General features: G+C 42.0%; 41 protein-coding genes, 1 pseudogene and 2 CRISPR repeat arrays (2 of these 44 cut by a window edge). Of the genes and pseudogenes, 15 read left to right on the forward strand and 27 right to left on the reverse strand.

From position 1 onward, the window contains the following. On the forward strand, positions 1-1498 hold the 3' portion of the coding sequence (locus tag BWX39_RS02455; RefSeq protein ID WP_028905632.1) for a helix-turn-helix domain-containing protein. Its footprint begins 677 nt before the window's first position; 1498 of the gene's 2175 nt are visible here — the last part of the coding sequence; its start codon lies beyond the left edge, outside the window; it ends in the stop codon at positions 1496-1498. Positions 1499-2017: 519 nt separating this feature from the next. On the opposite strand, the gene BWX39_RS12350 is transcribed toward BWX39_RS02455, so the two are convergent. The 4 genes from BWX39_RS12350 to purL all read right to left on the reverse strand — a co-directional run bounded on the left by BWX39_RS12350 (position 2018) and on the right by purL (position 7309). After that, positions 2018-2227, reverse strand: coding sequence for a hypothetical protein (locus BWX39_RS12350; protein ID WP_076123199.1), 210 nt, complete (start codon positions 2225-2227; stop codon positions 2018-2020). A gap of 134 nt (positions 2228-2361) precedes the next feature. Beyond that, a complete protein-coding gene (locus BWX39_RS02465) occupies positions 2362-2937 on the reverse strand; it encodes a chromate transporter (protein WP_028905631.1) in 576 nt (191 codons plus the stop codon). 2 nt (positions 2938-2939) lie between these two features. Then, positions 2940-3554 carry a chromate transporter gene (locus BWX39_RS02470; protein ID WP_028905630.1) on the reverse strand — a complete coding sequence of 205 codons (615 nt, stop codon included), beginning with the start codon at positions 3552-3554 and terminating at the stop codon, positions 2940-2942. Positions 3555-3556: 2 nt separating this feature from the next. Continuing rightward, positions 3557-7309 carry a phosphoribosylformylglycinamidine synthase gene (purL, locus tag BWX39_RS02475; RefSeq protein ID WP_028905629.1) on the reverse strand — a complete coding sequence of 1251 codons (3753 nt, stop codon included), beginning with the start codon at positions 7307-7309 and terminating at the stop codon, positions 3557-3559. 815 nt (positions 7310-8124) lie between these two features. Between purL and BWX39_RS02480 the strand changes: the two genes are divergently transcribed. The 5 genes from BWX39_RS02480 (at position 8125) to BWX39_RS02500 (ending at position 12154) form a co-directional block, all read left to right on the forward strand. Continuing rightward, positions 8125-8481 carry a DUF6122 family protein gene (locus tag BWX39_RS02480; RefSeq protein ID WP_014708950.1) on the forward strand — a complete coding sequence of 119 codons (357 nt, stop codon included), beginning with the start codon at positions 8125-8127 and terminating at the stop codon, positions 8479-8481. 115 nt (positions 8482-8596) lie between these two features. Then, entirely contained in the window at positions 8597-9475 is an 879-nt protein-coding gene (locus tag BWX39_RS02485; protein WP_028905628.1) for a YicC/YloC family endoribonuclease, read from the forward strand. Between the two features lie 11 nt (positions 9476-9486). Then, complete coding sequence (gmk, locus tag BWX39_RS02490; protein WP_028905627.1) at positions 9487-10059, forward strand: guanylate kinase; 573 nt, start codon at positions 9487-9489, stop codon at positions 10057-10059. Between the two features lie 7 nt (positions 10060-10066). Then, positions 10067-10648 carry a nicotinate (nicotinamide) nucleotide adenylyltransferase gene (gene nadD, locus BWX39_RS02495; protein WP_028905626.1) on the forward strand — a complete coding sequence of 194 codons (582 nt, stop codon included), beginning with the start codon at positions 10067-10069 and terminating at the stop codon, positions 10646-10648. Positions 10649-10714: 66 nt separating this feature from the next. Beyond that, complete coding sequence (locus BWX39_RS02500; RefSeq protein WP_028905625.1) at positions 10715-12154, forward strand: lipopolysaccharide biosynthesis protein; 1440 nt, start codon at positions 10715-10717, stop codon at positions 12152-12154. A gap of 67 nt (positions 12155-12221) precedes the next feature. Here BWX39_RS02500 and BWX39_RS02505 read toward each other — a convergent pair whose 3' ends face one another. The 8 genes from BWX39_RS02505 to BWX39_RS02540 form a co-directional block, all read right to left on the reverse strand. Continuing rightward, positions 12222-13181, reverse strand: a complete 960-nt coding sequence (locus tag BWX39_RS02505; protein ID WP_028905624.1) for a glycosyltransferase — start codon at positions 13179-13181, stop codon at positions 12222-12224. A gap of 13 nt (positions 13182-13194) precedes the next feature. Next, entirely contained in the window at positions 13195-14631 is a 1437-nt protein-coding gene (locus tag BWX39_RS02510) for a DUF6080 domain-containing protein (protein WP_028905623.1), read from the reverse strand. Then, a complete protein-coding gene (locus tag BWX39_RS02515; protein WP_028905622.1) occupies positions 14628-15977 on the reverse strand; it encodes a DUF6080 domain-containing protein in 1350 nt (449 codons plus the stop codon). The genes BWX39_RS02510 and BWX39_RS02515 overlap by 4 nt, the downstream gene beginning before the upstream one ends. Before the next feature lie 85 nt (positions 15978-16062). Beyond that, positions 16063-17025: an HAD-IB family phosphatase gene (locus tag BWX39_RS02520; RefSeq protein ID WP_028905621.1), complete on the reverse strand. Its 963-nt coding sequence runs from the start codon at positions 17023-17025 to the stop codon at positions 16063-16065. Position 17026: 1 nt separating this feature from the next. Beyond that, positions 17027-17905 (reverse strand): decaprenyl-phosphate phosphoribosyltransferase, encoded by an 879-nt coding sequence (locus tag BWX39_RS02525; protein WP_028905620.1) that lies wholly within the window; start codon positions 17903-17905, stop codon positions 17027-17029. Positions 17906-17909: 4 nt separating this feature from the next. Next, a complete protein-coding gene (locus BWX39_RS02530) occupies positions 17910-18932 on the reverse strand; it encodes an acyltransferase family protein (protein WP_028905619.1) in 1023 nt (340 codons plus the stop codon). Position 18933: 1 nt separating this feature from the next. Further along, on the reverse strand, positions 18934-20073 hold the full coding sequence (locus BWX39_RS02535; protein ID WP_028905618.1) for an acyltransferase family protein: 1140 nt from the start codon (positions 20071-20073) through the stop codon (positions 18934-18936). Between the two features lie 26 nt (positions 20074-20099). After that, positions 20100-21947 carry a phosphoethanolamine transferase gene (locus tag BWX39_RS02540; RefSeq protein WP_028905617.1) on the reverse strand — a complete coding sequence of 616 codons (1848 nt, stop codon included), beginning with the start codon at positions 21945-21947 and terminating at the stop codon, positions 20100-20102. Positions 21948-22850: 903 nt separating this feature from the next. Between BWX39_RS02540 and BWX39_RS02545 the strand changes: the two genes are divergently transcribed. Beyond that, positions 22851-23117 carry a hypothetical protein gene (locus BWX39_RS02545; protein ID WP_028905616.1) on the forward strand — a complete coding sequence of 89 codons (267 nt, stop codon included), beginning with the start codon at positions 22851-22853 and terminating at the stop codon, positions 23115-23117. Between the two features lie 280 nt (positions 23118-23397). Here the strand turns inward: BWX39_RS02545 and BWX39_RS02550 are convergent, their stop codons facing one another. Next, positions 23398-23856, reverse strand: a complete 459-nt coding sequence (locus BWX39_RS02550; protein WP_028905615.1) for a hypothetical protein — start codon at positions 23854-23856, stop codon at positions 23398-23400. 389 nt (positions 23857-24245) lie between these two features. After that, positions 24246-25178, reverse strand: a pseudogene (locus BWX39_RS02555) (IS1595 family transposase). A gap of 529 nt (positions 25179-25707) precedes the next feature. Beyond that, positions 25708-26526: direct repeats of the CRISPR family, unit length 47 nt; unit sequence GTTGTGATTAGCTTTAAAATTAGTATCTTTGCATTGGTAAATACAAC. Positions 26527-26682: 156 nt separating this feature from the next. On the opposite strand from BWX39_RS02555, the gene BWX39_RS02560 reads away from it, so the two are divergent. After that, positions 26683-27582, forward strand: coding sequence for an IS982 family transposase (locus BWX39_RS02560; RefSeq protein WP_076123201.1), 900 nt, complete (start codon positions 26683-26685; stop codon positions 27580-27582). Between the two features lie 6 nt (positions 27583-27588). Next, positions 27589-29866: direct repeats of the CRISPR family, unit length 47 nt; unit sequence GTTGTGATTAGCTTTAAAATTAGTATCTTTGCATTGGTAAATACAAC. A gap of 120 nt (positions 29867-29986) precedes the next feature. Here BWX39_RS02560 and cas2 read toward each other — a convergent pair. From cas2 to BWX39_RS02605, 9 genes are all read right to left on the reverse strand, one after another. Then, on the reverse strand, positions 29987-30283 hold the full coding sequence (gene cas2 / locus BWX39_RS02565) for a CRISPR-associated endonuclease Cas2 (RefSeq protein ID WP_036860884.1): 297 nt from the start codon (positions 30281-30283) through the stop codon (positions 29987-29989). A gap of 51 nt (positions 30284-30334) precedes the next feature. Next, positions 30335-31267, reverse strand: coding sequence for a type II CRISPR-associated endonuclease Cas1 (gene cas1, locus BWX39_RS02570; protein WP_028906300.1), 933 nt, complete (start codon positions 31265-31267; stop codon positions 30335-30337). A gap of 12 nt (positions 31268-31279) precedes the next feature. Beyond that, on the reverse strand, positions 31280-35422 hold the full coding sequence (gene cas9, locus BWX39_RS02575; protein WP_028906301.1) for a type II CRISPR RNA-guided endonuclease Cas9: 4143 nt from the start codon (positions 35420-35422) through the stop codon (positions 31280-31282). A 381-nt stretch (positions 35423-35803) separates the two neighbouring features. Further along, a complete protein-coding gene (locus BWX39_RS02580) occupies positions 35804-36049 on the reverse strand; it encodes a hypothetical protein (RefSeq protein WP_147285768.1) in 246 nt (81 codons plus the stop codon). Between the two features lie 224 nt (positions 36050-36273). Then, positions 36274-37605 carry an ATP-binding protein gene (locus tag BWX39_RS02585; RefSeq protein ID WP_028906303.1) on the reverse strand — a complete coding sequence of 444 codons (1332 nt, stop codon included), beginning with the start codon at positions 37603-37605 and terminating at the stop codon, positions 36274-36276. Positions 37606-37895: 290 nt separating this feature from the next. Further along, positions 37896-39320: an aspartate ammonia-lyase gene (locus BWX39_RS02590; RefSeq protein ID WP_028906304.1), complete on the reverse strand. Its 1425-nt coding sequence runs from the start codon at positions 39318-39320 to the stop codon at positions 37896-37898. 400 nt (positions 39321-39720) lie between these two features. Then, on the reverse strand, positions 39721-40917 hold the full coding sequence (locus BWX39_RS02595; protein ID WP_028906305.1) for a porin: 1197 nt from the start codon (positions 40915-40917) through the stop codon (positions 39721-39723). A 108-nt stretch (positions 40918-41025) separates the two neighbouring features. Beyond that, a complete protein-coding gene (ansB, locus tag BWX39_RS02600) occupies positions 41026-42081 on the reverse strand; it encodes an L-asparaginase 2 (RefSeq protein ID WP_028906306.1) in 1056 nt (351 codons plus the stop codon). A gap of 59 nt (positions 42082-42140) precedes the next feature. Next, positions 42141-43457, reverse strand: a complete 1317-nt coding sequence (locus BWX39_RS02605; protein WP_028906307.1) for an anaerobic C4-dicarboxylate transporter family protein — start codon at positions 43455-43457, stop codon at positions 42141-42143. 352 nt (positions 43458-43809) lie between these two features. Between BWX39_RS02605 and bcp the strand changes: the two genes are divergently transcribed. From bcp to BWX39_RS02625, 4 genes are all read left to right on the forward strand, one after another. After that, positions 43810-44271, forward strand: a complete 462-nt coding sequence (bcp, locus tag BWX39_RS02610) for a thioredoxin-dependent thiol peroxidase (protein ID WP_028906308.1) — start codon at positions 43810-43812, stop codon at positions 44269-44271. A 10-nt stretch (positions 44272-44281) separates the two neighbouring features. Next, complete coding sequence (locus BWX39_RS02615; protein WP_028906309.1) at positions 44282-45067, forward strand: TIGR02757 family protein; 786 nt, start codon at positions 44282-44284, stop codon at positions 45065-45067. Between the two features lie 253 nt (positions 45068-45320). Further along, positions 45321-47930, forward strand: a complete 2610-nt coding sequence (locus tag BWX39_RS02620; protein WP_028906310.1) for a porin family protein — start codon at positions 45321-45323, stop codon at positions 47928-47930. 13 nt (positions 47931-47943) lie between these two features. Beyond that, positions 47944-48789: a GLPGLI family protein gene (locus BWX39_RS02625; RefSeq protein ID WP_028906311.1), complete on the forward strand. Its 846-nt coding sequence runs from the start codon at positions 47944-47946 to the stop codon at positions 48787-48789. A 422-nt stretch (positions 48790-49211) separates the two neighbouring features. Here the strand turns inward: BWX39_RS02625 and BWX39_RS02635 are convergent, their stop codons facing one another. The 4 genes from BWX39_RS02635 to BWX39_RS02650 form a co-directional block, all read right to left on the reverse strand. Next, on the reverse strand, positions 49212-50213 hold the full coding sequence (locus BWX39_RS02635) for a peptidoglycan DD-metalloendopeptidase family protein (protein WP_028906312.1): 1002 nt from the start codon (positions 50211-50213) through the stop codon (positions 49212-49214). 266 nt (positions 50214-50479) lie between these two features. Further along, positions 50480-52576, reverse strand: a complete 2097-nt coding sequence (gene recG / locus BWX39_RS02640) for an ATP-dependent DNA helicase RecG (RefSeq protein ID WP_028906313.1) — start codon at positions 52574-52576, stop codon at positions 50480-50482. 21 nt (positions 52577-52597) lie between these two features. Continuing rightward, positions 52598-53272: a 2-C-methyl-D-erythritol 4-phosphate cytidylyltransferase gene (locus BWX39_RS02645; protein WP_028906314.1), complete on the reverse strand. Its 675-nt coding sequence runs from the start codon at positions 53270-53272 to the stop codon at positions 52598-52600. Positions 53273-53297: 25 nt separating this feature from the next. Beyond that, on the reverse strand, positions 53298-53867 hold the full coding sequence (locus BWX39_RS02650) for a DJ-1 family glyoxalase III (protein ID WP_028906315.1): 570 nt from the start codon (positions 53865-53867) through the stop codon (positions 53298-53300). A gap of 236 nt (positions 53868-54103) precedes the next feature. Here BWX39_RS02650 and BWX39_RS02655 point away from each other — a divergent pair, with 236 nt between their 5' ends. The 3 genes in view from BWX39_RS02655 to BWX39_RS02665 are tightly spaced (at most 49 nt apart) and all read left to right on the forward strand, a layout consistent with a single transcriptional unit that may run on beyond the window. Next, positions 54104-54991 carry an NAD kinase gene (locus tag BWX39_RS02655; protein WP_014708923.1) on the forward strand — a complete coding sequence of 296 codons (888 nt, stop codon included), beginning with the start codon at positions 54104-54106 and terminating at the stop codon, positions 54989-54991. A gap of 49 nt (positions 54992-55040) precedes the next feature. Beyond that, positions 55041-56777: an ABC transporter ATP-binding protein gene (locus tag BWX39_RS02660; RefSeq protein ID WP_028910955.1), complete on the forward strand. Its 1737-nt coding sequence runs from the start codon at positions 55041-55043 to the stop codon at positions 56775-56777. Positions 56778-56788: 11 nt separating this feature from the next. Beyond that, positions 56789-57671: the 5' portion of a redoxin domain-containing protein gene (locus BWX39_RS02665; protein WP_028906316.1), read on the forward strand. The gene runs 44 nt beyond the window's last position; only the first 883 of its 927 coding nucleotides appear in the window; it begins with the start codon at positions 56789-56791; its stop codon lies off the right edge, out of view.

Raw genomic sequence — 57671 nt, forward strand, 5'->3', positions numbered from 1 at the left:
CAGCGACTATATTCATCTGACGACTCACAATCGCATTGCCGAAAATTTGAACAACAAGCAATTAAGGCAGATAGAGTCGGAAGAGTTCAGGTTCTGCGCACAAGTGGAGGGGCAATTCCCCGATAACAGCTATCCTGCCGACTATGAACTGACGCTGAAATGCGGTGCGCAGGTGATGTTTATCCACAACGACCGCTTCGAAAGATACTACAACGGCAAGATTGGACGCATTACCTACATTGACGAAGAAAAGATAATGGTGGCTTGTGCTGGCGATGACGAGGCGATAGAAGTAGAGCCACAGACGTGGGAGAATACTCGCTACACGCTCAACGAGCAAACAAAGCAGATTGAAGGCGAGGTGTTGGGCACTTTCACGCAATATCCGCTGCGATTGGCTTGGGCTATTACCATACACAAAAGTCAGGGACTTACCTTCGAACACGCCATTATCGACGCTCAGCAGGCTTTTGCTTCGGGGCAGGTATATGTGGCTTTGAGCCGTTGTCGCTCGTTGGAAGGGTTGGTTTTGGCGTCGCCGCTGAACCAGAATGCCATTATCAACGATGCACGGGTAGACTGCTATATTGCCCAGCAGAATATGCGTGCAGCAGAGAGTATAAGGAATTTGCCACTGCTGAAAGAGGAATATTACAGAATGTTGATAATGGAACTGTTCAACTTCAACGAAATTTCCGCCCTCGAATCCGCCCTTTTCAGAACTTTGGTAGAGCATTTTCACAAGTACGCCAAAACGATAGCACTCCACCGAACAACGTTGGACGACTTGCAAAAGCGCATTCTCGACGTATCGTCGAAATGGACACAGCTTGTAAGAAGTATGCCGACGGACGATTTGCATAGTCCCGAATTTCTCGAAAGAATAAAGAGCGGCGCGCGATACTTCTATAACGAGCTTACAGAAATATTCTCCGAGCAGATTGAAATAACCAAAGGCATAGAGAGTAAGAACAAGGAAGCAATGAAGCGCATAGACAACAACATTGCCGAACTTGAACAAACCCGACAGGCAAAGCTATTGCTGTTGGAGGATATGATGGAAGAAGACTTCAGCACAAGCCGTTATCTGAAGTGCAAGCAAGAAACCATTCTTATATCAATGGGCGACGAAGACGGTGCAAAACGACGCGACAGAAAGCGCAAGGCAAAGGCTGAAAAGAAGCCCAAAGAAGCTACACACGCCATAAGTTACAGACTTTATAAAAGCGGAATGGACTTGAAAGCCATTGCAAAAGAACGCAGTCTTACGCTGCAAACCATTGTAAACCATATTGCAAAGTATATTGCGAGTGGCGAACTGCAAGCCACCGACTTTGTAGATGAGCAGAAAGTGGCAACCATTCGACGCATACTGAAGAACTTTTCGCCTAACGAAGGCTTCAAAAGCATTAAAGATGCCTGCCCTCCCGAAATAACTTACAGCGATATAACCCTTGTTTTGGCAGAGGAAAAAAAGAAAGAACAGGAAAGCAAATAAACAAGCTAACCCTCCCTTTGCAACAAAGCCGTTTACCAATGAACATTGTATGTAACAGCAATTTTGTAATAACAATTCATTCAAAACGGTATTAAGAAAAAATAAACACATTGTTAGCAGGTATAGGAAAATAATAACAAAGTTGCCTGTTATTAATGGAAATAAAAGCCAAAAGTATATGTTAAAGTGCTTCTATAGCTATAAAAATCCATAATTCCAAGAAAAAAACGTCGTAAATAGTTTGTTTTTTGTTTTTTTATATATACCTTTGCAACACTTATAAATAAGTCTTGATTACAAACAGACAAAATAGTTATTAGTAAGTTAATAGTCAAACAAATGTAAGTTAGTATGTCCTCGTGATGAAGGCGCACTAACAAGAATTGAGTCAAGTAATTTTTTGAGTTATTTAGTTAAGTGGCAAAGCCTATGTATGCGTGAGCAAACATAGGCTTTTTTAGGGCTTTTTATCCAAACGTTTTTGTGGTAAAATAGAAGCTTATTAGGGGAATAGTTTCCCTATTGTTGCTGAATATTGTCGTTGAAGATTAATTGCGATTTTGTAAAGATAATTTTGTTGAAAAATGGTATTTGCGCTTTGGCATTGCGAAAGCGGCTGTTTTGCGATGTAAAACCTATGCTTTTACCGTGCAAAACAGCCGCTTTTGGAATGCGAAACAATAGGTTTTGCAATGTGTTGATAAAGAGTGAGTTAGATAAAAGATATATTTGTAAAAAATATTTACATCTTTCTAAGCTTTTCCTCCTATAAATAAGGTGTCTAAGCAGAGTAGGGTAGTTGCGAAAACGTTTCTTTTATGTAGACGGCTTGCATTGCAAGGGTTGTTCTTCATTTCTTCCTTTTAATAAAGGAGTACCAATCCTGCAACTGCGGAATAGCAAATCATGCGAATTGGGTTTATCTTTAGCCACATCGTACCAACAAAAGTGGTAAGGAAAAGGGCAATGCTGATGCAGAAATGCCATAAGTTCATATTAGGTCGCGAGAAGTTTTCGGCATTGCAAAGCAGCAGTGTAGCTGCTGCCAACAACCCTACTACAACAGGGCGTACGCTCATAAAGATGGATTGAACCAACGACGTCTTCATATATTTCAGGAACAGCTTACTGATGAGAAGCATCAAAATAAGCGACGGTAGCACCAATGCGAATGTGGCTGTAATGCTGCCTAACACTGCCATTCCGCCTGTAAAGCCAGCATTATGCACTGCCGTATAGCCGCAATAGGTTGCAGAGTTTATGCCAATAGGACCAGGGGTCATCTGCGAAATAGCTACGATATTGGTAAATTCCGCTGAAGACAGCCAGTGATGGCGTATCACCGTCTCGGTCTGGATAAGCGAAAGCATTCCGTAACCACCACCGAAGCCAAACAGTCCAATCGTAAAGAATGTGTAAAAGAGTTGTAGAAATATCATATCTATTCGGTTGGGGCTATGAATTTACCATACAGATAGCCGCCTGCAACAGCAGCAATGAGTATGTAAATAGGGTTTACACCTAAATAAGCAATGAGTAATGCTGTAACAATGGGTATCCAGCAGTTGGCAAGATTTATCTTTGCTCTTTTCGCAAGATTAAATGTGGGCACGGCAATGAGTGCCACTACGGCAGGGCGAATGCCACGAAACATAGCTTCTACCCACGCTAAGTCCATAAACTGATGGAAGAACAGGGCAACAAGAAGAATCATAAGGAACGATGGTAACACCGCTCCCAGACTTGTGCACAACGCTCCTGGCGTCTTGCGGAGCTTGTATCCAACAAAAATACTTATGTTTACAGCAAACACGCCAGGGCAACTCTGCGCCATTGCAATAAGGTCTACGAACTCTTCCTTGCTTATCCAGTTTTTTCTTTCTACTACCTCGTTCTCTATAATAGAAATCATAGCGTAACCACCGCCGAGCGTGAACGCACCAATCTTGAAGAATGTCTTGAAGGCATTCCAATAAATAGCAAGCCCACCTCTTCCGTTTGAGGCAGAAGAAGACAGGCTCGTGTTGTTTAGTTCTTTGTTCTTGTTATCTGACATTATTATTTTATTCGTTCCTCAACCCATTGGCGTGCATTGACAAATGCTTCTATCCACGGCGTAACTTCGTCGTTGCGACGGTCTATTGGGTACCACGCTTGTTGCCAAGGGAATACAGAACGTTCGAGGTGAGGCATCATTGCGAGGTGTCTACCGTCGTCAGAGCAGATACCAGCTACATTGTAATTAGAGCCGTTCGGGTTGCCCGGATATTGTGCATAGTTGTATTTCGCAACAATATTATAACGGTCTTCAGGTTCAGGAAGCATAAACTTACCTTCTCCATGTGCCACCCAAATGCCAAGTTTGCTGCCACTGAGCGACCCTAACATAATGCTCTTGTTCTCTGGAATGTTCAGTCCGAGGAAAGCACTTTCAAACTTGTGGCTGTCGTTGTACGTCAATCGTGAGCGATGCTTGTGTTCTGGGTTGATAAGATTTAATTCTACCATTAACTGACAACCGTTACAGATGCCGAGCGACAGTGTATCTTCGCGTGCATAGAAGTTGTCAAGTGCCTGCTTAGCCTTAGGATTATAGAGGAAAGCACCTGCCCAACCTTTTGCTGAACCGAGCACGTCAGAGTTAGAGAAACCGCCACAGAACACTATCATATTCATTTCTTCAAGTGTCTCACGCCCCGAAATGAGGTCGGTCATCGTAACATCTTTCACCTCGAAACCTGCAAGATAGAGGCTATAAGCCATTTCGCGGTCGCCGTTAGTACCCTTTTCTCGAATGATGGCAGCCTTTGGTTTACGGTGTGTCTGATGGGTTGTTGTGTCGTTGTCCTTCCATCTGTTTGGATTTAAACCATATTGTTGCAACTTACCCGTGAAGTTTTCGTTGAACTTCATTTCGATTGGTTGCTTCTTATAGTTGTCGTGGCGTTTCTCAGCCATACCGTTTGAAGCCTGCTTACGTTCGAAGAGGTAAGATGTTTCATACCAAGCTTCGCGCAAAGCGTCGATGTCGAAGTCGTGTTTCCAACTTCCATCGGCAATGCTTAGTGTACGGTTTTTGGTGTTTGGATAGCCAATGCGTGCGAAGCCAATGCAGTTCTCTTCCAAGAAAGCCTTTACTTCGTCGTTGTGTTCGTTGGCAACTTGAATGATGACACCTGGATTTTCGGCAAACAACTTACGCATAATGTCATCGCCTTGCATATCGTGCAAGTTGATATTCAGACCACCTTCAGGATTTGCAAAAGTCATTTCGAGCAGCGTTGTAATCATACCACCAGCCGAAATATCGTGTCCTGAGAGAATCCACCCACGGCGAATCATCTCTTGAATGGCATCAAAGCAATCGCAGAAGTAGCGAGGCTCCTTCACGGTAGGAACGTCAGAACCAATCTTGCCCAAGCTCTGTGCAAAGGCAGAACCACCCAGACGCTGCTCGTCGAAGCTGAAATCGATGTGATAAAGGCGTGTATTCTTATCGTTCACCAATACTGGAGAAACCACTTGGCGCACATTGCTCACCTCTGCACCGCTTGAAACGATGACTGTTCCTGGCGAAACAATCTTCTCGCCGTTAGGGTATTGCTGTGTAAGCGACAGCGAATCCTTACCTGTCGGTACGTTCACACCAATGGCGCAGCAGAAATCCGACAAGGCTTTCACTGCACTGTAAAGGCGTGCGTCCTCTCCCTTTTGCGCACGGCAGGGCCACATCCAGTTTGCTGAAAGACTGATGCTGTCCATTCCATCAGCAAGCGGAGCCCATACAATATTGGTCAGCGATTCAGCCACAGAGAGCACCGAGCCTGCTTCAGGCGATGCCAAACCTGCTTGTGGAGCGTGTCCGATAGCGGTGGCAATGCCCTTATAGCCACGGTAGTCGAGTGCTACCACGCCACAATCGGACAGTGGCAACTGCACTTGTCCTTGGCATTGCTGGCGTGCCACACGTCCTGTAACCGAGCGGTCTACCTTATTTGTGAGCCAATCCTTGCAAGCTACAGCTTCTAATTGCAGCACACGTGTAACGTAATCGTCTATCTTTGCAATATCGTAAGTAACGTCGGCATATTTGCGTTCCACCGTTTCGTCTTTCATTACGGTCTTTGGTGAGTGTCCGAACATTTGCGCAACATCAAGGTCGAATGGCTTTACACCGTCTTTCTGAACGAACGAGAAGTGCGCATCGCCCGTTGTTTCGCCTACCACATACATCGGCGCACGTTCGCGTTCGGCAATGCGACGCACGTGGTCGAGATACTTCTCGTCTATCAGCAAGCCCATACGTTCTTGCGATTCGTTGGCGATGATTTCCTTTGCGCTCAGCGTTTTATCGCCGATAGGCAGCTTGTCCATATCTATTCTGCCGCCACAATCTTCTACCAACTCACTCAAACAGTTCAAGTGTCCTGCCGAACCATGGTCGTGAATAGAAACAACAGGGTTTTCGTCTTCTTCTACCAACGCACGAACAAGATTGTAGGCACGCTTCTGCATTTCGGGATTGGCACGCTGGATAGCATTCAACTCGATTCCGCTTGAATAGCGACCAGTGTCTACCGACGATACCGAACCGCCCCCAAGTCCGATGCGATAGTTGTCGCCACCTACAACAACAACTTTGTTTCCTGGCTGTGGCGTTTTCTTCAAGCAGTCGCGCTTCGCACCGTAACCTACGCCACCAGCAAGCATAACCACTTTGTCGTAAGCATATTTCTCGCCGTTTTCTTGGTGCTCGAAAGTCAATACAGAACCTGCAATCAGCGGTTGTCCGAACTTATTGCCAAAGTCGCTTGCGCCATTAGAGGCTTTCGTAAGTATCTGTTGCGGCGTCTGATAGAGCCATTCGCGCACTGGCAGTATGTCCTCCCAATCGCGCAAGGCGGGCATCTTTCCGTTTTCGTCTTGCAAGCGTGGGTAAGCTGTCATATAAACTGCTGTTCCTGCAATAGGCCAAGAGCCTACACCGCCGCCCATACGGTCGCGAATTTCGCCACCTGTGCCCGTTGCAGCACCGTTGAAAGGTTCTACAGTAGTAGGGAAATTGTGGGTTTCGGCCTTCAGCGAGATAACACTCTCAATATTCTTCACACGGAAGAAGTCGGACGTGCTTTGGTTTTTCGGAGCAAACTGCTCTATTTCTGGACCTTCTGCAAAGGCTACATTATCTTTGTAAGCAGACAAAATCTTGCCTGGATTTTCCTTTGTTGTTTTCTTTATAAGGTTGAAAAGACTGCTTTCCATCACCTTTCCGTCGATGATGAACTCGCCGCCGAATATCTTGTGGCGACAGTGTTCCGAGTTTATTTGTGCAAAACCAAACACTTCCGAGTCGGTCAGTGGGCGGTTGTTCTGCTTTTCTACCTTATGTAAATATTCTATTTCCTCTGGCGACAGTGCCAAGCCTTCTTCCTCGTTGAACTTCTCAAGATTGTCAACGAACTGTATTTCTGCTGGCTGAATATCCACCGTGAAGATGTCTTGATTCAATCCATCGTAGTTGCGGAATATCATTCTGTCTGGATTAGCTTCCATCGACTGCGAAGGGAAGTATTCTTCTATACGAGAAATGCCACTGATACCCATATTTTGGGTGATTTCAACGGCATTTGTACTCCAAGGAGTAATCATTTCGCGGCGTGGTCCGAGGTAGTAGCCCGACAATTCTTTGTCGTTCAACACCTTTGCGTTGCCATAAAGCCAACTCAACTTTTCAACCTCTTCCTGCGTAGGGTTGTGGTCGATTTCAGTAGCAATGACAGTGTCATTAGAAGCCAAGAAAAATAGAATCATATTGCTCTGTATGTAAATAGATTTGTATATGGAGGTTGCTAAGTTCCATTAACCGTCCTCCAACGTTAAGATATTCTTTTTGCAAAGATACACTAAATCAAGGAAAGAACAAAAAAATGACTTCCTTTTTTCAGATAGTTAGCAAATTAATCGGTAACATGCAGTGTAGCCTTATATTTGTTGAACATTGCTTTGCGATTTTCCTTATAATTTAATCAATGTCTTTCGTGTTTGTTAATATCTCTAAATTAGCTACGCTTATTGTTAAACGAACGAGGCTTTAGCAACGGAATTACGGGCACTTTTCTGCGCTTCAGATTATTTATTTTCAAATAATGCCATTGTTTGCGTGCTATTGTAAGTTGCTTAATCATAGCCTATTATCCACTTGTTGGGTAGTACTGTGCAACGAAATGGCATCTTAAATGTGATAAAACGAATACTTTTGTGGAAATATAGATGCGGTTTTGCCTTGCAAAAGAGCCGTTTTTACATTCCAAAAGTGCCGCTTTTGCTCGATGAAACCTATTGTTTTGCCTTGCGAAAGCGGCACTTTTGCAAACTAGCGGCATAGAAAACGCTTTACCAATGCTTATTTCTGATTTTTTAGCCAAATATTTCTCGTATTTTTAAAATTAACATTTGGTGGTGTAAGTTCTTTGGTATTAAGATTTGTTTGCAATTAGTACAGATGCCTTCTGAATAGCCCTGTCTGAATGAACCGAACGTAAAAATATCCTAACTTTTCAGCAAAATGATGGGAGTTTTAAGGAAATGGACTATATTTGCATACTTCTAACGATTTAAAACAAGAAATGACAATCGCATTATTAAGAACCATTATTCACTATGGGCTTCATTTTCTTGCACCCTTGCTGTTTGCACAGTTCTTCAGACGCGAACGCAGGGTGAAGGCGTTTTGGATTATGTTGGCAACAATGCTTGTAGATTTAGACCATTTACTGGCGACACCTATATTCAATCCAGACCGTTGTAGTGTGGGTTTTCACCTGCTTCATTCCTATTTTATGGTAGGTGTCTATGCACTTCTGTGCGTGCTTCCCTACGAGAAACTGAAGCTGCCTTGGTGGCTTCGCCCTATCGGTATCGGGCTGTTCTTTCATATGCTCACCGATTTGCAGGACTTTTATTTGTGGCAACAGTGGTTATAATGGTTTTAGAAGAATATATAAAGACTTGTCAGCGGGTAACTTTTAAAAGGAAGTGATGGCAATTTGGTGCTTTCGGCTCTTTTTTGTACTTTTGCATTAATTAAACGTAAGGATTATGATATTATCAATGACGGGCTACGGTAAAGCTGTCGTAACCTACAAAGAAAAGAAAATAAGCGTAGAGGTAAAGTCGCTAAACAGCAAGAATCTTGACCTTTCAACCCGCATTGCCCCTCTGTATAGAGAGAAGGAAATGGAAATAAGGCAGACCATTGCCAAGCGTCTGGAGCGTGGAAAGGTGGATTTCTCGTTGTGGATAGAGAAAGATGCAGCGTTGGACGCAACGCCCATCAATGCGAAACTCGTAGAGAACTACTATCGCCAGATAAAGAACATAGCGGCACAAACGGGTATTCCCGAACCTGCCGACTGGTTTTCTACGTTGCTGCGTATGCCCGACGTTACAACGAAAACCGAAATAGAGGTGCTCGACGAGGCAGAGTGGGAGGCAGCAAAGAAAGCCATCAGCGAAGCCATAGAGAACTTGGTGGACTTCCGCAAGCAGGAAGGTGCTGCGCTCGAACGCAAATTCCACGAGAAAATTGATAATATAGAAGCCCTTCTGAAGAGCATAGAACCTTACGAAGAAAGCCGTGTACCGAAGATAAAAGAGAAAATCATAGAAGGCTTGGAACAAGTGGCAAAGGTGGATTACGATAAGAACCGCTTGGAGCAAGAACTGATTTACTATATCGAGAAACTTGATATAAGCGAGGAACGACAGCGTCTGACCAACCATCTGAGCTACTTCCGTGAAACAATGGCGGAAGAAGGGCACGGCGTGGGCAAAAAGCTCGGTTTCATCGCACAAGAGATGGGACGCGAGATAAACACGACAGGTTCTAAAAGCAATCAAGCCGAGATGCAAAACATCGTGGTGAAGATGAAAGACGAGCTGGAACAGATAAAAGAACAAGTGCTGAACGCACTGTAAAGAAACAGCAGATGCAAGGAAAACTCATAATATTTTCGGCACCGTCGGGGGCTGGTAAAAGTACCATTGTGCAGTGGCTGATGAACGAACACCCTGAACTGAAGTTGGCATTTTCTATCAGTTGCACCACACGTGCGCCACGTGGCACGGAGCAAGATGGGGTGGAATACATCTTTTTAAGTCCCGAAGCGTTTAAAAAGAGAATAGAAGACAACGAATTTTTGGAGTACGAGGAAGTTTATACCGACCGTTTCTACGGCACATTGAAGAGTCAGGTAGAGGCTCAGGCTGACAAGGGACAAAACGTTATCTTCGATGTCGATGTGAAAGGTGGTTGCAATATAAAGCAGTTTTACGGCGAAAAGGCACTCAGCTTGTTTGTTCAGCCTCCTTCTATCGCCGAACTTCGCCGCCGTTTGGAAGGCAGACAGACCGATTCGGCTGATGCCATAGAAAGCAGAATAGCCAAGGCGGAATACGAGCTTACATTTGCCGATAAATTCGACCATATTATCGTGAACGACGATTTGGCAAAGGCAAAGGAGGAAGCCTACAACATTATAAAGCAATTCGTAGAAGCATAAGGTTGCAATGAAGGTTGGAATATACGGCGGTTCGTTCAATCCTATCCACAACGGACACATAAAACTGGCAGAAATCTTTCTGCAAGAAGCCTGTTTAGATGAGGTTTGGTTTATGGTTTCGCCACAAAATCCATTTAAAATAAACGACAAACTACTCGACGATACGTTGCGTTTGCAGTTGGTTAGGAAAGCATTGAACGGCAAAAAGGGTATGGTAGCCTGCGACTATGAGTTTCGTTTGCCGAAGCCTTCTTATACTTGGGACACGTTGCAGCGACTTTCTGCCGACTTTCCAACCTACGAGTTTGTACTTCTGATAGGGGGCGACAATTGGCAGGCGTTCGACAAATGGTATCACGCAGAAGATATTTTAGCCAACTATCGTGTTGCCGTTTATCCGAGAAAGAGCGATGAAACCGTAGAAAAATGCAATACGTTGCCGTCCGACAATGTTACATTGTTGAACATTCCGCTTATCAATATAAGCAGCACAGATATACGGTTGCGCATAAAAAACGGGCACACAATCAAAGGATTGGTGCCCGAATGTATTGAAAAAGATGTGGAGAAATATTATAATGGAAAATAAAAAACTTATCCAAAGATAGGATAAGTTGAACGAATAAGTGCGTTTTTGTGCGAAAATAACGGTAGAATGGCAGAGCAAACATTAAAGGAGAAAACAGCAAAAGGACTGTTTTGGGGAGCATTGAACAACGGTACAATGCAAATTCTGAACGTGCCCATTGGCATCTTGCTGGCTCGTTTGCTTTCTAATTCCGACTATGGCTTGATGGGAATGCTTGCTGTTTTCACAGCCGTAGCAGGGGCATTGCAGGAGAGTGGCTTTACTTCTGCAATTGCAAACCTTGAGAATCCCACCGACAACGACTATAATTCTGTGTTTTGGTTCAGCACGATAGTAAGCTGGTGCTCTTATATTGTGCTCTTCTTTAGTGCTCCGCTCATTGCCGATTTCTTTCATCACCCAGAACTCATAGACCTTTCTCGCTTTCTATTTGTTTCCTTGCTGTTTTCTGCAATCGGCACTGCGCCGACGGCATATCTGTTTAAGAACATTATGGTAAAGAAAACAACCATCTTGCGTGTATCGTCTTTGGTTGTTTCGGGCATTGTCGGTATCGTGTTGGCATTGCGAGGCTATGGCTATTGGAGTTTGGCTTGGCAACAGGTGTTGTATATAACACTGACAAGTTTGGGACGCTTTTTCCTTATTCCGTGGCGTCCATCGCTGAAGATAGACTTTGCTCCCGTGCGCCGTATGTTCTCTTTCAGCTATAAAATATTGGTTACGACGGTGGTAAACGTTGTCGGTCAGAACCTGCTGACGTTCATTTTCGGACGCCTTTATACGGCAAACGCTGTTGGAAACTTCTCGCAGGCGTTCAAATGGGACACAATGGCGAGCACAATGGTGTCGGGAACCACCTCGCAAGTGGCGCAACCGATACTGGTAGAAGTGAAAGCTGAACGCGAAAGGCAAGTCCTTGTATTCCGAAAAATGCTCCGTTTCACCGCTTTTTTGGCTTTTCCAGCAATGTTTGGCTTAGGTATGGTGGCGTACGAGTTTATCATTGTGTTCATTGCCGATAAGTGGGTAGATAGTGTTCCGCTGCTTCGCATACTTTGTATCAGTGGTGCTTTCCTGCCTTTCTATACGTTGTATCAGAACTTAATGATAAGTCGTGGCAAGTCAGATGTATATTTGTGGGTAACTACTTCGCTTATTGCGGTTCAGTTGTTGCTTGTTTTGTTGTGCCATAGCAAGGGTATGGCGTTTATGGTGAGTGCTTATACGGTGCCTACGGTGCTTTGGTTGTTTGTTTGGCAATACTTTGCACATCGCGAAATATCCCTTCGTCTGTGGGACGTATTGCTCGATATAGTGCCTTATATGCTTGTTTCGGCTGCTATTATGGTTGCGGTTTATATGGCTACGGGCAGCATTCACAACCTTATTGTGCTTTTGTTGGCGCGAATAGGCTTGGCTGTTGTGGCTTATTTCATCGTTATGAAGCTGTTAGGGTCTAAAATGCTCGATGAGTGTATAGGCTATTTGCGTCGCAAGAAGTAAAAGTAAAGGTTGGACTTTATAGTGTTTAATGCGTGTGTTTCCTTATTTTATGCCTTGTTTATGCTTTTTATTTAGCGTACATATTTAACTGCATAATGGGGTAGAGGGCAGCTCGAACCAACCTGACAAATCCTTTTCCTTCGGTGTGGAACAAGTATTTATAGTTCTTTATGCAGTGGTATTGTAGTTTCATAAAAGGCAAAATACCGTTCTTTAATTCCAATTCAAGTATCTTTTTGGCTGCATTTGCTTCTTCGTTATCGGCATTCACATAGTTTAATAGTGATAACTTGGCTGCGAAAAGAGGGTGCACTTGTTTTCTCGTTTCGCTGAAATGGGTAATTCCCCACCTTAGTATGTGTAGGGCATTGCGCCACGATGGCAGGCTTTTGCTGTAATCGTTGTAGGTCGTTGCGGCTGTATGGCGACGGAAATTGACAAGAATTTTATCGATGAATACGATGCTTTTGTGTGCAGATGCCGTTATGGAAAGGGCTGCATCGTACATAGAGTATTTGTAAATGGGGTGGTTTAATGGAGGCAGCATGTCTACAAGCTCACGGCGAAAGAGCAACGTGTGGCCGGGGAGACAAAGAAAACACATACGAATGGCGTGTATATTGCGTTTCCTTTGGTCGAAATAAGCAAACGAACCATCAGTAGAAAAAGGGCGGGAAAGCCCAGAACAGAGTAGGATTTCGCCGATACTGTTTATCTGATTCTCTATTTTATCTGTTTCCCAAATGTCGTCTTGGTCGGAAATAGCTATGTATTCGCCTGTTGCTCGCTGCATTGCTGAAAGGAAATTGCCATTTACTCCTTGTGCTGAATCGTTTTGAAAAACCTTTATCAAGCTATGTTTGCAAGCATATTCTTGAAGAATTTCTGTGGTTTCATCGGTAGAATGGTCGTCTTGAACGATGATTTCATGCAGTGGATACGTCTGGGCAAGTATAGAATCTAACTGCTCTTTGATGTATTTTGCACCATTGTAAGTACATAGGACGATAGAAACGCTTGCTTTCATAATCATTTAAAGTTTAGAAATACAGATACTGAACGAGCAGTGAAACATTATAAACAACGAGATATATTGCAAGTAGAACAAGAAGAATGCGTAGCGTTTGTCTTGTTCTGCCACAAGTATTGTGAACGAAAAATGCTATGGAAAGAGGAATGACGTAAATCCAATGTGCTGTCATAATATAGACTTCGTTGATGCCAAAGCCTAATCCGATGTGCAATATTATATCCAAAGCGGCAAAAGAGAGGCATAGCCACAAGAATTTAACGTGGCGTCCGCACCATATTCCTACGATGAAAAGGAGGAATATCAACGCTTCTACTACATAATTGGCTATCCAGTTGTAGGTAACAATTACAGGACGGGTTTTCATCACATCTTCCAAAGTGTGTTTTTGGTGTAATTGTATGGATTCGCCAAATAGATTTTCTACGATTGTTTCTGTGCGGGAAGTAGATACATCGGTCCAGTTCAGGAAGCGTTTGTTGCTTACAGGCTTGCCCGAATGTGCCTTTTGAGGTTGCTTGGCTTCTGCTCTAAGCACTTCTTTGCGATGTGCTTTCCACATTTTTTGGAAGGCTTGCTCCTGCTTTGTGCTATCTTTAATGTGCGTAGTGTCCCTAAATGCCGCGAACATTGCCTTGCGTTCAGCTTTGATAGCGTTGCGTTTCTTTACCTTACTTGCCTTAACTTTATCTGCAATGAACTGTTCGTGCTGCCATTCGCCTATTGCAAAGATGGCTGCAGCAGGGAAAATGATAGCCAAAAAGATATTTTTTATAGTGAAAAATCGTTTGCCTCGTGTGAAAAGATTGGATAGAAAAACTTTTAAACCGTTATTCAATGAGATGCCAGCAGTTAGCAGAAACAATAGAATAGTCTGCCAAATGCTCATTTCTTTCTGTTCTTGCAGTTGTTTTCCTGCAATATACAGCGTTAGCAAAAGCATAAACAACGACAAAACAAAGTGGTCGGGGGCTATGCTCGATAATAAAATATGGGAAAAAGAATAAAGGATAAAAGCAAGAATTGCTGAATCAAAGGAAGCAATTCCTATAATATGGCGTTGTATTCTCAACATAAGAACAAAGCCATAGGTAGAAAAGAAAATTAAAGCAACTGCAACAATATAAACCGAAAAGTTTATTCCTGTTGCGTGAATGAGCAGTTGGTTTAATAATGAAAAAGGGTAATAGAAGAATGCCAGTAAAGGGTGACGGTTCACGTCGTAGGCCAACGACCAATCGGAAACAACCAAATAGGTAAGCGGATCGAAGCCTGAAAGATGGTAATTATCGACAAATAGCTTGTAGTAATTGCTTGATGGCTTCGTGAATAATGGCACATATTTCGCTATGGCAAGTGTTTGCAAAAGTAATTGCCATACGAAGAATAAGCCAACAGGTAGGCGTTCTTCTCTTTTAATGGTAAGAAAACCTACAATAGCGTTCATGCAATAAGGTAATAAATGATTTGTCCGCCATTATAAACCCATAGCCAACTTGTCAATAGAACCAGTGTGATGCGCAAGATAAAACGTGATTGGCGTGAAAGAATACGCAGCAAATAGCCGATGGAAATGGGAATTATGAAAGCCCAACCTGCTGTCATGATATACACTTCATTAATTGCGAACCCCATAATGATGTGTAATGTGAAATCGCAGGCAAACCATAACAGAAGCATTTTCATGAATTTGTAACGCCACCCCGCCACTATTCCAATCAGAAACAGCAATACGATAAGTGCTTCGACAACATAATTGACAATCCAACTATACTTTACAAAGATAGGACGGTCCCACGAAACGTCTTTTAAAAGATATTCTTGATGTAGCTGGATTGGCTCGCCGAAGAAGTTTTCAATCAGTGTTTCCGTGCGAGAAGTAGATATATCCATTAGCTTTCCTATGCCTTCGCTGCTCGCTGCTTGTCCCGTATGAGCGTGTAGCCACGCATTTCGCTTCTTGGTATGGGCTTCAAACTTTCCCGGTTGTTTCTTTTTCTTGTTGCTTACAATCTTTTTGGTAACTTCTTCTTGCGGAACTTCTACTTGGTAGTACTGCATTTGCTGAATACCAAATAGCAAAGCCAATGGTAGAATGATGCCGATTGTAAGGTATTTAAAGCTGAAAAACTTCCTTCCATTCGTGAAAAGACCTGCCAAGATAGTCTTTCCTGCATTGGAAGCAGCCATTCCTGCGGTAAAGAATATCAAGAGAAAAGATTGCCATGCATTGATGAACTTACCTTGTTTTTGCCGTATTCCTGCAATGTAAAGGGTCATTGTAAGTAGCATAAGCGATATTATAAAATGGTCGGGAACCATTGCTGGCACCAGGATATGCCCAAACGAGAATAGGAAAAGTGTGAGCAACGTGGCGTCTTTTCGTTGCAATTCAAGCACTTCACGCAGAATACGATAGGTGAAGATAACAGAATAGAATGCTGAAAAGACAATGATTATCGCCATAAAGAATACTGCAAAGTTGATGCCTACAGCATTTATAAGCCAGTGATTCAGCCAATATAGCGGGTAAAGCAGCGTTAGAAACAGTGGGTGGCGAATGGTTTCGAAGTGGACGCGCATACAAGAGATGGTTATCCACGACCAGTTGTCATAGCCAGACATACGGAAATTCTTGGTAAACAACGACCAAAAACCTCCGTGTGCCCCCATTGTATAGACGCCAAAGTGGCTACTTATGAGCAGTGCATTGAAAGCCAAGAAGACAAAAAGCATAGCAAATGCTAACAAACGTTCTTCTTTTTTTACTGCAAAAATACCAAGTACAGACATTCTTCCTTATTTAAAGTCTGCAAAGTTACACATTTATAATATATTTTCCAAGTATTGTTGGGTAACTCTTTAGTGTATAATGATATTATTTCCGCTTTAGGAACAAACGCACCAATATGAAGTTTATGGGAACACAGATACCAAAAACAGGTATCATTGCAATGTTTTTAGGCAACCCAAGCCAAAGGAAAAGGGTTAGAAAAATCGTTTGTAGTCCATAATTAATAATGTGTGCAAATGTAAAACCTGCTCCTTTTTTTGCTGTGGATTTAACTTTGAATGTGAATTTGGTTGAGGCGATATAGTTAAAGATGAAGCTCAGAAGATAGCCCACCGTGTTAGAAATTCGTGGTTCTATCCATTTTATCAATAAAAGATATATGCCATATTGGAGAGCAGTAGCTAAAACACCCACTATGCCAAAACGAACGATTTCACCGTAATTTTCGTTCTTTCTCCCCCGAAAAGGCTTATAATAACTTTTATCCGCTTCTTTCAGTAAGTAGCGGTCGCCTTTACTGTCGCCAAAAGCTATCAACTCGTAAGCTTCTCTATATGGAAAGGCACTTTTCAGTCGTTTCATCTTTTCTTTTCCATAGCAGTTTTTTGTAAGGAATTGACCTGTTATGGTACCTAATCGAACGTCTATCTGTGTTCCTTCCACTCTGATTTTATCGCCAAATTCCTCAAAAAACGGTTTCACCCAGTTCTCTATGCTGGCGGTAATGATAATTACACTATCTCCCTCGTTCAATGCTTTGCGAACCGTTTTCAGTCCACTTTGCCGCATAATGCCTTGTTTTTCGTTTGCAAAATCTTTGCAAAGTCTGTTAAACTCGTCTATCTCCATTCCTTTGAAGAACCACGAGAACACACGTTGCTTAGCTTTCCAGTTCGGGTAAAGTCGTAGTTTCATCAATACAAGGATAGGTGAAAATAGGAAGAAGCCCCAGAAAGCTTTCCCAAATCCTTTGGAAAATTCGATGAACTCGACGAATGTATCCTTTTTCGTCAGTGTTCCGTCGAAGTCGAAGGCATATACTTTCATACTACAAGAAATATATTATAATGAGGAACGTAAGTCCAAAGCCCAATACAATGAACTGTATGAAACGGTCGTGGAGGATAACTTTCGTTGGGTCGCCGCTTTTCTTGTCCACCACGGCAATCTGTATATAGCGCAGCAGTCCCAAGAGAACGAAGACACTTGTTAAGTAAAGGTTCTCTGTATGGAAGTTCGCAATTGTTTCAGGGCTTACAGTGTACATAATGTAGCATACCAAAGTAACACTTGCCGTTATGGTAATGGCTTGATTAATGAACGTCAGATTGTAGCGAATGGTGTTCTTTCTTGGTGCTTCGCCTGTTTCGTTCATACGCAAGACATCGTCGCGGCGTTTGGCAAACGAGAGGAAAAGCATAAGCAGGAAGGTCATCAGCACAATCCATTTGCTCAGTCGTATGTCGGTTGCCATACCTCCTGCCTGAATGCGCAATACGAAACCAAACGCCACAATACAAACATCAATAATGGCGTGTTGCTTTAAATACAAACAGTAGGCAACGTTCAAAGCCCAATAAAAGCCGATGACTCCGCCCGTTTCTATGCGCTGTTGGGGTAGAAAAAGTAGCGAAACCATCGATAAAATCACCATTATGCTCATAATGGCATAACCTTGTGCGATGCTTATCTTGCCCGATGCCAAAGGACGATTGCACTTTTTAGGGTGGCGACGGTCGTCGGCTACATCAACAATATCGTTCAGACAGTAGATAGAAGAAGCGATAAACGAGAATGCAATCATCGTGATGCAACCTTCGTAGAGCGATTCTATGTTTCCCAAAGCCTTACCAAAGAAGATGGGAAACAGCACAACGAGATTCTTAATCCACTGATGCGGTCGTATTAACCTGATAATTTCCTTCATTTTCCTAACTCCTTTCTATTTTCATTGTTATCTTCTCCACTCCTTTGTGTAGAAGCCATGCGAAGGGTAAAACTATTGCAAGCGTTGCAAGAAACTTTGCCCAATAGTGCCACCCAAGCTGTTCGATGTAGATAAGTATGAAGTGGTTGTGCAGCAAATATATCTCTAAACTTATGCTGCCCACGAATACAAGTGCTTTGTGTAGGCGTTTGCCTGACCACTTGTCTAATGCGATGCAAAGCAGCAATATGCCTGTTATGGTGAGCGGAATATACAACATACGTTCCAAGAATAGCGGAAAGCGTCCGTGTCGTGCCTGTTCCAAATAGATACAAGCTGCAAGCATACCTGCAAACGTCAATAGTATGAGCCAAATGGAACTGCCTTCCAGTGTTCTTTTTTCTTTTACTGCCGCTCCAAAGTTCAGCCCGATGAAGTAAATAGGTACACGACTCCAGAATATTTCGATGTGTCCAACAGCCTCGTGGATAGGCGAAACGTACTGTACAACTACGCACCAAGCTATCATAAGTGCAGGAATCCATCGGTAGGTTGGGTGCTTTATGATGAGCGACAGGTAAGCAGGTGTAACCAAATACAGCATCATGGCTGCAGGAATGTACCAAAAGGTAAGTTCGTCGTGTAGCCAAAAATCCCAATTTATCGCAATATCTCCGATTAAATCGATGATATTTGTACTGTGTCCGCTGTGCTGTACCCAAGCGAGAGAGAGGAAATCGGGTATGTAATACAGCGATGCCACGATAAGCCACGCAGGATAAATGCGCAGGAGTCGTTTCCTAAGGAATTGCATAGCATCGGCATTTTTCGTCCACGAATACCAAAGTCCGACACCGCTAAGGAAGAAAAACATATCGACACCGATGTTTCCCATACGCCGAAGACCAAAGAACATATCTGTGCGTGGCACTCCAACGTGGAAAAGCATAACGAACAATATCGCCAAGCCCATCAGTTCGCCACGAAACCGACTAATGTTTGCAAGTTCTATTTCTTTTCTTTTCATTTCACAATTTTGGTGAAGGCACACGCCTCATTATTTCCTTGAACAACCACGCCACGCAGACGGAAGCAATGATGTAGAGCAAAAGCCCCGTCCAATAGTCGCCACCGCGCGATATAGGGATAATTATTTTTCGTGTAATGGGGTGCGAGATAAACAGTGCTGCCGATATAACGCCCAACCAATCGAAAGTTTTTGCTATTCCAAAAGTGTATTTGGGATAGCGTGTGTTCCAATACGAAAGCAGCTTGACAAAGCTGACACCTGCCGAACACACAAACATAGGCACGAAAAGCCACGTGAAAAAGTGGTTGCTGCCAAACCGAATGAGGAGTAGCGAGACTATAAACGTTGCCCCATAAATGCGCAAAGACACGTTCCGCATATACTTTGCATAAAGCAAACCCAAGCCAAAAGGCAACATTCCACCGACAAAATTGTACCGCCAACGGTTTAATGGCTCGCCATTAGGTTCGCACAGCAGTTCGATAATGGTGCAAACAGCAATGAAAGCCACCACTCGTGTCCAGCCTTTTCTGTATAAAAACAAGCGGTAGACGATGTATAGCTGAAGCATTAAGCCAAAAAACCAGTACGGACCAGGCCATATAATATCGTCGGGATTGGGCAGAAGGTTGTTGAACAAACCCATTTGTGCCACAATGTCCATCACTTCGTAATGGTGTTGCCCCTCGGTCATGGCATCGACTAATACGAAAGCTGCAAAGCCAACTATCATCATACGGAAGAGTTTCAGCCAATGGTAGCGCAAAAAGCTAAGCGCATTTGGCTCGTTTGTGCTGCCGCTGTCGGGAAGGCTTTGTGTTTTTGCACCTTCATACTTCATTACCAAGCCGTAAGCTGATAGGAAAAGGAAAATGGGCACGCCGTAATGACCAAAGAATGATAGCAGATGGAAAAACGTGCGTTCGTTGAAACCGTGTGCCATAACGTTGTTGAACCAGTCCACATTGTGTTGGTTGAATTGGTATTCGTTCTCTTTTACGATAGGGCGAAGCCAATGGCAGTAGTTATGAAGCACTATACCGACAATGGCAATGCCTCGCAAGATGTTGCATTCCGTGCGGTTCAGCATCTTATCGACTATGCCTTTGCGGGCAGAACTGTTAGTGTTACTATCCATTTTTATTGCTTGTAATCTTTAAAAATCTACGGTTTCATCGCTGCTTTTCGTTTATGTTCAGCCACCAAATCATCGTAGTTCGTTTGGTTCTTGAGTATTCGTGGACGCTTCTCGTTGTATTGCGGACTCAGAATGTCGTACTCGCTGCGATAGTCTTTTGCCTTTATGCCTCCCAAATGGAGCAGCAAGTGGGGCAAGGCGTCGGTAATAAAGCGTTTATGCCTTACCGCTTTTATTTGTTCAAACACCTTCGGGTGTTTTTCAATATATTTTGGCGAGCAGTATATCCAGAACGGAACTGCAAACTCGTAGCGTGCCAAATCGTAATCAATCTCGGCAGAATGGTTGCGGCATATAATGCCTCGGTTGCCTTCAAAACACTCTTCGCCGTGGTCGGGCATATAGATAACCACTGCTTCTTCGTTGGCAAAGCGTTTCACTATTTGGTCTACTATCGAGTCGTTGTACAAGATTGCATTGTCATAGTGTGCCAGCATATAGCGGCGTTGCTTCGTTAGTTCTGGGCGTTTTTGCTCATAATCTGCGGCTTTGAAATGCTTTCGGCTTTTCGGATAACGTCGGTTGTACGACACGTGGCTGCCGATGAGATGGAATATAATCAAGTTATTTTCTTTGTTTTCTGCCTTCAGCTTGTTGTCGTAGTCGGCAAGCAATCCGTCGTCGAATGTGTGCAGGCGTGTGTTGCGTGTGTCGAACATTGACTCAGACAACTCCTTGTGGTTCAGGAAAAAACCGCCACTGAAGTCGTAGACTGCCTCTTTGGCTTGCGGAAGGAACTGGTTGGTAACGAAAGACACGTGGTAGCCTGCCTTGCGGAAGAGCTGTGGGAAGAGCGGATAGTCGCACCACTCGCCTTTCTGCCCTACAACGTGCATCGAAAAAATATTCTTGAATACGAAACTCGTAAGGTTCCACGGGGCTACAACATCGCTGAAAGGCACAAGAAGTCCCGATTTCTCCAAAGCAACTTGGCGTGGCGTGGTATTCATAAAGTAGCCATATTGTTGCGAATGATGCGGACCCATACTTTCGCCGATGATTAACACGATGTTTTTTGCATCGAAGGTGCAACTCTGAACCGTAGCGCGGTCTTTCGCTTCTACCAATCTGTCGATTTGCTGTGCAGCCAAATGGTTGGCATAAAGACTGAATATAAGTCGATAGACAGGCGTATAGAACGTTGCACAATCGGGTGTCGTAAGTTCGTGTTCCACATCTCCAATCGTTTTCAACGAGAACATTTGCACCATTTCACGCTTGTTGTGGTACGACGAAATTGCCGAAACAACGAAGAAAACGAGTGCGATTATCCCGATGAAATGGGCACTTTTCTCTTTTAAGATATTTAGCTGTACTGGATATTTTACGCCTTTGCGCTTGCGGTAGATATTCCATACTGCGACCAAACACTGCATTACAATGATGAGCAGCAGCAAACCGACGCTTGATGCGAGTATTTCGGAATTGATATAGCTGCTGAAAAACTCGCTTGCCTCGCGCTTGTCGGTTTCTGCTGCCAATAGCAACATCGACGGATTGAGGGACGATTGGAATTTAACCCAACAGAAAAGGTCGGCTATGCTTGTGGCGTAGGCGATGATATAAAACGCTCCAACCACCCAGCAGCGTATGCGTTTGGGTATCAGCGAAAGAAGAATGCAGACGATGTATAGGTCGAAAAACAGTTCCAACCATAAGTTTCCATATACCGATGCGTCCTCTCGATTGGTAGGAAGTTCCGCATAAGAAACAACGATACCAACGAGATACATAAAGAAGAAAAAGCAGAAATTGCTCCTGATAGGGTAGCTTACTTTCTCTAAAACTTTGGAAACAACGCTTAAAACATTCATTTTCTATACTTTGGGGACAAAGGTACGGCAAAAAATAGGATTAATCAAGTTTTACTACCTAATTATCTTCTTTCGCTATATAAGCAGCTTTGAATGTAGCGTGTTTTATTTTCAGTGGTTGCATACCTTCATTTGTTAAAGTCTGAATATTCGTTAAAACGACTCCGGAACTGTTAAATTTCAAAGCCTCAACTTCCGAATTACGGGCACTTTTCTGCACTTCAAATTATTTATTTGCAAATAACGCCATTATTTGCGTGCTACCATAAGTGCTTCGTTCATAGCTTCTTGCAAGCTTATAGGGTAGTGTTGTGCAACGAAACCATACCTTTTATGTTGTAACATCTATAATCTTATACTTGATATAATAAATCAACTAATAGCACGTTATTATAACAGAGTTTATAAAGAAAAGCTACCGTTATGGTATCAAAATAACAGTAGCTTTGATAAGACTCTTACCCCTATTGCGGTAGGGTAAAGGTGTTTTATATTTCATTTCATGGATGTCTTTGTTAGACATCCATTTTTAATCCCCTTTCTTATGAATATGAGGTTTCAAAGAAGGTGTATTTCCAGGTGTCTGCTTATTGTCTCTTTGACGTCTGTCAGGCTTTCCTGTTGTAACAGCAATTCTTTTTGGTCCTGGTTTAATTCCCATAGATTAAATTTCTAAAATTTGACATGTGAACTCCCCCTTTTATAATGGAGTTGAAGCTCCACTATCTTATATCGAAAGATTAGTAGAAACGTTGCATACTATTAGGTTTTCGGCAAGCAAGTGCCTATGATACCTTGCTAAATAATTGCAATAACTATACCAAATAAAGATTCTGATAATCATATCATATTTCCGTGCCAACCTGTCAGTTGTTTTTTAAACTATCCAACTATAATCTAAATATGGATTTAATCAAAAGCATACATATTTCTTCTGTAGAAGAAGCTGAGGAATTTCTAAAATCAGAGATAAGCGTCAATTCTCTATTTGGAGAGTTAAAGCATGCCCCTGTATTAAAGAGCCATGGTCTGACCAAACAAAATGTTCAAACCAAGATAAATAAGATTTTCAGAGAAGTAAATTCTAACCATCTGATAATAGATTTAAAGGCTGATAATACGGAAATGTTACTAAGGCATTTAAGGCGTTATTTCCGAAACGTAAGGTAACTTTAGAGTTAATAGAAGATAAGGCTACTCGCAATCAGCAAACCACTACCTATGATATAATAGTACAGAAAGTTGGCACGTTTCATATATCGGTTAAAGTAAAAAACTCTGTATTTGAAATATGCCGTGTAACTTATGACTTATTGCATGGGACGAGTGGTATCTTGATAGACAACACGGAAAGTAAGGATTTGAAAATAACTTCAAAGAATAATTCTGCGTTGTTTGTGAATAACCTTATCTATACCCCCAAAAAAGGTTTGAAGATAGAAAAACTACCTTAATCTTCTTTGTCTAACTGCTTTTGGTAATCGTATGCTATCTTTTCTATCCAATTCCATTCAGGACTGGTAAACTCCCAAAGGTTGTAGATTTGATTAAGCGCACTTCGGATTCCACAATTTCTGACAAGATTGGTAATAAAGCGTTTACCAGCTTCTATATTTCCCTCATCTAAACGGCGAATTTCTTTTTTCGTTTCCAATAGTTCTCCACTTAAAGATGTAGAGTGCTTAGGAGCATAGCCTGAGATGAAAGTGATCCAGCCACCATAAGTGCCAAAAGTAATGCGATAGGTTTCCAATCCTAAGCCAATCCCCATAACGGCATTTTTAGCATGAGATGCTGCACTTTTAACCTGCGTTTTGGGATTAGACTTTCTGTAAGTCTTACGTTTCTGACCGAATGACGGAATTACCAAACAAGTCGTCATGACGAATAATAAAAGACGTTTCTTCATAAATAGCGAATTTTTACGAGTTGAACAATGTTATAGAATAAAAGAAACATGGACTGCACCCATGCAACTCGTATGGTATCGCCAAACACCAGTATGTACACACAGATAACAGCCCATGTAAAGGGTTGTCTGTGCTTGTACGTACATACTTACAGGTTCAAATTGGCGATTTTAACGAGTATAAAGCACGTCCAAATTTCTAAATTCTGATGCAAATATACAAAATCTTTTGAACTTAATACTAAGTTCCTTGCAAAACTAAGACCTATGAGGCTTTCTTTTCTTCAAACATTTAGATACAGCTTCACTGAAATCAACATCCGACTTAATACTCTTCATATATTCTTCAGACATCGTATCAAGCGGATTCCATTCTTCTTTCTTTTTACTCATAACTTCTGAATTAACTGGTTGTATGTAATATGACCGCCAAGGTGAAGAAAATAATCTCCAAAGCGTTCATATTCTTTAACCCTGCGGGTGTTGTATCTGAAAGAAAACTCGTCAAAGTATCTTTGCACGTGTTTCCTGCTAAGATAGTTGTAAGTTCCTATGATAGCTCGTTTGCAGTAGTTACTCCAGAAAGCCTCAATGGTGTTTGTATAAACCCCACCATCAGCAACGTAAATACCATGTCCGTGGTCAACAACAGCATACCTATATACTTTTTGAATGGTCTTATACCCAACCTACTCGTCCATATAGAGCATTACATTTCTTTCTACGTTTCTAAGTATCGGAGCTGTAAGCTGTTTGTAAGATATATTCCGAACGACTTTGCAAATGACTCTGCCGCCACGTTCAAGCATACCTAATACAGGAACTTTATCAACAAAAGACCTGCCTTGGCATTTCTTAGCTTTCTTGTTCCAATGACGGTTCTTGTTCTTTCCGCCAACAAACGTCTCGTCAAATTCCACTTCACCTGTAAGTTTATCCGATATCCGTTTTGTAAAAGTCTCACGTATGCGTTGTGTCAGGAACCAGGCTGTCTTCTGTGTTATGTGTATGTCTTTAGCGAGTTGCATGGAAGAAACACCTTTCTTATTGGAAGTAAGCATATAGATAGCCATAAACCATTTTTTTAATGGTAGTTTCGAACTTTCAAAGATAGTTCCAATCCTTGCGTTGAAGTTCTTACCAGAGTTCTTACATCTGTATGAGCCGTCATTTCTCTTATATACTTTTGAGGCAGGGGAGAAAGGAGAAATGACATTTCCATTCCAGCGGATTTGCTCAAGAAATCTAATGCAGGACTTTTCCGTTGGAAATGCTGCTTGCAAATCGAACAGGGAATTGAATTTCAATGTAAAGTTTCTCATATTCCAAAGCGTTTTGTTCTTTGGAATGAGTAACTTTGATGACTTTTGGGAATATGGTAAATTAGTGTTTAATACGTTAATCTTTTTAGAGCGTTATCTCTATTTGAACATTACAAATTCTTTGCGAAAAGGTATTAACATAAACTTTCTTAAAGATTATTCTACTCAAGGTTTATATAGAAGAATGGCTACAAAAGTAGGTTGAGCTGTATCATCAACGCTATGCCTGTCGCCTAAAATAAAACGTAGTTTCTATGAACGATAATATTACTTGAAACACCTTACAGTATACAGCTACTACCGACCATCCATGTTGAGGCGAATAGTCGAAGTAACTGTATTGGAACACTAATCTATATTTCAAGATGTATTAAAGTAATTGTTCATAGAAAACTACGTTTTCTTTACTTATAGCAGGTAAGAAGAGTAAGCTGATGAGATTTAACAAATATTACAAAAAAAAACAGCTGTCTGAATTGTACAATTATAAAAGTAGGGGTAGTATTATATATAATCACCTAAACAAATTGTTGTGATTAGCTTTAAAATTAGTATCTTTGCATTGGCAAATACAACACCCACAATAAGAAGAACTACTATCTGCCTGTTGTGATTAGCTTTAAAATTAGTATCTTTGCATTGGTAAATACAACTAGCAATGGTGCTATAATATCCTCCAGGCTGTTGTGATTAGCTTTAAAATTAGTATCTTTGCATTGGTAAATACAACTTGTTGTGTAAAGGAATCGGGTTAAAACCCGTTGTGATTAGCTTTAAAATTAGTATCTTTGCATTGGTAAATACAACCCAATGATGTGAGCGTGTCTACAGCCGTGTGTTGTGATTAGCTTTAAAATTAGTATCTTTGCATTGGTAAATACAACAACGTATTCAGTACCTAAAAAACCTAATACGTTGTGATTAGCTTTAAAATTAGTATCTTTGCATTGGTAAATACAACGATATCCTAGGTGCTTATAATGATGCCAGAGGTTGTGATTAGCTTTAAAATTAGTATCTTTGCATTGGTAAATACAACCCCTCTGAAATTTTATTGAAAACTATACACGTTGTGATTAGCTTTAAAATTAGTATCTTTGCATTGGTAAATACAACAACTTCCATTTTCATAATGTGTTACTCCTTGTTGTGATTAGCTTTAAAATTAGTATCTTTGCATTGGTAAATACAACGGGGGCTATACACGCCCCCACGTTGTTTTAGTTGTGATTAGCTTTAAAATTAGTATCTTTGCATTGGTAAATACAACACAAAGACGCTGAAAATAACCGTCTTGCCTGTTGTGATTAGCTTTAAAATTAGTATCTTTGCATTGGTAAATACAACTCGTCCACTTTATGCCCTTGTAGTTCCTGTGTTGTGATTAGCTTTAAAATTAACGTGAGTTCGATATAAGAAAGTTGTTTTAAAAGTTGTAGGAGTGGAGTATTTTTTGTACCTTTATACTTGTAAATAAAAGAGTTACAAACAAATACCCACTCCTATGACTGATACAAATTTAATAGAAATATTCTGTATATTCGACGATTTTTGCAAGTATTTTACTCCTGAGTTGAAAAAACATACGCTTCAGGTACCCGGCAAGCGGCACCGCAACCGTGCTTCCCGTATGTCGGACAGTGAAATCATGACCATTCTGGTCCTGTTCCACACCCACCGTTTCCGAGACCTAAAGTCCTTCTATCTGGGCTATATCTGCCAGCATATGCGTGGAGAGTTCCCACATCGGATTTCCTACAACCGCTTCGTCGAGCGGCAGGCACAGGTCGCACTGCACCTGTTGCTGTTTCTCCAGACATGTGCACTGGGCAAGTGTTCAAGCATATCCATCATTGATTCCACACCACTGGCTTCCTGCCACATCAAGCGTGAGCGGCAGCACAGGACCATGAGGGGCTGGGCGGCAAAGGGAAAGTGCACCATGGGCTGGTTCTACGGATTCAAGCTACATCTTGTCATCAATGACAAGGGAGAGATTATCCAGTGGAAGCTCACGCCAGGAAACGTAGATGACAGGGAGCCATTGAAGGATAAACGCTTCACCGAGAGGTTGTTTGGAAAACTCTTTGCAGACAGGGGGTATATCAGTCAGAACCTCTTTGAGATGCTCTTTGTGGACAATATACATTTGGTGACCAAGATAAAGAAGAACATGAAGAACTCACTGATGAGCCTGTATGATAAGTTGTTGCTCAGAAAACGTTCTGTCATTGAGACAGTGAACGATGAACTGAAGAATGTATGTCAGATAGAACACACCAGACATCGCTCTTTTGATAACTTTGCAACAAATCTGATAGCAGGACTCATTGCATACAATCTGTTGCCAAAGAAGCCAGAAATGAACATAGAGATAATTGATAAAAGCAGGATAATTGCATAGAGCTTATATCGAACTCACGTTAAAATTAGTATCTTTGCATTGGTAAATACAACTGAATTAAAAGAACGTGGAATAATGCCAAGGTTGTGATTAGCTTTAAAATTAGTATCTTTGCATTGGTAAATACAACGTTCCTTTGAGAGTATGGCCTTGCAAAAGCGTTGTGATTAGCTTTAAAATTAGTATCTTTGCATTGGTAAATACAACCAATTCGGCACAGAAAAATCTTCATAAAGGGTTGTGATTAGCTTTAAAATTAGTATCTTTGCATTGGTAAATACAACAGGCTTCAGAGTGTTATGTAGCTGTAACAGTTGTGATTAGCTTTAAAATTAGTATCTTTGCATTGGTAAATACAACCCCATAACTATTTTGTTTTGTCGTTTCCTGTTGTGATTAGCTTTAAAATTAGTATCTTTGCATTGGTAAATACAACTCGAAGCCTACGCTCGCCACCGCACGGTGGGTTGTGATTAGCTTTAAAATTAGTATCTTTGCATTGGTAAATACAACCCTTGCCCACTGCATCGCATTGATGCCGTCGTTGTGATTAGCTTTAAAATTAGTATCTTTGCATTGGTAAATACAACGAACTCCAGTACAACAAACGCATCATAGCCGTTGTGATTAGCTTTAAAATTAGTATCTTTGCATTGGTAAATACAACCTCGGCAGTCATTTCAACTTTTACTTTGTCGTTGTGATTAGCTTTAAAATTAGTATCTTTGCATTGGTAAATACAACTTGATAAGTATAAAGACATGCCAAATGTGGGTTGTGATTAGCTTTAAAATTAGTATCTTTGCATTGGTAAATACAACTGCTGCGTCCTACTTGACTTGCATTTGTAGTTGTGATTAGCTTTAAAATTAGTATCTTTGCATTGGTAAATACAACATAATCACCAGATAAGCTTGTATCTACAGGGTTGTGATTAGCTTTAAAATTAGTATCTTTGCATTGGTAAATACAACATTTGAAGATTATAATATATCTGATGAAAAGTTGTGATTAGCTTTAAAATTAGTATCTTTGCATTGGTAAATACAACGTTCTAAATGAGAAATAAATGCGTTTAATTGTTGTGATTAGCTTTAAAATTAGTATCTTTGCATTGGTAAATACAACTATACCATTATCACAAACAATATTTAATATGTTGTGATTAGCTTTAAAATTAGTATCTTTGCATTGGTAAATACAACATCATTCATTTTCTTAAGTGTATCGATGGTGTTGTGATTAGCTTTAAAATTAGTATCTTTGCATTGGTAAATACAACCAATTTGTTTTCCAACACTCCACTATCCATGTTGTGATTAGCTTTAAAATTAGTATCTTTGCATTGGTAAATACAACGATATTAACGCAAGCGATTTCAACGATGACGTTGTGATTAGCTTTAAAATTAGTATCTTTGCATTGGTAAATACAACCCTTAGAGTCTACATAGGTACGAGCAAACCGTTGTGATTAGCTTTAAAATTAGTATCTTTGCATTGGTAAATACAACCATCAAAGTCAGCGTTTGGGAAGTCGAAACGTTGTGATTAGCTTTAAAATTAGTATCTTTGCATTGGTAAATACAACTTCAAAGGAGTGAGTTTCAAACGTTTAGCCGTTGTGATTAGCTTTAAAATTAGTATCTTTGCATTGGTAAATACAACTCTACATATATCTACTACATTAAACTATCTGTTGTGATTAGCTTTAAAATTAGTATCTTTGCATTGGTAAATACAACAATGGATAGCTAAATACATGGCATTCATTCGTTGTGATTAGCTTTAAAATTAGTATCTTTGCATTGGTAAATACAACACTCTGAAAAGAATAGACCTTTCAGAGGCTCGTTGTGATTAGCTTTAAAATTAGTATCTTTGCATTGGTAAATACAACTTCACCATAAATAAATTAAATATCCATATAGTTGTGATTAGCTTTAAAATTAGTATCTTTGCATTGGTAAATACAACAAGGCGGTCGAGCGACCGCTTGATGCGTGCGTTGTGATTAGCTTTAAAATTAGTATCTTTGCATTGGTAAATACAACAATAGAGAAATCACCAACCTTTAAGAAACTGTTGTGATTAGCTTTAAAATTAGTATCTTTGCATTGGTAAATACAACTTGATATCATTGGTATTTTTTTCATAATTTGTTGTGATTAGCTTTAAAATTAGTATCTTTGCATTGGTAAATACAACATAACACTCTGAAGCCTGATGAAAAGTAGGGTTGTGATTAGCTTTAAAATTAGTATCTTTGCATTGGTAAATACAACTCAAATAGCTTAAAGCAATGAACATCAGTGTTGTTACGAAAGCTTAGAGAGAAAGAAAAATGCAAGCAAAATAAAGTTCCACTCGTTAAGAATGGAACTTTATTGTTTCTAAAAGAAGGATTAAAAGAGTTCTAACTGTGCTCCAGGTGCATTTGGTTTTTGTGGTTTCTTACCATAGAATAGCTTTATTTCTTCAAATTGTTTGTCTGTAATGCCCATTATTCCAACTTTTCCGTATGCTGGAATAAAGGTGGAAACTCTTTTAATATGTACTTCCATATTTTCTTTACTACCACAATGGCGTATATAAATGGAGAACTGAAACATTGTAAATCCATCTTTCAGCAAGTTTTGACGAAAGAGTGAAGCTACTTTTCGTTCTTTCTTTGTATCTGTGGGTAAATCAAAAAATACCATTAACCACATACTTCTATATTGACTAAATCTATAAGTTTCCACTAATAGGCTTTATAATTCAGGATAAACCATTCTTCTTTGCTCTCCACTAAAGCACTTATAAAGAGAAGAGGTTGTCTGTTGTGTAGCTATCATCAATGGGCTTTTCTTGTTTCCAATCGTTGTATCGAGCACAGGAATAGCAAGGAGTTTCATCTTGATTTCTTTTGTAAGCTCACTGTAATCGGTTGTTGATGCCATTACATCTAACACCAATCCATCGACATAAGGACGGTAAGGTTCCATAATATCGTCGGCAAGGCAATAAGCATTGTATCTGTTGTGGTGGTGAATACCCAATGTAGGGAGCAATCCGCTAGCGACTAAAGAGCGTGCTACCACGGCGCGTAATATGGCGTATCCATAGTTCAATAGGTTGTTGGGTGGCTCGCCTTCGCGTCCTCTTATGAAGTCAGGAATATCAGAAAAGAGATTTTTCCAATAATAAGCTGCTGCACGAGCTTCAAGATTTTCGGGGTCGCCACTCCTAACCTTGTCTGCCCAGGCGTACATACAGCCTACATCAGTGTTGGTGTATATGCTTAGAAGTTTTGCTTGATTGCTTATTTTCTGCTTAATAGTTTGCTGCCATAATTGTTTTTTAAGTGGTAGCGATGCTTCTATTTGAGTGCGGAAACGTTCGCTTTGTGTTGTGTTACCACATAAAGGCAGTAAAAGTCCGATGGGCATATTCTTGCTGTCGCAGGTAATCACCGCACAGTTATTTTCTATCAGGGCTTCTAATGCAGACGATGTAATGGTTATCCGCTTATTATCAAGCAGTACAACTCCAATATCTTCTATTGGAATTGTACGATCGGTTTGCTTTTTAAAGCTGTCAGGCAATTCGTTGCAAGTTTCTACTTCGGGTAAACGAATTGCTAACTGTGCATTGTGCAAACTTAAATAGGCTGGATTGCTAAAACATAATGTTTTCTTTATCATAAGCCATCTATATTAATCGTATTCGCCTATTGCAACTATCTTACCAATGGAATTGACACGTACCTTGACAATACCTTTAAAATGCGGTAAAGATTTTAATTGTTTGTATGCAATTCCTTTAAGATTAGCGATTCTTTCTACTGTCGTTTCTAAATGGTGTCTAAAAATATAATCTCGGGCAATAGTTCCATTATAGTCAATCCTTGATATTGTTTGAACTCTATATAAGTTTGGACTTATAATGCCATAGTTACCTTCGTCCGTCAAATCCACTTCAGAAGGGATAAACCCTGTTGCTTCATTAGGGAACACGAAGTATTCGTTTTGCTTCATAGTGAATAGGAAACGCCAACCTTTATCGCGGTTGTAGTCTTTATCTATGATGGGAACACCTTGCGATTTACGTTCGGCAGCTTCAAAAAACGATACCGCATTGTCTTGCAAGTTGCCATTTTCATCGTAATAAAACGCAATATGGTGGTTGTTACTTGTTTGAACATAATTGCCTAATACAGGTTTTCCATCTTTTCCAGTAATAGGTTTGCCCGCTTGATTCTTTAGTGTATGCAGAGGAATGGCACTTAAAACGCCTTCAATGCTGACACGTTTTAAAGCTATCTTCTTTGTTTGGTCAAGATAAATAGGGTTCTCCTCCAAGTTGCTGAAAGCTTTCTTCGCATCTCCATTAAATTCTTCTAAGCGGGCTTTCAGAATATTTCTTATGCCTTTATCAATTACTTTATCGACTTTAAGGTCTGGTGTGATTGGCTTGCGGATAGGGTGGTAGTTTTCCCATTCTACAGTTTTAACCAATGCAGGGACCACTTTTGTTCGTTCAACATTCAGATAAATCGGATTTTTATCTAATGTATTCTTTCCTGTAAACGCCTTTTTAGCGTTTCCGCTGTATTCGTTGAGACGTTTAAGCAATGCTTCACGAATGGCAGGACTACTCACTTTGTTTATCGTAGCTTCGTCTAACGCGGCCCCAACCTTCACCATTTTTATTATAGGGCGCATCTTTGTGCCGTAGATAGTTTCGTTGTGTAGTGGTCCACGCGGTGTAAGTTGAATCTTTTTTATTATTCCGTGCTTTGTTTTTATCTTGTTTACATTCTGCGTCATCACCTTGTTTTTCGCCTTAATTGAAACTAAAATTGCGCTAAGATGACGTTTTGCTTCTGCACGAAATTCATTGACAGGGATAGGAGCATTGAAACGGAGCTTGCCTTCTTCGTAATGCAACTCTTTATTTTCTATTGCATAAATGCTGTCGCCTTTATTGCTTCGTGCGTTAAGGTTGTTCAGATACTGAATGAAGGAAGGCTTTGTAAAGGCTATTGCCAGTGCGTCCATTGCGTGGTGGCGGTGGTCGTTGCGCTTTGTCCAGTCTTTTATGCGTTTGATTTTCCTTCCATCTCTGTCTTCAACTATTTCGGTCAAGCCTAATTTCTCGTACTTCTCAAAGTTCAGTTCTTTCATAACGTCTACCAACTGCCAATCTTCACGTAGGCGATTGGTTATTTCTCCTGTTGTTGGTGTAACGGTTCTTACCAATTCACCCAAGATTTCGCACGCTTTTCTTGCTATGTATTGTGTATTGCGAAGGTCGCGTTCGATAAAGCCTGAAGGAATATCAGCTTCAGTCATCAATAACTTATTGTATTTTGCTTCATTTATGACACTATCTTTTAAAAGTATATTGAGTCTCTCTTTATATATCTTGGCACCTTCCTCGCCATACTTTTCTTTAATGAAGTCGAAAGCTGTTTTACTGCTTTTGGCAAGATTTATATCGCGTGCTTCAAGTGTTTTGTTTGAGAAAGAATCGTCAAACAAGCGTGCTTTCGGAATGATATGCTCAATATCAAAGTCTTTAGAAAAGAGTTTGTCTTTAGGAATGTACGTATCTGAATACAGTGTCTTAAAACCATTCGGCTTAAGTTCTTCATACAGTTTATATTTTATAATGTCGTTTCTACTGATGTATGAAAGTGCAAATTCCTTTTCGAGAATTTCACGAATACGTTGGTTTTCAGCATTACCTTGACTGATTGCGCGTGTGCGGCTCTCTCGTTCGATAGCACTGCTCTTTAGTTCGCGCGCCATTTCTATTCTTATTTCGTCGGGCTTTCCGTATTCGTCAATGATTGCGTTGATAACATTAATCATCTGATTCAGGATTTTCTCAACGACAGGATTGCGCAAACTGTTCTTTGGCAACAGTTCCAACCTTTCCTTATACACCTTCTTGTCTAACTCTTCTTTCGTGAGCGAGTGGCGCGAATGATTATAACCTGCGTATGCACACGCTTGGCTGTAATCGTTTCCTGCTTGAAGATAAGGCAATATTTTGCGCATTGCTTTCACGCTGAGATTGCCATAATCCTCTTCAAAAACAACATCACAAAGCACAGTAGCATATTCTTCAGGGAAGCCAAAGGTTGTTTCCAACTTTCTTAGCAATGATTCGTTGCCTGTTCGAGAATTATCGCTTTCGTAAGAATACAACAAATGCCAAAGCTGATACATAGGTTGTTTTTCCAACTCGTGCTTTTCTAACGATGGGTCAAAATCGAGAATTTCGGTGCTGAAACCTAAGTTCTTGAAAATGGTGGAAACGTAATGGCGAATCTCGGAAGCCTTTATCTTTTTGAAATCGCATTCTTCGTGTCCCGTCAGCGTTATGATACGATTGTAGCAATCGAAGAGAATGGCTTGCGTGCGGTTCCCTTCCAATTCCTTATAGTTCAAGTCCCATTGCTTGCCTTTCTTGTTCAGTATTTTCAGAGTCTCAGTCTTGCTTAGTTTCGCTTTAATGCTTAGCTCTTCATACAGTAAGTTTCTTTCGTCTTCATCGAGCGGACGCTTTTCGTTCGTATCGTTATCAATGAGCAGAACATTGTTTAAGTTTTGCCAAATTCTAAATTCTTGGAATACAGGCGATGACTTTGGGGCAACTTTCGGACCTATTGTTATTTCCTTTTCCTTGCCATCTATTGTCGCTTTTACTTTGCGTTGTTCAAGTTCGCAAACAGAAATAAGACTTTTCTTACTCTTCAATGGGCGTTGATAAAAAATGATAATATCTCTTATTTCCTGCTTCAGCTCTGGCGCTAGCTGCTTGTGGAAAGCGGCTTGCGTTTCCCAAATCTTCTCAAATTCGTCTAAATAGTCTTGGCGATAGAAAGGTTTGTTCTTTATGCTGATATGCGGATTTTCTTCTAACGAAGCCCAGAGATATTGTCCAACCGTCTGTTTGTTGAAATAAAGTTCCTTGCTTCTGTCGCTGATAGCACCGAGCAGTCCGCTTGTATTGGCTATTTGTCCTTTTAAATCGCTGATAACAAAGGCTAAAACCTCTTTATCAACTTGTTGCTTTAACGCCTCAACCCTCCATTTCAAAGGCTGCAATTTTCTGTCCAAACCTTTTAAGTCGGCAGAATAAATGCCATATTTGGCAAGGAAAATCTTGCTTGTATTGGTTTTTGTTTTGCCTTCTAACTGTTGTTTAAATTCGTCTGTGAGTATTTCGGGATAATACCTTTTCTGCTCGTCCCATATTCTTTCCAACTCTGCATTTAGGTCGGAACGATAGTAACCTTGCGTAAACTTCTTGCCTTTATTAAGCAACTGAAGCGAATATTCTGCAGGAGTAAGGTGCTCTTCGTAGAGTTTTTTGGCGATGGTCATACCATCGAAAAGCTGTCCGTCTTCTTTGTTGTTTGCTTTTCGGTTACTTTTATAGCCACGTTTTTTGTTCAGCATAAACAAGACGCGGGCAAATTCGTGCAACGATATTTCTTCTTCGGCTGCTTTTGCGCGAAGCTTATAAGTTTCAAAGGTAGAGGCTTTGCCTTCCTCGTACATTGCTTCGGTGCCTAACCAACCTTGTTTTTGCAGACAGTCGTGAAGGTTTTGCCTGCGAAGTTTATAGCGTTGAAGGTTTATTCTTGCGCCATGACGCAACTGCCTGTCAGCATTGGTCGTTATGGCTTTTCCTTTTTCAAAGTTGCTTTTTTCGTCTACGGTTAGTGGATTTACTCTTACACCCAAACGAACAATAGAAGATGCTTCGTTATTGTTCTCGGCTTCGTTTACCAAAGCCCAACCTATACTCGTGGTTCCTAAATCTAATCCTAATATTCTTTTCATATTAATAAGGTTATTTTGATATTTTGTGTAAAGTTACAAAAAATATTTTAATTCGGAGAAAATTAATTTGAAAAAACTTGCACGTTATTTAATAAATCTTTATCTTTGCATTACTAATTTTAAAGTATTCACAATAAGGATTTTTCCGTTGTGAGAACATTAGGTTGCCTCGTCCTTATAACGGGGCTTTTTTTATGTCTGCATTTTAGTTTTCGTGAGCAATGTAGTAGGTTCAATAGATTTTTTGTGGCTGCAGAAGGGTAATTCTTTATTTTTGAACTTTTGTTAAAACGACTCCGAAATCGTTAAAATCTAAAGTCTCAACTTCGGAATTACGGGCACTTTTCTGCACTTCAAATTATTTATTTGCAAATAACGCCATTATTTGCGTGCTACCATAAGTGCTTCGTTCATAGCTTCTTGCAAGCTTATAGGGTAGTGTTGTGCAATGAAACCATACCTTTTATGTTGTAAAACGAACACTTTTATTCGCATATAGGCTATATTTTGCGCTCTATCATCATCTTTTTGCTCTGCAAAAGTGCCGTTTTTGCAATCCAAAAGTGCCGCTTTTGCACGGTAAAACCTATTGTTTTGCATTGCAAAAGCGGCTCTTTTACTTTTCAACCCCTATTTTCTTGCCCTCTTTTTCTCTATTTTCCCCTTTCCGCTTGTGTTAAATTTATTACCCCATTTACTTGATTTTAGAACAATAAATTGGAAGTGCCGTTAGTTGTGATTGCTTTAAATCATTATCTTTACATAGGTGGGGCAAGATAAATACTGTCATAGTAACGTTTAGCAATTGGCATTTACAGTAAAAGACAGCGTAATTTTAACGACGATTGGGGCTATTCGTTTTTGAAATACATTATATAATAGATAGGCATATAGGTGATGCCATCGGCAACGCTTACTTCTTGTTCGTTTGAAAGGACATATGCACGGTGGATATTGTAATGCTTGTTGGAAACAAATTTATTCAAGGCACTATGTGTTTTGTAATCCTTTCCCGATTTAACTTCTATCGGTGTGATACTCAGATGTTCGACATCATCTATAAGAAAGTCTACTTCTCCGTTCTGCTTGTTGTCGTAGTAGTAAAGCGCGAAGCCGTGTGCCTTTAGCTCTTGTGCAACAACTGTTTCGTAAACAGAGCCGAGATTGATACTTGGTACATCATCGAGCACTGCTTTTGGATTGTTGCGATAATAGATGGAAGTTAGTAAGCCAACATCGTTCATATATAGTTTCAGAAGATTCTTACCGCTGTTTTGTATCAGAGGGAATGTAGGTGTGCTAATTGCTTTAACCTCTAAAGCAATGCCAGACGCAATCAGATATTCGAACTCTTCTGCGTAATTGGACATTCGCTTACCTGTTTTTCCCTCAATATCTTTAGCAATGATACGCTTCTTGGTTTTCTCTAAATTAGAAGGAATCATTTCGTAGATACGTTGAATGCTTAGCCGGCGGTTTGTCATCTGCTCGTATTTTGCAGCATCAATACCATAATTTTGATAAACGGCATCTTGCGAAGCACGGGTTGTCTGTATGTTATCTTCTTCAATGAATTTATTTACAGCGTCGGGAAGACCACCTGAGAGAAGATAATGCCTGAACAAACTCATTAGTTTGTTGTGGATAGCGGTGGGCATAGGTTTCCTTTTTGCAAAGTTGTCGTATAGTGTGTCAAGTATTATCTGTCCGACACCATTTGCAATGAGAAACTCTTCAAAATCCAGTGGGTACATGTGCTTGATGAGTATGCTGCCCAATGGCAGTGAACTTGTTTGTTTTAAGGCAATTCCTAAGCGCGAACCACTGGCAATATAGGTGAATCTGCCATCTTCACGGAGGAACTTCAAGAGTGTGAACAAGTGGTCGTATGCTTGTATTTCGTCAATAAACACCAGCGTGTTGTGTTTGTCTCCCATCTTATTGCCAAAGTTAATGCTTAGTGTAAGATAGAAATCGCGCACGGTACGAACGTCGGCAAACAAACGGTCGCCGAGTTTATCTTCCTCCATATTGATTTCAATATAATTGCTGAACTCCTTTTGTCCAACATAGCGAATGATATACGATTTACCTATCTGTCGTGCTCCATCTATCAGGAGTATCTTGTCATCAGACGATTGTAGATGGCTTTTTATAAACTTTTCTATCTTTCTATACAGCATAAATACACTTTTTCAATGTTTCTGTTGTGGCAAAAATACACTTTTCTTTTGAAATAAGCAAGCATAAATACACTTTTCCTGTAAAATTAGAGCTTTGAAAATACACTTTTCTGTTGATGCTTTTGTTTCGATACTTTAAGATTAATCATTATTTCCAATAAATTTCAGTCGTGTTCACTATGGTATACTGTCAAAGAAAGATAGGGTATTATGTTGTATAAGCGCATAAAAAAACTCTGTGCAAAGCTGCACAGAGTTTTTAAAGTTTTATGTATGATAAGGTTTTCGCCTTACTTTACCTTTTCTTCTGAATCAAGCATGTGCTCTGGAGAAAGAATCTTGTCGAGTTGTTCCTTTGTGAGGACACCGTTCTTGAGTACGAGGTCGTAAACAGAACCGCCTGTTTCGAGTGCTTCCTTGGCAATCTTCGTGCTGTTCTTGTAGCCAATGTATGGGTTAAGAGCAGTTACGATACCGATAGAGTTCTTTACGGTAGCTGCGTTGTGCTCGCGGTTTACGGTGATGCCGTCGATGCACTTCTCGCGGAGAGTGTCGAAAGCTTCGCCCAACCATGTAATGTCTTCTACCAAGCACTGCATGATGATAGGCTCCATAACGTTCAACTGCAACTGTCCAGCTTCTGCTGCGAGTGTTACGGTTGTATCGTTACCTATCACCTTGAAGCAAGTCTGGTTGGTGATTTCTGGGATAACAGGGTTCACTTTACCTGGCATGATGCTTGAACCCGGTGCCATTGGAGGAAGATTAATTTCGTGGAGACCGCAACGTGGACCAGAAGCCATAAGACGAAGGTCGTTGCAAATCTTAGAGAGTTTGATAGCCAAACGCTTCATTGCGCCGCTATAATTCACGAGGTCGGTTGTATCAGGAGTTGCTGCAACGAGGTCTTCGCTTGCTCTGAATGGCATACCTGTGAACTCGCTGAGTTTCCTTGCGCAAACTTCAGGGAAGCCCGGTGCTGCGTTCAAGCCAGTACCGATTGCAGTACCACCCATATTGATTTCGAGGAACATTTCTGCACTCTTGTTCAAGTTGGCGATTTCAGCTTCGAGCAGGTTGGCGAATGCGTTGAATTCCTGACCGCTTGTCATAGGAACAGCGTCTTGAAGCTGTGTACGACCCATCTTGATGTCCTTCTTGAACTCTTCTGCTTTCTTGCGGAAAGAAGCAACAAGGTTAGCCAGTTTCTCCACCAATGTCTTGTTCATACGGATTAGAGCCAAGTGGATAGCCGATGGATATGCGTCGTTTGTAGACTGACCGCAGTTGGCGTGGTCGTTAGGAGCGCAGTATTTGTGCTCGCCTTTCTGATGACCGAGTATTTCGCAAGCACGGTTAGCAATAACTTCGTTGGCGTTCATATTCACCGATGTACCTGCACCGCCCTGTACCATGTCGGTAACAAAGTCTTCGTGGAACTTACCGTCGATGATTTCGCGGCAAGCCTGTGCCATAGCGTCGCAGATTTCGTCGTTGATTTCGCCCAACTCGCGGTTTGTTTCAACAGCAGCCAACTTAACGTAAGCCATTGCGATAACGTAGTCTGGGTAGTCGCACATTCTCTTTCCAGAGATATGGTAGTTGTTCACTGCACGCTGTGTCTGCACACCGTAGTATGCGTTAGCTGGTACTTGAAGCTCGCCCAAGAGGTCGCTTTCAATACGGAATTCTTTGTTGTTTGTCTCGTTTGCCATATTGTATGCAAATTTTATTAATTAGATATTGTGTTTAAGTTCGTTGTACTCTGTCTTTTTCACAGATAGAATAGTGCTGGTAAGAAGTTGTCTACAGTTCAGTCTTCCATCTTTGCTTAACAATGCAAATGTAGCAAATTATTAGTTGGTGGGGGAAGTTTTAGTGCGAAACATTTTAAAGTTAGCAATATTTAACGAATGGTTTAAAAGACGCAAAACCACCATTCTGCACGCATTATCTTACGTCTGAGAAACTAATCGTTTCGTTTCAGGCAGAAAAAATCTCATTCAGGCTGAATAAGTGCTGTGGTACTTAGCTTTATGACAATATTTTACCCAGTGTCATAAAGTAAAAATAGAGTATGCCGAAGCTGACATACTCTATTTCCTATTTTAGATTTTAGTAGGCTTTGATTCTGTACATGAATCCAATCTCAATGCGATTCGTGTTGTAATCCTTCAATCCTGAAGCCTTGCTGTAGTCGTATTTGCGGCCAATGTATGCCAAGAAGACGCGGAAGTCCTGACTTTTTACAGGGTAGTACTCTATGCTGCCCATATAGGCGTAGCTCTTGCGATAGTCCTTCATCTGCTCTATCTTTGTTACACTTGCTGTTTCGTACATACCTTTCAGCATTAAGTTCCATTGGGGAGCAAACTGCCAGTTCATCTTTGTGATGAATGAGTTGTAGTGAACGTCGCTGAAATACGATTCTCCTGCATGTGCAGGTACTGCCGTTGCTTCGCTTGATGCAATCTTCAGACGGTCTAAACCGTCGAATGCACCCATATAGTCGAAGTACCATTGCATTTTCGGAAGATTCAGCTGCTGACCTAAAACCAACATGCGAGAGTATTTGTGTTCAGCCTGCGTCTGTATTCCCCAAGACCAACGTGTGAGCAACTTATTGTCGCAGAAGCTTCCGTTCCAGTTGGCAATGTAGGTGAGCGGATTTCTTGAAGCCTTTAATTGGCGAACTCCGTTCTTCTCCAACGATACGGGGTTGCTTCCATACTCTGTTGCAAATTTGTTGTTGTGGGCATCGCTTATCTCAAAGGCAAGCTCTTGTGTAGGTACTGGCTTGTAGCTGAGTACCACACCCGCCATGAAGTTGTCCATATTGTCTACCATGTCGGAGTATTGGTAGATGTACATTGGGTTTTCGTCGAACTCGAAACCGCCCCAAATCTGGCACATCTTACCTGCTTCAATCTTCAGTTTGTCGTTGAACTTGTATCCAACCATCATGATGTCGGTAGCCTTGGCGAAGTTGTCTTCGCTCTGTGCGCCGTTCGCCTTGTTCAAACGGTGGCGTAAACGGTAGTAAAGCTTGTCGGTCAGGTTACCTTTTATTTCGATGCGCAACTGCTTGTTGGCAAATCTTGTGCCCCAGTCCTTGTTTGCATCTTGTGAAATCTGACCCGAAGCAGCGTAGTTGAAATAAACGTTAAACATGTCGTTGTGCTTCTTCAGCTTCGCAACTTCTTCAGAAAGCGACTTGAAATCGCCGTCTCCGGCACCATAGCTGTGGTTGTCTTGTGCCATTCCGCTTGTTGCAATTGCCAACAATGCGCTTAAAAGTATCGTCTTTTTCATAATTCTTTGTCTTTATGTTGTGAGTAGGAAAAGTGGTTTTCTCTCAATGTTTCCATCGTAAAGGGGCGATGTTTCCTTCTCGCTCCTTTACGATTTTATGCACGGCGATTAGTATTCAGCGAAGTATTGCTGAATCTTCTGCCAATCTTTCGTCTTTGTCAAGGCAAGCATCAGAAGCACGCGAGCCTTTTGTGGGTTAAGGTTCAAAGATGCAATGAAGTGGTATTTCGCATCGTCTACCTCTCCGTTAAGGTTGGTAGGACCGAACGGAACACGGCTTGCACGTACAACATTGATACCGTTGCCGACAGCTTTCAAAGCAACATCGAACACATCTTTATAGAAGTTGCCGTCGCCCACACCTGCCAAAACAATGCCGTCGTACTTGGCATCTACGAAAGCTTGCATCGGAAGTGGCGAACAGTTGGCGTAGCCGTAAACGATTCCCACCTTTGGAAGTGCGGTCAAGTTCTTTACATCGAACTCTGATTGAAGTCCTTGCTTTGCCATTGGCTTGTGCAAATAAACAGGCTTGCCATTGTAAACATAACCCATTTCGCCGTAAAGACCGCCTTTGAAAGTTGCGCAGTCTGTGGTATGGGTCTTCAATACCGATTTGGCTTCAAACAGTTCGTTGTTCATACAAACCATTACACCCTGTCCTTTTGAAGATGGGTCGGCTACGGCGCAGATACCATTGTAGAGGTTAGCGGGACCGTCTGCACTGATAGCGGTAGATGGGCGCATAGAGCCCACCAAAACAACGGGCTTGTCAGAGTGAACCGTCAACGAAAGGAAGTAAGCCGTTTCTTCCATTGTGTCGGTACCGTGAGTAACCAATACGCCGTCATAACCCTCTTCGTTCAACAGCTGATTGATGCGTTTTGCCAACTTCAACCACACTGCGTCGTTCATATCTTGGCTGCCGATGTTTACAATCTGTTCGCCCGAAACGTTTGCAACGTCCTTTATCTGAGGCACGGCGTCTATCAAAGTCTGAACGCCAACTTGTCCTGCACCATACGCAGAGCTTGTTGCCGATGCAGAAACACCTGCGATTGTTCCGCCTGTTGCCAAAATACGAATCTTAGGTTTCTGTGCTAATACCACTGAAGACACCAACAGTGTCAATACCAATAGAACTGAAATCTTAAATCTTCTCATAATAAATTGAATTTTAATAAGTTGTTAATGTTTAGTTTTCTTTTTACCTTCATTATTCTTTAAAGGAACTGCACGATGATTGCAGCCACACCAATAGAAACGATGGTTGTAACAAAGCCAGGCAGCTGGAAGCTGTGATTGATTACATACTTGCCCACGCGTGTCGTTCCCGTGCGGTCGAAGTCGAGTGCTGCTACCTCAGTAGGGTAGTTTGGCAAGAAGAAATAGCCATTGCAAGCGGGGAACATTGCCACCAAGAACATAGGGTTGATGCCCAAGGCTACGCCCACAGGGTAGAGGGTAGTTACGGTTGCGGCTTGAGAGAAAAGCATAATGCTCATGATGAACAATGCCACAGTGAACAAGAAAGGTGCCGTCGAAATCATACCCGACAGTGCATTGTTCAAGTATTCTTGGTTGCCCAGATAGAAAGTGCTTCCCATCCACGCAATACCGAAGATGGCTACAACGGCATTCACACCTGCTTTGAATATGTTTCCATTCACTGCATCGCTTGCCTTTGCCTTGCCGACAAGGAGTATGACTGCAGCAATTGACATCATTACCATTTCGATTGTCTGGCTCATAGTAACGCCTTCAGGGCGCAGTTTGGGGAAGAAACCGAAGATGACCACCAAGATAACGCCTGCAAAGAATGCCCAAACAGAGTATTTTGCGTGTGGGTTAGGTTGTTCTTCTGCAATTTCAAGGTTGCGTTTGTCTTCTTCTGGGTTGATGATACCCTCTGCCACTCTGCGCTTGTATTCAGGGTCGTCTTCCAATTCCTTGCCTACGCGGTTCTGAATAAAGGCTGCTACCAAGATAGCAATGAGCGATGCAGGAATACAGACTATCAGGATAGTGCCCAGCTCGATGCCTTTTGCACCGAGAATATCTTGACTGATTAAGGCTGCGGTAGCCGCACTGACGGGGCTTCCCGTTATTCCCAACGAGGCTGCAATAACGCTCAGACTCATCGGACGTTCGGGGCGTATCTTGTTAGCTTGTGCTATTTCGGAAATAATGGGCAGCAACGAATAAGACGTGTGTGCTGTTCCTGCAACGACGCAGAACAGCCAACAGGTCAGCGGACCGAAGTAAGTAATCTGTTCGGGGTGCTTTCTCAAGAATTTGGCGGCTATTCCCACCAAGTACTCCAAGCCACCAGATGCCTGCAAAGCTGCAGCAGCCGTAATTACAGCAACAATAATCATCATGACGTCGATTGGTACCGAGCCTGGTTTAAGTCCGAAACCAAAGACAAGGGCAAACACACCAATCATGCCATAAATACCTAATCCAATTCCTCCCACTCGTGCGCCGATAAATATCATAGCCAAAACCACGAGTAATTCTGCAAGTACTATAAGTTCCATTATACTGTTTTCGTTTGTTTTCGTATTGTATTAATGCAAAAATAAGATTTTTATACTATGGTTGGTACTTTTATTGACAAAAACATTCTCTTTATTATTATCTTTTAACACATTTGTTTGAATATTGGTCAAAAATGTTACCAAGGTGTTATAAAAAACGTTGTATAGGTTATCAAAAGATATCAAAACATATAAAAACAAATCGTTTGTAAATTATAACTTATCTTCCGAGTGTGCAATACCAACTCTTTAATTTTATATAGATTATACCCTGAAAATGGAATAAATACAAAAATAATGACTAACTTTGCAACAGTAGTAACTCAATAAAACAATTTAAACACATTAAAGTATGAATATAGGCGACAAGGCTCCCGAACTGTTGGGAACCGACCAAGACGGAAAAGAAATTAAACTAAGCGACTATAAAGGCAAGAAGATTGTGCTTTACTTCTATCCAAAGGACTCTACGCCCGGTTGCACATCGCAGGCTTGCAGCCTTCGCGACAACTACGAGCTGATGCAGAAGCGTGGCTACGCCGTAATAGGTGTGAGTGTTCAGGACGAGAAATCGCACAAGAAGTTCATCGAGAAATACAATCTTCCTTTCCCATTGATAGCCGATGTAGACAAGACACTGAACGAAACGTTTGGCGTTTATGGCGAAAAGAAAATGTGCGGCCGTACCTATATGGGCACTTATCGCACCACCTTTATTATAAACGAAGAGGGTGTGATAGAAGAAATCTTCACTCCAAAGGAAATCAAGGTGAAGGAACATGCCGAACAAATTTTGAAGTTAGGGGCGGAATAAAGGCATAATTGTGAAACAAGCACAACGAATAAGCAAAGCTACGAAGGAGAAACTCGTAGCTTTTGCTGCTTTATACGAGAACGAGAACTTTCTTGACGGCGACCCATCGTGGTTTATGCACCAAGTAGATGGCAGGCAAAACAAGGAAGTTATGGCTTTCACGGCAGCGTGTTTAAGCTACGGTTCGCGCAAGGTGTTTATGCCGCGTATTCAGTTCCTGCTCGATTGTGCAAAAGGAAATCCCTACGAGTGGATTGTCAAAGAAGGTTTTCGGCGAGATATTCCCGACAATTCCGCTTGCTTTTATCGCCTTTATACCAACCATACCATGCACTCGTTTTTCTCTGTACTTGCCGAAATGCTGAACCACTATGGCAGCATTGCCGACTATATAAAACATTTTGCAAGCGAGAAAAACGGCATAACAACCGATAAAATAGAAGCCATTGTTGCCATAGAAGCACTGTGTGCATTCTTTGCCGAACGGCAGGTAGTGGGCATTGTGCCTAAAAACACTTCGTCGTCGTGCAAGCGTATCTGTATGTTTCTGCGTTGGTTGGTGCGCAACGACTCCCCCGTCGATTTGGGAATCTGGCACGATTTCATCGACAAACGGTCGCTTGTAATTCCATTAGACACACACGTATTGCAGCAAGCAACCCACTTGAAGTTGCTGAACACCTCGTCGGCAACAATGTCGGTAGCACGCCGACTGACCGATGCTTTGCTGAAAGTTTTTCCCGACGACCCACTGAAAGGCGATTTTGCACTGTTTGGTTACGGCATAAATTCGTAGTTGCAGGGTGCAATGCTACTCCAGCAGCGTGCAATCATACTCCGGTTTAGGTAAAAAGTAGAAAAGAAAGTTGTTCATCGTACATTTTCTTATAGCATTACCTGCGCAAGTAAGCAGAAAGACAATAAAATTGAAAAAAGGCAAATTCTGTGAAAAAGATGCAGACAATTTTGGAATAGTAGTGGTTTTTCCCTATATTTGTCTACAGATATACAAAAAAGACAATCTGTTGAAATCTAAGCAAATAAGAAAAATGGGAAGAAAGTGTCTTTATATGTTATTCTTATTGTTTGTGCCTTGTTCATTATATAGTCAGACAGCACAAACTAAACTTTGGGGAAACGTAAAGAATACTTCCGGCGAAGTAATGGATTTTGCCAGTATTATAGTTGCAAATCCCCAATCGCCTAACAAGATACTCGCATCAGCATATACCGATGAGCAGGGCAAGTACCAAGTAACTGTTGGCTGTAACAGCGACAGTCTGCTGCTCCGTGTATCAAGAATAGAGATGAAACCTGTTGTCATGAAGATACCGAATCGGTCAGGAGAACATAATATTGTAGCAGATGCAAAGACCATTGAGCTAAGAGAAGTTACCGTTAAGGCTAAAAAAGTATATTCGCGGGGCGATACTATTAATTACAATGTGGCTTCTTTTCTTTCCTCATCTGACCAATCCATTGCTGACGTACTGAAGAAAATGCCGGGTATTGCGGTAGCAAAAAATGGACAAATATCTTATCAAGGTAAGCCTATCAAGAACTTCTATATTGAGGGACTCGACTTAATGAAAGGACATTATAATATAGCCACGAACAATATCGACCCCAAAAATGTAGGAATGGTGCAGGTATTGGAAAGCCATCAAGACATAAAAGCACTGAAAGGGCTGCGTCCCGAAGAACAAGCCTCTATCAATATTCGCTTAAAAGCGGGCGTAAAAGGCGTATTCAACTTAATTACGACGCTTGGAAATGGCTATGGTAACAACACCTTATGGAACAATGGTGCCATTGCTACCTATTTCAAACGCAACAATCAGTTTCTTTCTACTTACAAGGGGAACAACACAGGCGAAGACTTATCGCAGGAACTCTACTCTTTTGATAACGATTATTCACGCACAAATGCAATTTCCGGCATCACAATGCCATCGGCTCCTGGCATCGATAAACGCTTTTACTATTTCAATCACTCCCACAATGCGACATTCAACAATGTTTACCGGATTGGTAAATCGGGAGAATTGAGTATCAATGCAGCATATCTCTATGACAAAGACGAACGCAGCAGCTGGTCAAATACGAGCAATATGCTTCCTGACGGTTTGCGGAATGTGGTTGAAGAGACTATGGCAGGAACGGCTAAACAGCAAAAAGCGTATGGCGACGTATCCTATCTCAGCAATAGCGAGCATCGCTATTTGAAAGAACAAGTGAAGTTCGATTGGAGCAAAACCAATGCCGATAGCCGAATACTGGCAGGCAACAAAGCTATTGAACAATTCGGAAAAATAGATTGCTATCGTCTTCTTAATAAACTGCATCTTACCAATCGCAACTCTGAATATCGGGGTTACGAATTCATTTCTCTCGTTAATCTTGAAAAACGACCTCACCATCTTACAGCTCTTCCTAATCTTTTCTCAAATATTATTGTAGATAATACATTACACCAGCAGGTAAATGTTCATAACTTTTCAACGGAAAACAGCTTCAGTTTGCTCTCTGCATGGAGAACAGGCAACATTAGTTTGCGTCCTTCTGCTACGATAGACTTTCAGCACAATGCGCTGAACAGCTCGCTTGCAAGTTTCCGAAACGATTTAAACTTCAACCTTTTCAATGCTGGAGTTGGTGCGGAGGCTACATACGACATCGGCAAACTATACGCCTCTTTATATTTACCGATAAGATACAAGCACTTCCAATTGACTGATTTAACAATGGAACGAACAACAAAAAAGTCTCGATTGCGCTTGGAACCCCATCTAAATGTTACTTATCGTATTAATGGAAGCCACGAATTAAGCTTGAAATCCGACATTTCATACTCAACTCCTGTCATTGAAAATCTGTACACCAACAATATTCTAACCTCGTACCGACAGCTCTCGGCATACGATGTTACAGGCTTGTTCGAAGGGTTAAACCAATATTATACTTTTGGCTACTCATTCAAAAATATTCTTTCGATGAGTTTTGCGGGTATAGACTTCTCATTGTATCGACAGTGTCCGGAGGTGCTTTATGGTTCATATTATGACGGTATCGCTGAACGCACCATCAGCCAATACACAAATGAGAAAGCCAATACATTCATTACGAAAATCCACGGTAGCCAAGGTTTCGATTGGAAACGGCTGAAAATCGGAGCGTCGCTGTCTTATTCGCATTACGACAATCCGCTATTGGTGCAAAATACGCTATTCCGTTATATGGGCAATGCTATATCGTCAAATGTTGATATAAGCCTTACACCATTCAAATGGCTTACCACTTCGTATCAAGGAGAGTACTATTGGACAAGCACCAAGCAGCAAGGTTTTCAACGCCAACCTTGGTGGTGCTCGCTGAACAACGCCACTTCTTTAAACTTCACACTGCCCGGCGACATTACGTTTTCAACTTCTTTGAATCACTATTACAATAAATTCAGTAGCGGCGATAAATCTTTTCTCTTACTCAATGCCGAAGCAAAATATGCCATAAAGCGTTTCAGCTTTATACTGTCATGCGACAATCTGTTCAATTGCGATACTTACTCATATTCCAATATATCGGCACTTACAGAGTCAAGGTCGATATATAACATTCGCCCCCGCAGTGTTTTGCTGAAAGTAAGATTTAGAATAATATAAATAAATATAGATTGTGAAACATCTTTCCATTATTGTCTGTATGCTTGTTTCGCTTACAGCACAGGCGCAAGTTACTACGCCGTTTCCGCAAGAGCTTCGAAAAAGTACTGTCATTGATACGGCGTGCTATAAAATTACGTACAATCTGAAATACAAAAACCACCCTGCCGACAAGATTTATATTGACGATGTACGCAATGTATATATTGGCAGAAACTACATAAAAGATTTCAGCGACATCATATTTCACTTTGATTCACTTTGCACAGAAGAGTCTAAACGTGGGGCTACGGCACTGTCCAATATTCAAGGAACGCCATTGCCAATAGAGTTAGTGTTTGAAAAGGCAGGCAGAAAGGCAGATATAAAATACCGCATGCCATTAAAAACCGGTGTTCTGACGTATCAGCAAGATGTGTCGCAAATGGATTGGACTTTCACAGAAGAAACCGATACCATACTTGGATATCCCTGTTCCAAAGCTACCACGACGTTTGCCGGCAGAGATTACACAGCTTGGTTCTCTACAGAAGTACCTCTACCTTTCGGACCTTATAAGTTCGGAGGATTACCGGGCTTAATATTAAAGATACAAGACAATGAATTGCAATACATCTGGGAAGCAATAGGGTTTGAAAAAACGAATGCTCCCATACTGAAATATCATTATGACGGAGAGAAGAAATGCTCTGCAGAAGAAGCAAACAAAACCATTGCCCGCATATTCAAATCGCCATTTTCCTTTATAACAGCAAGTATGGGAGGGGGTAAAGTAACCATAATAGGTAAAAATGGGAAGCCTCAAGAATCGACCAATTCCGATGCTTACTCCATTTCATACAAAGCTTTGGAACAATAAAATTGGGCAAATAAAACACAAGTTATTGTTGCAATCTAAGGCAAACAAACCGCTCTTTTTTGTAAAGAAAAACTTATCGGAAAAACGGTAATTTCAATTTGGCATTGCGAAAGCGGCTGTTTTGCAACGCAAAACCTACGCTTTTACGTTGCAAAACAGCCGCTTTTACAATGCAAAACAATAGGTTTTGTAATACGTTGATAGAGAGGTGGTTAGACGAAGTATATCTTTGTGAAAAATATTTACAACAATCTTGCTTTATTTCCTCCTATATAAAGAGATGTGAAGATGAAATAAAATAGGGGCGAAAAGCCTCTTTATGCACAGAAAGATGTATATTCGGAAAGAATGAAAAAAAGAGCGGAACCTATAAAAGAGTTCCGCTCTTGTGTATTTTATTGCTTCTTCTGTTTCAAAAAGAATTAGCTATACCTTAATATCTGACCTTGTACAAGTTTTGTATATACACCCAAGTGGTTCAGTTTGCACAACTGTTCTTTGCTGATACCGTGCTGGCGTGCTATTGATTCGAGTGTTTCGCCTTCCGTTACCTTATGGTAGAGTATTTGGTTGCTGCTTGTTTGCTGTGCAACCGAATTACGGCGAGAAGAGAAATCGGTGTTAGCCGTGTTATTGTTGTTGAAAGTTGTATTGCTGCGTCCTACACCTTGAATGTTCTCGCGCGAGTATCCAGGGCTTGCTGCGGTGCCGCGAAGTGCTGTCGCACGTACCGATTCGCTGTCCAATGTCTGTCTGCGGAACACGTAGAAGTCGCCCGTTACGTCCTGATTAGGGAAGTCGAAGAGCAGCGCAGGGTTAATTGCAACGCCTGCCAAACGTGTTTCAAAGTGGAGGTGAGAACCCGTAGAGCGTCCTGTGTTGCCACCGAGTGCGATGGGTTCGCCTGCTCTTACAGTCTGGTTTGCGTGGACAATCTGCTTTGAAAGGTGTCCGTAGTATGTTTCCAAACCGTTGTTATGGCGTATGATAACATATTTTCCATATCCTCTTGCATCATATCCTACGACACGAATCTTGCCTGAGAAGGCTGCTCGTATGGTGTCGCCGATATATACTTTAATGTCAAGACCTTTGTGAACACGTCCCCAACGGCGACCGTAGTTACTGGTAACAACTCGGCTTGGAGTAGGCATGTGGAAGCCACGCAAGTCGATTTTGTAGACATCGGGTAGGTATCCTTGTGCGTGAGTCTTTGATGTGCTCCAGTCGCTGTAAAGCATTGAAGCTGGATTTTCTATTTCTTCCGACTCTTGCAAACGGTTAATAACGATTGTGTCTAAAGCTTTTGCGCGTCGGTCTACAGGTGATTGGCGTGCAATCAGGTCTTGTGCGCACACGGGTGTTGCTACAAAACCCAACAAAGCCGATAAACCTAACGTTCTTACAATTTTCTTTAAAGTCATTATCTATTAATTACTATTTCGATTTCTATTAAACTGGAACAACCATTGCTGTTTCCAATATGTTGCTCTTAAATAGTTGAACAATACAAAAGGCCAACTAAATAATTCAAGAACGCTGCAAAGATAAGTAAATTCTCCTAAAGTCTTTTCCCTCTTAACAGTTTTTATTGTATCTAAAAATCAGCGAGTTGCCTTCGTTATATATTTGTATATTTACGTTTTATCCCCCTGTATTAGGCGTTTCAAGTCCTTTTTGAAAAACGTGTTTACGAAATAGCAGCCCAGTTGATATTAGCTTTTCTTAACTCTTTCAGCCTGTTCCATAGTAAGTTATATTCACTTTTTGAGCAGGTTGGGTCGTTGTCTATTATCTTCTTAGCCTCGTCGCGGGCAAGCTGTACCAACTGTCCGTCGCGGGCTATATCGGCAATTTTCAAGTCGAAAGCTATTCCGCTCTGCTGTGTTCCTTCAAGGTCGCCAGGGCCGCGGAGCTTCAAGTCGGCTTCGGCAATCTCGAATCCGTCGTTCGTATCGCACATTATGTCGATGCGCTTGCGCGTTTCGGTGGTTAGTTTTTGGCTCGTAACCAATATGCAATAGCTTTGTTCGGCACCTCTACCCACTCTGCCACGCAGCTGGTGGAGCTGCGACAAGCCAAAGCGTTGCGCATCTAAGATTACCATTACGCTGGCATTGGGCACGTTTACACCTACTTCTATTACGGTGGTGGCAACGAGTATCTGCGTCTGTCCTTCCACAAAGAGTTTCATTTCGGCTTCCTTTTCCTTGTCTTTCATCTTGCCGTGAATCTTGCTCATCTTATATTCGGGAAAGACTTCCTTCAGTGCCTCGTAGCCGCTTTCAAGGTTTTTAAGGTCTATCTTTTCGCTTTCCTTTATCAAAGGAAACACAATGTAGACCTGTCTGCCTAAGTTTATCTGCTTGCGAATGCCGTCGTAAAGGCTCGTTGTCTGCGTGTCGAACTTGTGAATGGTTTGTATCGGCTTGCGTCCAGGAGGCAGTTCGTCTATCACGCTCACATCTAAGTCGCCGTATATGGTCATTGCCAAGGTGCGCGGAATGGGGGTGGCAGTCATTACAAGTATGTGCGGTGGGTTCTCGTTCTTGCTCCACAGCTTTGCACGTTGTGCCACACCGAAGCGGTGTTGCTCGTCGATGACAGCCAAGCCGAGGTTGTTGAACTGCACCTTATCTTCTATAATGGCGTGCGTTCCCACAGCAATGTGAATGGAACCGTCGATGAGTCCGTCCATTACTTCCTTGCGCTTCTTGCCCTTTACGATGCCTGTGAGCAACTCTATGCGTATGTTCATACCCCATAAGAGGTCTTTTAGGGTCTGTAAATGCTGTTCGGCAAGTATTTCGGTGGGTGCCATCAGGCAAGCCTGAAAACCATTATCGACGGCTATGAGCATAGACATAAGCGCAACAAGGGTCTTTCCCGACCCTACATCGCCTTGCAAAAGACGGTTCATTTGCTGACCGTTTCCCATATCGGCACGTATTTCTTTCATCACCCGCTTTTGTGCATTGGTAAGTTCGAAGGGCAGGTTGTGCGAGTAGAACCAGTTGAACTGTGTGCCAACGGTTTTGAAATTGTAGCCACGATACTTACGACGGTGGTCGCTGGCATACCTTAATATATTCAGCTGAACGTAGAAAAGCTCTTCAAACTTTAGGCGAAGCTGTGCTTGCTGCGTATCTTCCACCGATTTGGGATAGTGGATTTTGCGCATCGCCTCGTCGCGGGAGATAAGGTGCAGGCGTTGTGTAATGAAGTCGGGTAGGGTTTCTGGTAATGGCGTTGCCAACTTTTCGATAAGCGTTTTCGTGAGTTTTTCGACGGCGTGCGATGTCATTCCCGACTTCTTCATTTTTTCGGTGGTCGTGTAAAACGGCTGCATACCCATATTGTTGAGCTGCAATTCCGAAGCGTCATCTATGTCCGGGTGTGTGAATTGAAAGCGTTGGTTGTACAAAGTGGGCTTTCCAAACACCACATACTCCTTGCCTATGAAATAGTTCTTGTAGATATATTGCGTTCCGTTGAACCAAACGAGGTCGCAAACGCCGTGCCCATCGGTGAAATGAGCGACGATACGCTTCTTCCGTCGCCCCATGTCGAACTCTTCAAAGCTAAGTATATGCCCCTTGATTTGCACAAATGGCATGTCGGGAACAAGCTCCGAGATGTGGTAAACCTTTGTGCGGTCTACATATTTATATGGATAGTATTCCAGCAAATCGCGGTAAGTGCAGATGCCGAGTTCTTTTTTCAGTATCTCTCTGCGGCGCGGTCCCACCCCTGTCAGGTACATTATGTCTTGTTGGAGTATATCCATTTGGGTTCTTTGAACTTGTTTTTATTTTTCTTTTACAAGTATTTCGGCCAGTTTTAAGTCTAACGGTGTTGTTATTTTAATGTTCTCTCGGTTGCCTTCTACTAACGAAATCTTGCAGCCGAACTGCTCCATAACGGTGGCATCGTCGGTGAACGACTCCTGAAAAGGCTGTGCAAACGCCATTTTAACCATAGCAATGTTGAACACCTGCGGCGTTTGTACGCTGCGATAGTTGGCACGTTCCACGCTTTTGGTGTTGCCGTTCTTTTCCATTACGCGCAAACTGTCGGTTATGGGCATCACTGGCGTGGCTGCACAAGTGCGTTGTGCCTCGTCATAGCATCGCTTAATGGTATCAACCGATACGAAAGGGCGAACTCCATCGTGGAATCCAACAAGTCCGTCGTCGCCTTCTGGAATCAGCGATAAACCGCTTTTTGAGGATTCGAAGCGTGTTGCGCCACCGTCAGCAATCTGATGTTCGATGGTGAAAGCGTGCTTTTCGCATAGTTCCTGCCACATTTCCTGTTGGTCTTTAGGTAGTACGAGGATTATTTTCAGAGCCTTGTCGTACTCGTGAAAACGCTCAATGGTGTGCATTAACACAGGCTTTCCGCCAATGGGAAGAAACTGTTTGGGCAGTTCGCTCCCCATTCGTAAGCCCTTTCCGCCTGCTACAATGACGATGTAATTCATTGTTGAATGAAGTTTTGTGGATTGTTTAATGAAGCTTTATAAGTTCCGAAACCAGCATTCCGTCCCTTACTTCCTGTGCTGTTGCTGTAGAAGTGAGTTGCTCCAAGATAGCAAAACCATAGATAAACGCCGCTGCAGGACCTTTTCCAGTGGTAATGTTGCCGTCTATCGTGCAAAGTTCGCCAGTGTGTTCAGCACCTGTCAGTCGTTTTTCAAAGCCAGGATAGCAAGTAGCACGCTTCTCTTTGAGCACGCCCACAGAGCCTAAAACCATTGGTGCAGCACAGATTGCACCCAACCGTTTGCCTTTTTCGTTCTGCTCAACGAGCAGTTTGCGCAAGCCTTCGTGTAAGTTTAGGTTTGCTGCGCCAGGCATTCCGCCAGGCAACATAAGTATATCTGCGTCTGAGAAATCATCGATTTCATCGAACAATAGGTCTGCTTTTACCGTAACTCCGTTTGCCGATTCCACCATTAAACTGTCGGAAATACTTACTGTTTTCACTTCAACGCCTCCTCTGCGGAGAATGTCTACGGGTGCTAAAGCCTCAATATCTTCAAAGCCATTAGCAAGAAATTCGTATGCCTTTGCCATATATTTTTCGTTTAAATCTTTAACATTCCAACTTATTTCGTTATTTTTGCAAAAGAAAACGATTGATTAAGACTTTTTGGCACAATCGCCATAAAGATGCTTAACAATACGTTTCGCTGCTTAAAAACCCAAATGCAAATATACAATATAATTCACAATTTGGCGAAAAAGTAGCATAGAAAAGATTTATTATGGGCAGCATTTGAAGGCTGGAACATATTTAAAACAGAATATTTATGGCAGGTAAGAAACTTAGTTTTGCTATTTTTGGCAGTAACAGGCAGGCACTTGAAACCGCTTATATATGGGAAGTGCTTGACTATCTTACCGAGTGCGAAGCCCAAATCTTTATCGAAGAGCGTTTCTATGAGAACCTTTGCAAGGTTTTAAACAAAAAGGTGGAGGTGTCGGGAGTGATTAAAGGGGAAGACTTTAATACCGACTATGCCATCTCTTTGGGCGGCGACGGCACGTTCTTGAGGGCTGCCAGCAAGGTGGGAGCGAAGAAAATACCAATCATCGGCGTAAATATGGGACGCTTGGGCTTCCTTGCCAATGTGCTGCCGAGCGAGATTAAAGAGACTTTAGACGATATATACAATGGCAATTTCGACATCGACGAACGTTCGGTTATCAAGATTGAATCGGAAAACGAAGCGATAGAAACCTATCCTTACGCCTTGAACGATATATCCATATTAAAGCGCGACAACGCTTCGATGATTACAATACATGCCAGTATCGACGGCGAATACTTGGTAACGTACCAAGCCGACGGTTTAATCGTGAGCACACCAACAGGCTCTACGGCTTACTCGCTGTCGAATGGTGGTCCTATCATCGTTCCGAGAGGAGGCATCTTGAGCCTTACACCTGTTGCACCGCACAGTTTAAATATTCGTCCTATCGTGCTTAGCGACGATGTTGAGATACGCTTGGAAGTGGAAAGCCGTAGCCATAACTACCTTGTGGCTATCGACGGACGCTCTGAAACGTTAGAGGAAAGTACAGTATTAAGTATTCGGAAAGCACCTTTCGTTATCCGAATTGTAAAGCGTCGCACCCACAGCTACTTCTCTACACTGCGCACAAAGCTAATGTGGGGTGCCGACTTACGGAAATAAGAGGAAGCAATAGAGCCGAATAGCAGAGGCAATAGAACTAAGAAAGCAAATGAGGATTAAAGCACTTTTCAACACTCCGAAGACCAAATACGGCGCGAAAGAAATATTTCGATGGCTGTGGCGTGCCTGGCGAGGCAACCGATTGCAAGCTGTGCTCAACGCAATAGTAGGACTTTTAGGCGTGGTAGTATCGCTTTCGTCGGTGTGGGCTGTGCAACACGCCATCGATGTCGCATCGCACGAAGTTGAAGGCAGGATTGTTATAGCCGTACTCCTTATGGGAAGCCTCATACTGTGCAACTTTGCCTTGAACATTGCATCGGTTTGGATTCGCAACATCTTGGGAATAAAAGCCCAGAACCGCATGCAACAGAAGTTGCTCGACCGCATTTTGCGTTCTAAATGGAACGGGAAGGAAAGCCATCATTCGGGCGACGTGCTGAACCGATTGGAGATTGATGTGGCAAACGTGGTGAACTTCCTAACCGAAGTTATCCCCAACTCGCTTTCAACCTTAGCACTCTTCGTCGGTGCCTTCGGTTATCTGTTCTTGATGGATTGGCGTTTGGCAAGCGTTATTGTCATAATGATTCCCATTTTCATACTTTTCAGCCGCATTTATGTAAGGCAGATGCGCCATCTTACGAGCGAAGTACGCACATCAGACTCGAAAGTGCAAAGCATTCTGCAAGAAACCATTCAGCACCGTATGCTTATAAAGACCTTGGAAGGCGACGGAGCGGCTGTCGACAAGTTGGAAGACACGCAGAGCGTGCTGCGAAACAACGTGGTGCGTCGCACAAAATTCTCGGTGTTTTCTTATCTTGTGCTGAACTTAGGCTTTTCCATAGGCTACCTTATCGCCTTTACTTGGGCTGCTGTCAGACTTTCGGCGGGCACATTGACTTTTGGCGGTATGACGGCTTTCCTGCAATTGGTGAACAAGATACAAAGTCCTGCACGCCAGCTTACGCACCTCGTGCCCCAGTTTGTGTCGGTTTTCACGGCTGCCGAGCGATTAATGGAGTTGGAGGAAAATCCTTTGGAAGAACAGGGCGAACCCATCGAAATGGCATCACCGTGCGGTGTGCGCTTCACCGATGTGGCTTTTGCTTACGAAGACTCGGAAGACAACGTTATAGAACACCTTAACTACGACTTCTACCCTGGCTCTTGCACGGCTATCTTGGGCGAAACAGGGTCGGGAAAAACCACTATGGTGCGTATGATTTTAGCACTTTTGCAGCCCAATAGCGGTAAGGTGGAAATCTACAATAAGAAAGAAAGCCGCGTATTGAGTCCGCTTCTGCGCACCAATTTCGTGTATGTGCCACAAGGAAACACGCTTATGAGTGGCACCATTCGCGACAATCTGCGACTTGGAAAGATAAATGCCACCGACGAGGAAATGTCGGAAGTGCTGAAACAAAGTTGTGCCGACTTCGTGTTCGACCTTCCCGACGGACTGAACACGCAGTGCGCAGAGCAGGGTGGAGGGCTCAGCGAGGGACAGGCGCAGCGCATTTCTATAGCACGTGCCCTGCTTCGCAACCGCAGTATAATGCTTTTCGATGAGGCTACATCGGCACTCGACCCCGATACGGAGCGAGAACTCTTGCAGAATATTCTATCGAAGCACAATAAAACCATAATATTCATTACCCATCGCCCTGCCGTGGTGGAATATTGCGACCAGACCATAGAGGTGAAAAAGCAACATTCGCACAGAGAATATATAAAGAAGGGCGCAGGCGTAAGCCACAACCAACAGATAAAAAACAATTAAAGAGAAATAAAATGAAAAGAACTATTCTATCGGCAATGCTTCTTTTGGCTACTTTCGCCACCGCTATGGCGCAAGACTTAGACAGCAAATATGCCACAAACCTACTGAAGTCAGGAACTGTTGCTCCCGATTTCACACTGCGTACAGCTGACGAAAAGGACATAAAACTACGCGCATTTCGTGGCAACTACGTTGTTTTAGACTTTTGGGCATCGTGGTGCTCTGATTGCAGAAAGGACATTCCAGCGATGAAACAGCTTTGGAGCGACTTTATGGACTACAACGTTCGCATCATCGGTATATCGTTCGACACGAGCAAAGAGGCTTGGGTGAACACTTATTGGGACAAATACCAAATGAATTGGACACAGGTGAGCGAACTGAGGAAGTGGAAAAAGGAAACCAAGATAGACCGCTTGTACCACGTAGACTGGATTCCAACGATGTATCTGATTGACCCGAACGGAAGAATCGTGTTGGGTACGGTAGAGATAGAAAAGCTGCGTGCCACCTTGGAAGAGCTAAAGCCCCAGCTGAAGATGTCGTCTGCCGATGTTATGCCTGCCTACGTGGGCGGCAACGAGGCTATGGAACAATACTTGAAAGAGTACCAACTCTACACCTTGCAGACGCGCAAGATGCGCATCGGTGCCAAAGTGGAAGTGTCGTTCAGCATCGAAATGGACGGAACGGTTACAGGTGCACGCGTTCTGAACGTTGCAGACTTGAAGGCAAACAGTCCTAAATACGATAAGCTAACCGACGAAAAGAAAGCCGAAGTAATGGCTGCTGCTACCGAACACTTCCGCAAAGAGGCTGTCCGCTTGGTAGAACACATGCCGAAATGGACACCTGCGCTGAAGAACGAGCGTCCTGTAAAGGAGAAAATGACCA

The organism is Prevotella intermedia ATCC 25611 = DSM 20706, assembly GCF_001953955.1.
In the GTDB taxonomy this organism is placed as follows: domain Bacteria; phylum Bacteroidota; class Bacteroidia; order Bacteroidales; family Bacteroidaceae; genus Prevotella; species Prevotella intermedia.

What these genes read in the sequence shown, in the direction of transcription:
- cas9 (WP_028906301.1), bottom strand. Translation starts at nt 35,422, where the DNA reads ATGAAAAGAATATTAGGATTAGATTTAGGAACCACGAGTATAGGTTGG.
- purL (WP_028905629.1), bottom strand. Translation starts at nt 7,309, where the DNA reads ATGATTCTATTTTTCTTGGCTTCTAATGACACTGTCATTGCTACTGAA.
- gmk (WP_028905627.1), top strand. Translation starts at nt 9,487, where the DNA reads ATGCAAGGAAAACTCATAATATTTTCGGCACCGTCGGGGGCTGGTAAA.
- BWX39_RS02530 (WP_028905619.1), bottom strand. Translation starts at nt 18,932, where the DNA reads ATGAAAAGAAAAGAAATAGAACTTGCAAACATTAGTCGGTTTCGTGGC.
- BWX39_RS02540 (WP_028905617.1), bottom strand. Translation starts at nt 21,947, where the DNA reads ATGAATGTTTTAAGCGTTGTTTCCAAAGTTTTAGAGAAAGTAAGCTAC.
- BWX39_RS02645 (WP_028906314.1), bottom strand. Translation starts at nt 53,272, where the DNA reads ATGAATTACATCGTCATTGTAGCAGGCGGAAAGGGCTTACGAATGGGG.
- BWX39_RS02590 (WP_028906304.1), bottom strand. Translation starts at nt 39,320, where the DNA reads ATGGCAAACGAGACAAACAACAAAGAATTCCGTATTGAAAGCGACCTC.
- BWX39_RS02585 (WP_028906303.1), bottom strand. Translation starts at nt 37,605, where the DNA reads ATGCTGTATAGAAAGATAGAAAAGTTTATAAAAAGCCATCTACAATCG.
- BWX39_RS02505 (WP_028905624.1), bottom strand. Translation starts at nt 13,181, where the DNA reads ATGAAAGCAAGCGTTTCTATCGTCCTATGTACTTACAATGGTGCAAAA.
- BWX39_RS02480 (WP_014708950.1), top strand. Translation starts at nt 8,125, where the DNA reads ATGACAATCGCATTATTAAGAACCATTATTCACTATGGGCTTCATTTT.
- BWX39_RS02650 (WP_028906315.1), bottom strand. Translation starts at nt 53,867, where the DNA reads ATGGCAAAGGCATACGAATTTCTTGCTAATGGCTTTGAAGATATTGAG.
- BWX39_RS02550 (WP_028905615.1), bottom strand. Translation starts at nt 23,856, where the DNA reads ATGAAGAAACGTCTTTTATTATTCGTCATGACGACTTGTTTGGTAATT.
- BWX39_RS02520 (WP_028905621.1), bottom strand. Translation starts at nt 17,025, where the DNA reads ATGAAAGTATATGCCTTCGACTTCGACGGAACACTGACGAAAAAGGAT.
- recG (WP_028906313.1), bottom strand. Translation starts at nt 52,576, where the DNA reads ATGGATATACTCCAACAAGACATAATGTACCTGACAGGGGTGGGACCG.
- BWX39_RS02515 (WP_028905622.1), bottom strand. Translation starts at nt 15,977, where the DNA reads ATGTCTGTACTTGGTATTTTTGCAGTAAAAAAAGAAGAACGTTTGTTA.
- BWX39_RS02620 (WP_028906310.1), top strand. Translation starts at nt 45,321, where the DNA reads ATGGGAAGAAAGTGTCTTTATATGTTATTCTTATTGTTTGTGCCTTGT.
- cas2 (WP_036860884.1), bottom strand. Translation starts at nt 30,283, where the DNA reads ATGGTATTTTTTGATTTACCCACAGATACAAAGAAAGAACGAAAAGTA.
- BWX39_RS02500 (WP_028905625.1), top strand. Translation starts at nt 10,715, where the DNA reads ATGGCAGAGCAAACATTAAAGGAGAAAACAGCAAAAGGACTGTTTTGG.
- bcp (WP_028906308.1), top strand. Translation starts at nt 43,810, where the DNA reads ATGAATATAGGCGACAAGGCTCCCGAACTGTTGGGAACCGACCAAGAC.
- BWX39_RS02660 (WP_028910955.1), top strand. Translation starts at nt 55,041, where the DNA reads ATGAGGATTAAAGCACTTTTCAACACTCCGAAGACCAAATACGGCGCG.
- ansB (WP_028906306.1), bottom strand. Translation starts at nt 42,081, where the DNA reads ATGAGAAGATTTAAGATTTCAGTTCTATTGGTATTGACACTGTTGGTG.
- BWX39_RS02465 (WP_028905631.1), bottom strand. Translation starts at nt 2,937, where the DNA reads ATGATATTTCTACAACTCTTTTACACATTCTTTACGATTGGACTGTTT.
- BWX39_RS02470 (WP_028905630.1), bottom strand. Translation starts at nt 3,554, where the DNA reads ATGTCAGATAACAAGAACAAAGAACTAAACAACACGAGCCTGTCTTCT.
- BWX39_RS02545 (WP_028905616.1), top strand. Translation starts at nt 22,851, where the DNA reads ATGGATTTAATCAAAAGCATACATATTTCTTCTGTAGAAGAAGCTGAG.
- nadD (WP_028905626.1), top strand. Translation starts at nt 10,067, where the DNA reads ATGAAGGTTGGAATATACGGCGGTTCGTTCAATCCTATCCACAACGGA.
- BWX39_RS02535 (WP_028905618.1), bottom strand. Translation starts at nt 20,073, where the DNA reads ATGGATAGTAACACTAACAGTTCTGCCCGCAAAGGCATAGTCGATAAG.
- BWX39_RS02525 (WP_028905620.1), bottom strand. Translation starts at nt 17,905, where the DNA reads ATGAAGGAAATTATCAGGTTAATACGACCGCATCAGTGGATTAAGAAT.
- BWX39_RS02595 (WP_028906305.1), bottom strand. Translation starts at nt 40,917, where the DNA reads ATGAAAAAGACGATACTTTTAAGCGCATTGTTGGCAATTGCAACAAGC.
- BWX39_RS02605 (WP_028906307.1), bottom strand. Translation starts at nt 43,457, where the DNA reads ATGGAACTTATAGTACTTGCAGAATTACTCGTGGTTTTGGCTATGATA.
- BWX39_RS02635 (WP_028906312.1), bottom strand. Translation starts at nt 50,213, where the DNA reads ATGACTTTAAAGAAAATTGTAAGAACGTTAGGTTTATCGGCTTTGTTG.
- BWX39_RS02655 (WP_014708923.1), top strand. Translation starts at nt 54,104, where the DNA reads ATGGCAGGTAAGAAACTTAGTTTTGCTATTTTTGGCAGTAACAGGCAG.
- BWX39_RS02510 (WP_028905623.1), bottom strand. Translation starts at nt 14,631, where the DNA reads ATGAACGCTATTGTAGGTTTTCTTACCATTAAAAGAGAAGAACGCCTA.
- BWX39_RS02485 (WP_028905628.1), top strand. Translation starts at nt 8,597, where the DNA reads ATGATATTATCAATGACGGGCTACGGTAAAGCTGTCGTAACCTACAAA.
- cas1 (WP_028906300.1), bottom strand. Translation starts at nt 31,267, where the DNA reads ATGATAAAGAAAACATTATGTTTTAGCAATCCAGCCTATTTAAGTTTG.
- BWX39_RS02560 (WP_076123201.1), top strand. Translation starts at nt 26,683, where the DNA reads ATGACTGATACAAATTTAATAGAAATATTCTGTATATTCGACGATTTT.